The sequence below is a fragment of the Natronospirillum operosum genome (genome assembly GCF_004768465.1).
Lineage (GTDB): Bacteria > Pseudomonadota > Gammaproteobacteria > Pseudomonadales > Natronospirillaceae > Natronospirillum > Natronospirillum operosum.
Genome location: NZ_SRMF01000001.1, coordinates 726,594 through 782,231 on the forward strand (window position 1 = coordinate 726,594; position 55,638 = coordinate 782,231).

The window sequence follows — 55,638 nt, forward strand, 5'->3', positions numbered from 1 at the left end:
ATGTGCATCTGGCGGTACTGATCTGGCTCTATCTCCTGGTTTCAACCGAGGTCCCGAATGTATCGGAGTTTGCCTATGCCTCGGTGATCTTCATTCTGCTGTTGAATGTGGGCATCAGGGCCCGTTTTACGACAGCGCTGATCAGCTCCATGACGCTGTCTGTACTTCTGTTCTGGTGTATCTGGCTGATTACGGGCGGCAGTCGGAGTTCCCTGCTGATGTATGCCCTCAATTATTCGCCAGTGCTGTTGTTCAGCCTGGTTATCAGCTGGTACAACGTCTTCAATGAACGCCGCCTCTTTCTGTGGAACCTGATTGATGAACTCAACAATGCCGAACTGCGTGATGTCAATCAGCGCCTGTGGCAGCAGTCACACACGGATGAACTGACGGGTCTGCCCAACCGAAGCCTGCTGCAGGACCGCATCGTGCAGGCCATGCTGGGCGCTGAGCGCAATGGCACCCGGGCGGCTCTGATGTATGTCGACCTTGACGAGTTCAAACCGGTAAACGATACCCACGGTCATGCAGTCGGTGATGTGCTGCTGCAGGAAGCCGCCCGGCGGATGTCCGAGGTCATCCGTGCTACGGACACCATTGCCCGCTTCGGCGGTGATGAATTTGTCGTGGTGTCGCCGGAACTCGAAGGGGAGCAAGAGGCTGTGCTGGTGGCGAACAAGCTGATCGCCGCATTCAGGGAACCATTCAAGGTCAAGGGTCTGGAAATTGTCATTGGTTGCAGTATTGGCATCGCGCTGTTCCCCGATCATGGTGCCAGTGCAGACGATCTGCATCGACAGGCTGACCGGGCGCTGTACAAGGCCAAGACCGGGGGACGTAACCAGGCTGTGGTGGCGGGAAGCCCCTCCGATGACCAGACGCGGGGCCAAGGCTGACCTCTTGAATTCGACAGCAAGAGTACCCAAAACATTGGCAGGAAGTGGTGTCAACTTAACCTGTGAATGGAGGTGGCAATTATGGAACTCAGGAAATTGTCGACTTCAAAACTGGCGCCATGGAACTGGTTCCGCCATGAAGACGAAGGCAGGGATCTGGAGATTCAGCGCGTAGCTGATGCCCCGACTTACAGTCACCCGCTGACCCGGATGCATCGGGAAATGGATCGACTGTTTGACGAGACCTTTCGGGCGGTCGGGTTTCCCGGCCTGTTCGAGAATGAAAGCCTCGGGCGCAGCGGGGACCTGATGCTGCGCCCCAGCGTCGATATCATTGAACAAGATGATGGCTACCGGATCACGGTGGAGGTGCCCGGTATCAGGGATGATGACCTGCAGATTTCATTGGAGCAGGACCGGATGATCATCAGTGGCGAGAAACGCCATGAATATGAGGATCATCAGGAAGGCAGACTGCATCGTGTGGAGCGCAGCTATGGTCGTTTCCAGCGCGTACTGTCGTTGCCGCAGGATGCGCTCGGTGATCAGGCCAGAGCCCGTTTCAATCAAGGCGTACTGACCATCACTGTACCCAGAGACAGCAGTCGGCAGGAGAGCCGGCGCACCATAGAGATTGAACAGGACAGCCATTGATCCTCAATCTCCGGATTGCCGGTGCAGGGATGCACCGGGCTTCTCTTCCGTCTTCCCCTGTACAGTTCACGGACAACAAGTGCTGCGACCGTGGTTACAGTTATTCGAAAAATGTATCTATACTGCCTATAAACAATAAAGACAGCGTCTATGAGGACATTGCCCCCGCTCAGGCTAGTGTGGTTGCCGGCTGTGGCTTTGCTGTGTGGCCTGCTGATCACGGTACTGCTGGTCTGGCATGCGCGGCAGGCCGACTTTCGCCTGTGGGAGCAGCGGGCGGTGTCGGAGGCCGAGCGCCTGAGTTCGGAACTCGGTTATCGGGTGACTCGTGCGCGTGAGCCATTGGTCTCGGCGGCGGTGCTCTATCTGGGGTCGGAAGAGGTCACACAGGAAGAAATTGTCGCCGCCTATGACCAGTTGATGGTTGCGACAGAGCGCCAGAACGGTCTGTCTCTGGCCTTTGCTCAACCCGATGGCGCTGGCGGCTATCGCGTGTCCCAGGCCGCGGGCGATCTGGCGTTGCTGCCTGAAGGTCCAAGCCCAGGCATCCATGAAGTCCTGATTCCACCCCTGGAAGCGGCCCGTCGGGCCTACCCGAACCTGGTGACCGGCCCTCTGTTCAGAACCAACGGTACCAGTTATCTGACCATGACGATTGAAGTCACCAATGCCGGTGAACCGGGCGTATTGATCAGCCTGATTGATTTTTCCAGCCTGGTGGATGAGGTGATGCAGGATTTGCTGGTGCCCGGTACGCGGGTGGAAATCTATCATCCCGACGAACCCAGGGTGGATCATGCCGACTTGCCGCCGCTGCCTACAGCTGCGGAGGTACATCATGCGACTACTCTGGACATGGATGGAGACGTCTGGTCACTGCAATGGAGCTTTGATGCCGACTTTGAAACGGTGGAGGACCGGCGCCTGATCTGGTCCGTACTGGTCAGCGGTAATCTGATCTCGCTGTTGCTCGCGCTGGTTCTGTACACGCTGATTCGACAGCACTGGCTGATTCAGCGCGAGGTGGACGAGAAAACACAGGAACTGATAGCAGCTCGGGACCTTGTGGTGCAGCGGGAGAAGCTGGCCGCTCTGGGCGGGCTGGTGGCAGGTTTTTCCCATGAGCTGAATACGCCGGTCGGCAACGGTCTCATGGCGGCAACCACCCTGCAGGAGCAGACGCAGGGTCTGAAGCAGCGGCTGGATGACGACCAGCTCAAGCGTTCTGAACTGGAGGCGTACCTGGTGTTTGCACAGGAGAGCGCGTCCATCCTGCAGAGAAACCTAGACCGTTCGGCCAGACTGATCAACAGCTTCAAGGATGTTGCCATCGATCAGACCTCGGAGCGCCGTCGAACCTTCTCACTCAGGGTCGTGATTGATGAGGTGATGGCTACCCTGGGGCCCAGCATCAGGCGGGTAAATCTGGAACTGGAAACGGATATTCCCGACACCCTGCAGTTGGACAGCTACCCGGGGCCTCTGGAGCAGGTGATTGCCAACCTGGTCACCAATTCACTGGTGCATGCGTTCCCTGAAGGTGGGGGCGGCCGATTGACAGTAATGGCGCGACCGGTATCTGGCAACTATATTGAAGTTCAATATATGGACAATGGTGTCGGCATGCCTCAGGAATTGGCCCGCAAGGTTTTTGAACCTTTTTTCACCACTCGGATGGGGCAGGGCGGTAACGGTCTGGGGCTGCATATCGCCTACAACCTGGTGCATTCGGTGTTGGGCGGCAGTATAGAGGTGACCAGTCAGCCGGGGGCCGGCACCCGGTTTGTCATCAGAATTCCGGAGCGTGCGCCAGACAGCATGCATGCCGGGGAGGACGAGCATGACTGAATGGTCTGATGAACTCCTGTTCCAGCCGGAAACGCCTGCAGGCCATGAGACGGACGCATCCACGAGTCGCGGGTGGCAGATTCTTGTTGTTGACGATGAGCCGGAAGTGCATCAGGTCACTACGCTGTCACTGGCGCAGACCCGGGTGCTGGACCTGCCACTGAGTTTCCTGCATGCCTATTCGGCCACGGAAGCGGTTGAGGTATTGAATGAGCATGCCGGCATTGCTGTGGTCCTGCTCGATGTGGTGATGGAAACCGACGATGCCGGACTGTCACTGGTGCGCACCATTCGCGAGACTCTTGGCCGGTCCGAAGTGCGCATCATCCTGCGTACCGGTCAGCCCGGGTCGGCACCGGAAGCCAGTGTCATCCGTGACTTCGACATCAATGACTACAAGACCAAGAACGAACTGACGCATCGCAAGTTGTTGACAGCAATAACGGCAGCCATCAGGTCCTATCAGCAGATCCGCACTATCAACCAGAACCGGATCGGGCTGGAAAAGATCATTCATGGTGGTGCCACATTGCTGGAAAAACGCTCGATGGAGGCTTTCGCCGATGGTGTCCTTACCCAGATTGCGTCGCTGCTCGGACTGAATGCCGAGGGCATCCTGGCCGCGCGCGCCCTGGAGGACGGCGGTGAGGACATCTACATTTTCGGGGCCGCTGGCCACTATACCCGCTACATGAACCGGGCGTTGGATACACTGGACAACCAGGCCATTCAACAGAAGATTCGCCAGTGTCTGGATGAACGGCGCCATCTGATTGGTGACAACGAGGCCATCTACTATTTCGGCAGTCACCAGCACGCTGCCGCAGTTTACCTGGAGTCGGGGCAGCCCATGGAGGCGCCGTACCCGGAGCTGCTTGAAGTCTTTCTCAGCAATGTGTCCATTGGCTATGACAATGTGGCCCTGTTTCAGCAACTGAGCCGTGCTGCGTTCGAAGACCCGTTGACCCGCCTGGCCAACCGCAATGAGTTTATCCACTTGCTGGAATCCGAACGCATTCCCAGTGCAGGCAGTACGCTGGTATTGCTCGATATTGATCATTTTTCCGACTTCAATCATGCACTGGGTCAGGATCTGGGCGATGAAATGCTGATTGCCGTGGCCCAGCGTCTGCGCAGACACTTTGGCGAACAGGTGGAAATAGCTCGGATCGACGGTGATGTATTCGGTCTGATCGGGGCCGAAAACGACCTGACTCCCGAGTCCTTCTACCAGGCATTGGCAGATCCGGTACGGCTGGATGGCAATGACTTCAGAGTCATGGTCAGTCTTGGCTATTGTGCTTTTCCCGGTCAGGTGGACCGGGGGTTGCAACTGCTGAACAGAGCCTTCATGGCCCTGCGCATGGCCAAGAACAGCCCGTTTCGCTCGGTGGCCTGGTTTACCCCGGAAATGGAAACCCGGGTACGGGAGCGGCTGGGTGGCATCAGAGCCCTGCGGGAAGGCTTTGAACAGCAGGAATTCGTGTTGCACTATCAGCCGCAGTGGGATCTGGAACAGGGCTTGGTGACCGGGGTCGAAGCCCTGCTGCGCTGGCCCAGGGCTGACGGCAGTTCAGTCTCGCCGGCCGAGTTCATCCCGCTGGCAGAGCAGTCTGGCCTGATAGTCCGCATGGGGCTGTGGGTGATCGAACAGGCCTGTCGCCAGTTGGTACAGTTGTGCGAAGCTGGCCATGAGGGGGTGCGGATTTCGGTCAATGTCTCGATGCTGCAATTTCGCAATGCCGGCCTGGTGGATTCGGTGCGTACCCTGATCAATGAATATCGGATCGCCCCCGGTCAGTTGACGCTGGAAATTACCGAGTCTGTCGTCATGGATGAGCCCAAGCTGGTGCTGACCACGCTTGGCAGCCTCAGCGAAATGGGTGTCCGAATCTCGCTGGATGATTTTGGCATGGGCTTCTCGTCACTGGCTTACCTGCGCCAGATGCCATTGCATGAACTCAAGATCGACAAGTCCTTTGTGCAGGACATGGACTCGCCGCAGGGGGTGGCGGTAATCGAAAGCATCATTCAACTGACCAGTCGGCTGCAACTGGACTGCATTGCCGAAGGTGTCGAAACAGACAGCCAGCAAGCCAAACTGCGCCAGCTGGGTTGCCACCGCGCCCAGGGGTTCCTGCACGCGGCGGCCATGCCGTCGGACCGTCTGCTGGCCTATCTGTCCTGATTCACTCAGGCGGTAATGGCGCGCAGGCTGGCCAGCGTCTGCTGGCAGGCTTCGGCGGCTTCCCGGCCCTTCTGCACAAAGTGGCTGCTGAAGAACTGCGCATGGGTTTCATGTTCGTGGAAATGATGCGGTGTCAGCACGACGGAAAACACCGGCGTCTCGGTGTCCAGTTGCACGCGCATCAGCCCGTCAATGACGGCCTGGGCCACAAAGTCATGACGGTAGATGCCGCCATCGACCACCAGGCCGCAGGCGATGATGGCGCTGTAGCGCCCGCTCTTGGCCAGCAGTTGGGCATGCAGTGGAATTTCGTAGGCGCCGGGCACACTGAGACACTCGACCTGATGGCCTGACTGCTCGAGCTCGGTCTTGATGGTGTCACTGGCCTGGCTGACAATGTCAGCGTGCCAGGATGCGGAGAGTACGGCAACGCGGGGGGATTGCAGGGTCTGATTCATGGATAGCCTCAGTTTTCAGATGCACCAGAATCAGGGCGAGCGTCAGCACCGAACCAGACACAATGCCCGTACTCCGAAGCGGAGACGGCATGAACCGGCAGCAGTGATGTCGCGATCTCTTTCATCCGGACTGTAACCGTCGGCTCTGGCGTCGCACCAGATCTGCTGACCCCGGCCCCAGGCCGGGCGCTCGCGGGCTCCTGCCGGTTCAAATGGCAGATACCGCCGGTGGGGAATTACACCCCGCCCTGAGAACGCGCCGGTCAAGTCCGACCGGCAGCCGGATAATAGCATGTCCAACCGGCATTTGGATCACTTCTCGCTTGGGCCTGACACCGACTGCGGCTAGAATCACTAATTTGCATTCGCCTGTAGGGAGCATCATGCCGTCCACCGACACCCTGATCGATCTGAGAAGTGATACCGTGACCCGGCCGACCGCAGCCATGCGTGAGGCCATGGCGGCGGCCCCGGTCGGAGACGATGTCTATGGTGATGACCCCAGCGTCAATGCGCTGGAAGCCCGGGTGGCCGAGATGACCGGCATGGAGGCGGCCCTGTTGTTGCCCACCGGCACCCAGAGCAATCTGGTGGCGTTGCTCGCCCACTGTGAACGCGGCGACGAGTATATCGTCGGACAGAGCTATCACACTTATCGCTATGAGGGCGGTGGTGCCGCCGTTCTGGGCAGCATTCAGCCGCAGCCCATACCGGTACAGGACGACGGCTCGCTGGCCCTGGAAGACATCGAAGCCTACATCAAGCCTGATGACCTGCATGTTGCCCGCAGCCGCCTGCTGGCGCTGGAAAACACCTGCAATGGCCGCGTGTTGTCGGTGGACTATGTGCACAGTGCTGCGGCACTGGCGCGCCGACATGGCCTCAATGTGCATATGGACGGCGCCCGCCTGTTCAACGCCGTGGTTGCCGCCGGGGTCACGCTGCAGGACTACACCGGCGCCATGGACAGTGTCAGCCTGTGTTTCTCCAAGGGCCTGGGGGCACCGGTGGGCTCCATGCTGGCCGGTTCGCAGGCACTGATTCATGCCGCCCGGCGCTGGCGCAAGATGACCGGCGGTGGCATGCGTCAGGCCGGTATCCTGGCGGCAGCGATAGACCATGCACTCACCCATCATGTGGCTGATCTGGCTCATGATCACCGGCGCGCGGCCATGCTGGCCGAAGGCCTGTCTGCGCTGAACCGGGTAGAGGCAGTGACGGTCAATACCAACATGATCTACATGACGCTGCCGGATGAGCAGAGCGGCGGTGCGCTGCAGGCACACCTGGCAGAGCAGGGCGTGCTGATCAGTGGAGGCCGGCGGATACGGCTGGTCATGCACCGGGACATCGATGACGATGACGTGCAACGGGTGCTGGATCTGATCGGGACCGGGCTGGCAGCCTGACCGGTACGCCATCAAAGCAGAAGCAAGACCTGAACTGTACTCTCTGTGCAAAGACCGGCTCATACTTTGCAATCCGGGCCTCTGGTAGTCTTTAATGTCAGGTGTCACCCGGTCAGGAGAAGCAGTTATGCGCACCCTTATTCTGTCAATTGCCCTGTTGTTGACTGCTTCTGCAACTCTGCAGGCACGGGAGCCCATGGAGGACCCGGATGACCTGGTGGCCGTCGAACTGGCCACGGTCGGGGTGGATCCGATGTCGGGCACACCCCTGGTGATACTGCGTGAGCCCGGCTCGGGCGATGTGGTGCCCATCAGCATCGGCCCGGAAGAGGCCCTGGCCATTATCCGGGCTCTGGAGTCGATACAGACACCACGCCCCATGACTCACGACACTGCCGTGGAAGTGATCAGCGCCCTGGGTGGCACCCTGAATCGGATCATGGTCGATGCCCTGATCGACAACACCTACCATGGCGTGCTCGATATTCGCCGTGATGGCGACCCCGATACTCCCGTCTATGTCGATACCCGGCCATCGGACGCGCTGGCACTGGCTGTGCGCACCGGAGCCACCATTCTGGTTGCACCGGAGGTGCTGCAGGCCACCCGCGGGCGCGACTTCGAGGGCCTGGGCGATGATCAGTCGGTGACGGCGCTGGGTATTACCGTGGGGATGCTGTCGGACGAGATTCGGGGCGATCTGGATTTTCCCGATGACCCCGGTGTAGTGGTCAACCGGGCAGTAGGGCAGGCGCAGGAAGCCGGTATTGAACCCGGTTCCATGATACTGTCGGTGAACGGCGAGGCGCCGACCACGCCGCTGGAATTTCTGGAGCTGGTACAGCAGACAGAGTCCGACGAGCCGGCCGTGATCCGCTTCTGGTATGATGGTGAAGAGCGGACCATCGAGCTGGATACCGATGTACCTGCTCCGGAGCCGCGTCGCCGTACCGCACCGGGCGATATGGGCCCCACAGTCTGATCAGCGGGCTCCGGCAGAGCCCAACAGGACGGGAAGCCGCATGATGCAGTTGCAACAGGTCGATCATATCGCCCTGATCTGCTCCGATTACGAGCGCAGCAAGGCCTTCTATACCGAGGTGCTGGGCTGCACTGTGGTGCAGGAACAGTATCGGGCCGAGCGTGACTCCTGGAAGTGCGATCTGGCCCTGAATGGGCGCTATCTGCTGGAGCTGTTTTCATTTCCCAAACCACCCCCTCGACCCTCGAGTCCGGAAGCCTGCGGCCTGCGCCACCTGGCCTTTCAGGTGGCAGATCTGGATGCGGCCATCAGTGACCTGATGGCAAGAGGCATCGCGGTTGAACCCGTGCGCCATGACGAGACTCGCAACGGCGCCCGCTTTACCTTTTTCAAGGACCCTGACGGCCTGCCTCTGGAGTTGTGCGAGGCTGCTGTCGACTATACTGCAGCGCATACCGAGCGCTTACAAGGAGGCCGGGCATGATCGGAGATCGCAGCGTCATCGTGTTTCATGATGAGCGAATGCTGGAACACGCTCCGGACGCCGAGGCACCCTTTGTACCGGGGCGGCTGGATCGACGTATTCGCGAGATCATAAGCAGCCTGGGTGTACAATGGAAATACCCCGAACACCCGGGGCGGCTGACCGCAGTGCATGATTTGCTGACCAGAGAGCCGATCGCCGGGGTCGAGATCAGACCAGGACAGGTAGCCACCCGTGAACAACTGGCACGGGTGCACACCAGCAGCTATCTGGATGCCATAGAGTCCGTTCGTGGCAAGAATGCCTGGCTGGATGTCGATACCACGGCGGTGTCCGCCGGCAGCGTGGATGCAGCCGATGTGGCTGCCGGTACTGCCGTTGCCGCTGTGGAGGCAGTGGTCAGGAAGGAGGCCGGCAGCGCCTTTGCCCTGGTTCGGCCGCCCGGGCACCATGCGGAACCGGTACGGGCCCGCGGCTTCTGCCTGTACAACAATGTGGCCGTCGCAGCGGCCCATGCGCAGGCCGCACTCGGCTGCGAGCGGGTGCTGATCATCGACTGGGATGCCCACCATGGCAACGGCACGCAGGAGATTTTCTGGGCTGATCAGGATGTGCTGTTCTTTGATACCCACCGGGCCGCCCCCTTTTATCCCGGGTCCGGTCAACTGGAGGAAGTCGGGGCCGGGCTGGGCGAGGGCACCACGGTCAATGTGCCGCTGCCGGCCGGTACCGGTGACCGAGCCATGCTCAAGGCCTTCAATGACATCCTGGTGCCGGCGACGGAGCACTTCAAACCCGACCTGATACTGGTGTCGGCAGGCTTTGATGCCCATCACTTTGATCTGGCCATGAATGTCAGTTTCGGCGGCTTTGCCGCCATGACCGCCATAGTGCAGGAACTGGCGGACCGCCATTGTGACGGGCGGCTCGCGCTGGTGCTGGAAGGCGGTTATCATCTCGACTCCCTGTCGCAGGGTGTACATGCGGTATTGGAAGTGCTGGCCGGGGGCGAGGCCCCGATTCCCGATGAGTACGGGCTGGCGGAAGTACAGGCTGCCGCCGAGTTTCATCGGAATGCCTTCCAGGCCGATCAGGAGCCAGACAGTTTGGGAGAGAACAAGCGGTGAAGATCTGGGTAGATGCGGATGCCTGTCCGAATGTGGTGCGGGAGATCCTGTTCCGGGCTGCGGATCGGGCCCGGGTCGAAGTGACACTGGTGGCCAATCAGCCGCAGCGGGTACCGGCTTCCAAATGGGTCAACAGCGTGCAGGTCGCGCAAGGGTTTGATGTCGCCGACAACGAGATTGTGCAGCGTCTGAGCGCCGGTGATCTGGTGATCACGGCAGACATACCGCTGGCGGCAGAAATCGTCGAAAAAGGCGCCCATGCGATCAACCCGCGCGGCGAACGCTATACCGAACAGAACATTCGCGCCCGCCTCAATATGCGTGATTTCATGGAGACCCTGCGCGCCAGCGGAGTGCAGACGGGCGGCCCGCCAACGCTGAATCAGACCGACCGCAAGCGCTTTGCCGACCAGCTTGACCGTTTTTTGGCCACCCATCACCGCCCACAGTCAGACTAGAAGTTCAGACCGTATTTCAGCGTCAGCAGTTCCGTGCCCGGGTTGTCGTCGGCCAGCGAGGCATTGGAGATATGGCTGAAATGCAGGCCCATACGGGTACTGTCCGGGAATTCATAGTCGATACCGACACTGGATTTGAACTGTAGCGGAAACCCCAGATCCGTGTCGCTGTTGCCGCCATGGTGGTACAGTCCCGGCGCGAAACCGACCAGCAGGGCCGGCCCCAGGCCATCCTGGCGTATCGCGGTGCGCCGCTGCACCCCCGCATAGAGCATGTGCGAGGCATGCCGGGTACGCAGCAGACCGACATAGGGCGTCAGTTCAAAGCGGCTCCAGCGCTCGGCACTCTGCCATTCCAGCCCGTACTGGGAGTCGGCTTCGTCCCGCCCCACATCCACCTGGCCAATAAAGATGCGCAGATAGGCTGCCGTGCGGTCATTCGCTGTATCGGCCTGAACGGGGTCGGCCAGCAGCGTCAGGGTCAGCAACAGGGCAAGGACTCTCATGCTCAGGCCTCGCGCGCAATCTGTTGCAGGGCGTCCTTGAACACGGAAACCGGCTGCGCCCCGGTCAGACTGAACTGATCGTTGACAATGAAGGTCGGCACCCCGCTGATGCCGAGGTCCCGCGCCTGGGCCAGCTCCTGTTCCACCTCGCCCCGATACTGGTCGTCTGCCAGTACCTGCTCCAGTTCGGCGGCATCCAGGCCCGCGTCCTGCGCAGCCTGCAGCAGTGTGGCTGTGGCGCCCGGGTTTTCGCCGTTGGTAAAATAGGCAGTGAAGAGCTGTTCGGCCATAGCCGTGGCACTGTTCTTCAGACCGGCCCAATACATGGCACGGTGCGCATCAAAGGTGTTCCAGGTGCGAAAGTCATCGGTAAAATTGAACGTGAAGCCGGTCTCTTCTCCGAGTGCGGTAATGCGCCTGCGCATGGCCCGTGATTCCGTTTCCGTCGAACCGTACTTGTGGCGGATATGCTCATGGAGATTTTCCCCTTCGGCAGCAATATGCGGGTTCAGTTGAAAGGCCTGCCATGAAATCCGGGCTTCGATATCGGGCTGCAGTTCGTCCAGTGCCGCGCGCAGATGGCGATAACCGACCAGACACCAGGGGCAGGCGATGTCCGAAACGATGCGGATGTTCAGTTCTGTTGCCGACATGTCCGGGGACTCCTGTGCAGATGGATTGAGCTTGTACATCAGTTCCGGTAGTTTACACCTTTAAGTATGGAACGCCCCAGGGAATGAGCTCAGAACAGCCTGCATCCAACACCACAATGAACTCTGCGCAGACCTGTCTTACCGTCGCCGGCACCTGGGCCGGGTTCCGGCGCATGGCACCGCTCAGCCTGTTCGTGATCGTGTTCGGCATGGCCTTCAGTGTGGCCGCCATGCAGGCCGGGCTGACCAGCACCCAGATCATGCTGATGAGTGGCCTGGTCTTTGCCGGCGCATCCCAGTTCGGGGTGCTTGAGGTCTGGGCCTCGCCCATCTCGCTGGCCACCGTGGTGGTGATTACCTTCGCCATCAATTCCCGGCACCTGCTGATGAGTGCCTCTCTTTACCCCTGGCTGCGCGAATTGCCGCCTCGGCAACGCTACAGTACGCTGTTCTTTCTCAGTGATGCCAACTGGGCGCTGTCGCTGCAGGACTATTATCAGGGCTTCCGCGATGTGGGCGGCCTGCTGGGCGGCGGTCTGGCGCTGTGGAGCGCCTGGATGATCGGCACCGCCATCGGGGTGGGCCTGGGCAGCGGCTTCGACGACCCCGAACGCTGGGGGTTGGATGTGATCATGAGCTGCTTCCTGCTGGCCATGATTTTCGGTGGCAGCAACAAGAAGCAGATGATTCTGCCCTGGAGCGCTGCCGTGCTGGCTACCATGGCGGCGCTGCAATGGTTGCCCGACAACACCCATGTCATCGTTGGGGCCCTGGCCGGCGGCCTGGTCGGGATACTGATTCCGGAGCGGAGCGAGCAGAAGGAGGCGGCATCATGACCATTGCACTGACCACTGCCACCGGTTTTCTGGTCATCGCCGTCATGGGCCTGGTGGCCTACCTGACCCGGATCGGCGGCGTGCTGATCATGGCGCGCATGAAGATCGGGCGGCGTACCGAGCGCTTTATCTATGCCATGTCCGGCTCCGCACTGGTGGCCATTGTGGTGCCGCTGGCCGTCGAGGGCGACGCCGCTGCCCGGGCCTCGCTGGTCGCCACCTCTGCGGTCATGCTGACCACCCGCAAGACCCTGCTGGCCATCGCTGCCGGCATCCTGGTCGCTGCCGGCTGGCGGGCCCTGTTCGTTTACTGAGCCGGCCGTCGCATCAAGGCGAAACGGGCTCTCGGTGTGCTTGCGGTTGTTGCGCACGATAGAGAAACAGCCGCGCCGTCAGCAGAATGCTGGCGCAGACCAGACCCACGGTCAGACCCACCCAGAAGCCCGGCGCCCCCTGCGCCGGCAGCAGCCAGTCGGTGAAGGTCAGGACATAACCCAGCGGCAGACAGATGCCCCAGAATGACAGCAGCATGATGAACAACGGAATCCGGGTGTCGCGATAGCCACGCAGCGCACTGATGGCGGTAACCTGAATGACATCGGCGATCTGGAACAGGGCGGCAAACAGGATCAGCTGCCGGGCTACGGCGCGTACCGCTTCATCCTGCGTATAGAGGGCCGCAATGGACCCCCGGCCCAGAAAGAGCGCGCTGGCAAACAGCAGCGCCACCGCCAATGCCAGCAGCAGCGACGACCGGGCCAGCAGGCGTGCCGTGTCCGGTGTGCCGGCTCCGATCAGGTAGCTGATGCGCAGCGTCAGAGCCAGGCCCAGACTGAGCGGTACCATGAACACCACCGAGACCACATTCAGCGCGATCTGATGGCCGGCCACAATCACCGGCCCCAGCGGAGCCAGAAACAGCGCCACCACCGAGAACATGCTGGCCTCCACAAAGATGGTGACCCCGATCGGGATGCCCAGCCGCAGCAGGCGGCTGATCTCGACCCGATTCGGCCGCTGGCGCGAGGGCCAGTAGTGGAACTGTCGGAATACCCGGCTGCTGTTGAGATAGATCAGCAGGGCCCCCAGCGCCAGCCACAGCGAAATGGCCGTGGCCCAGCCGCAGCCGACCCCGCCCATGGCAGGCAGACCCAGCTTGCCGTAGATGAAGATGTAGTTCAGCGGCAGGTTGATGCCCGCCTGCAGCAGCGAGAACACCATGATGACCCGGGTATGGCCGAGGCCGTCGGTCAGGCCCCGAATGGCAATCATCAGCAACAGGGCAGGTATGCCCCAGGCAAAGGCGCGCAGATAGCCCTGCGTAATACCGGCGGTGGTGCTGTCCAGTTGCAGCAGGTCGAGCACCGCGCGCACCTGGGTCAGCAGGGCAATCATCAATACCGAGCAGCCCAGCGCCACATGGATGCCCTGCCACGCCACCGGCATGATGCGGTGCTGGCTCCGGGCGCCGTTGTGACCCGAAATGATGGGCTGCAGGGCATTCAGGGTGCCCATGAACAGCAGGAACAACGGCGCCCACAGGCTGGAACCGATGGCCACACCGGCCAGGTCCGTGGCACTGGCGTTGCCGGCCATCACGGTATCGATGACCCCGTTGGCCATCTGCGCCAGCTGTGCAATCAGGATGGGGCCGCCGAGCACGGCCAGGTTGCGCCATTCGGCCAGGGTGCGCTGCGTCAGCGAGCCCCGGACTTCCGGTGGCGGCTGCGCCACGCTCTCCTCGCCCGGCTCGCGCAACAGAGCTGATGATTCATTCAGCGAGCTTTGTTCACTCATGGCCGTGTTACCGGCACCGTTGGTTTGCGCAGGCGGATCAGGCGCGTGGTGATGGCAGTACCCAGCAGGGTAATCACCATGCCGATGACCATCTGTACGGTCAGGGTTTCACCCAGCAGTACATAGGCCCAGATCAGGGCCGTCACCGGCACCAGAAAGGTCACGGTGGAAGTGGCCGTGGCGCCGGCGCTGGCAATCAGACCAAAATAGATCAGGAAGGCCACGGTGGTACTGAACAGGGCCAGGCCGAGAGCATTGCTCCAGGCCAGGGTGCTGATCGGCTCGGTCGGCCACAGCAGCAGCCCGGGAATCAGCAGGATCAGTGCCGACATGGTTACACTGCCGGCAGCCAGTACCCGCGCCGGTAAATGTGACAGCCGCGTCTTGGAATAGTTGGTGGCGACACCATAGCAGAAGGTCGCGCCCAGCGCGGCCAGGATAAACCAGCCATCACCGCCGACACCAAAGTCCAGCCGGTTCGCGGACAGCACATACACTCCGAACAGGGCCATTGCCAGGCCGAAATACTGCTGGCGGGTGACCGGGGTGGCAAACAGCAGGGCACCGATCAGGGCCGTGAATATCGGTGTGGTGGCATTGATCAGCGAGGTAAAGCCCGCCTCCAGCTGCATGGTGGCCAGGGCCAGCAGTGTGAACGGCATGACATGGTTGATCAGGCCGACAATGAACAGCCGGCCCTTGTTGTCCCAGAACAGCCGCAGGTAATGCCGACTCATGAACAGCAGCGGCGCCAGGCAGAGGGCGCCCACGCCCATGCGCACCAGTATCAGCGGAATGGGGCCGAACTCGGGTACGGCCACGCGCATGAAGATGAACGACAGCCCCCAGAGGCTGGACAGCAATATCAGGCGCAATGAATCGGTGGTGGTCAAGGCATCAGTCCTTTTGCTGCACAGGCGGCGCGAGAAAACAGAGCCGGCTAGCCTAGCGTTTATGGGTCGGCAAGGGAACACTGAATCGGCTGCAATCGGACCTCTGACTGGCAATCAGGGATGACGGTATCTTTACCACCGCGACCGCCGCGACCACCGCGACCGCCGCGCCACCGTCAGTACCGCCCGCCTGCCGGTGTGCTCACAGCAGCAGAGAGACGGCCACCAACATCATGATCAGGCCGATCAGGCAGTCGAAAATGCGCCAGGCCCGCTGCGACTGCAGGCGCGGCCCCAGCAGCTGTCCGCAGAAGGCCAGACTGAAGAACCAGACGGCCGAGCCAAGGGCCGCTCCCAGCACAAACACGAGCGGCGCTGTCTGCTGGGCACCCACACTGCCGACCAGCACCAGAGTATCCAGATAGACATGCGGGTTCAGCAGCGAAATGGCGGCCGCCTGGCCGGCCGTTTTCCAGCGGCTGGCGGCCCGGGTTGCGGCCGTCGGCTGTAGACGGCCACCGCCCTGCCAGGCCCGCCAGAACGCCTGCATGGCCAGAAAGGTCAGCAGCAGCACACCCAGCAGGGTCATCACCGGCACCAGTGCCGGCACGCGCTGCTGAATCGCATCAATGCTGAAGGTGCCAATGCTGATCAGGGTGGCATCAATGCTGAAGCAGACGGCAGCGATGATGGCCGGGTGCTCACCGCGCATGCTCTTGTTCAGTACCCAGGCATTCTGGGCTCCGATCGCGACGATCAGGCCCAGGGCAATGCCGAAACCGGTCAGAAAAGTCAGTACCATTTGTGCGGGCTCATGAAAGACTGTGCCGGGCAGCTTATGGTCGCCTCTGTTATTAATCCAACGAATATAGCTGATGTATAATAAGAATATCTTATAATACAAAGACCCCGAAACAGGAGGCCTGATCATGCTGGACTACCGACTGCTGGAAGCCCTGGGGGCAGTGATAGAAACGGGCGGCTTTGCGCGGGCGGCCAACAAGCTGCATCTGACCCAGTCGGCGATCAGTCAGCGCATCCGGCAACTCGAATTCCTGCTCGGTCAGCCAGTGTTGCTGCGCAGTACACCGCCGGTGGCAACACCCATGGGGCGGCGCCTGAACAACCATCTGCAACAGGTCAGGCAACTGGAGATGGACATAGAGCAGGTGGCTCAGAACGAGCCATTGCAGATCCGCCTGACCGTCAATGCCGATTCCATGGCCACCTGGCTGGCGCCGGCACTGGCGTCCTGTGAACTGAGTGCACGCATGGCGTTTGAACTGGTGGTGGAAGATCAGGAGGTCGGTCTTGATCGCATGCGCAACGGGGAGGTCATGGCCTGTATCTGCAGCGAGGCGCGTGCGGTCAACGGCGGTGCGGTCAGGGCGTTGGGCGTGCTGCGTTACCGCGCCCTGGCCAGCCCAGAATTCGTCGCCCGCTATCAGACCCGGGAGCGGCCGGAGCATCTGGTCGAGGCGCCGTGCCTGGTGTTCAATCGGGATGATCAGCTGCAGCACCGCTTTCTGGCCAGCCAGGGGCTGCCGGCACCCAGGCGGCAGCATCATTGCCCTTCATCAGAGGGCTTCGTGAAGATGGCCCTGGCCGGCATGGGCTATGGCATGTTGCCGGAGCTGCAGGTTGAGCCGGAATACCGCGCCGGCACCCTGGTGGAGGTGTGGCCCGAGGCCAGCCTGGATGTGCCGCTGTACTGGCACTACTGGCAAACGGAAAGCTCCGCCATGAAGGCGCTGCGCCAGGCTGTGACCACCCATGCCCATCAGGTGCTGGTGCAGCCGGACTGAGACCTGTTCGGGTTCAAAGCCCCCACAGGCCACTGACCCGGCGCACCCGGGTATTGACTGCTTCCTGAAACAGCCCGGCATCGCCGGCCAGCAGGGTAAAGCGCGATCTGGCCCGGGTAATACCGGTATAGATCAGCTCCCGGGTCAGCACCGGCGAGCGGTAGGCCGGCAGCAACAGGGCGGTATGGTCGAATTCCGAGCCCTGTGACTTGTGCACCGTCATCGCATAGACGGTATCGACGGTCTGCAGACGGCTGGGCAGCACCCAGTGAATGGCCTGCGAGCCGTCACTGGTCGGAAAGGCCACCCGCAGTTGGTACTGATCACCGGCGCCGCCCAGCGCTGGGCCCTGTAGCGTGATGCCGATATCACCGTTCATCAGGCCCAGGCTGTAGTCATTGCGGGTCACCATCACCGGTCTGCCGGCGAACCAGCCGTGGTCGGCCTGCACCAGCCCGGCCTGATGCAGGGCCCGGGTCAGTTGCTGATTCATCTGATCGACCCCTTGCGGGCCACCACGCACCGCGCACAGCAACTGGAAGTCGCTCCAGCGGGCCAGTACCGCCTGTGCCCAGGCATCGAATTCGGCGCGCTCGGCATCGGGTGGCGGCTGATTCGCGGCCAGCCATTCCAGTGTCGGGCGCAACCGGTCGACGCACCAGTCGAGCAGGGCTTGGGTATCCCGCCCCAGACTCTGTGGCCAGGCGATATCCGCCGCCTGATCTGCCTGTTGCAGTTGCTGCAGGGCGGTTTGTCCGTCTCCCTGATTGACCGCCCGGGCCAGTTGGCCGATGCCGCTGTCGGCCCCGAAACGATGGCTGACGCGCAGCATGGTCACGGCCTGATCAAGCGGGCGCCCGGCAGGGTCGGTCAGCTCTGGCGGCAGCTTGCAGCCGGTGACGGCCTGTACCCATGCCGCCAGTTCGGGTTGATAGTGTGCCTGTTCGGCGCGCTGGCACAGGTTGCCCAGCACGGCACCGGCTTCCACCGAGGCCAACTGGTCCTTGTCGCCGAGCAGGATCACCCGGGTCGCAGCCGGCAGGGCGTCCAGCAGGCGTGCCATCATTTCCACATCCACCATGGAGGCTTCATCCACCACCACCAGGTCCAGGTGCAGCGGATTGCCCCGATGATGGCGAAAATGGCGGCTGTCCGGGCGCGCGCCGAGCAGCCGATGCAGGGTGGTGACCTCTTCGGGAATATGGTCGCGCAGGCTGTCGCTTTTGGGCAGGCCGCTCAGATCCAATTTTTCCACCTGGCCGCCAATGGATTCGTTCAGCCGGGCGGCGGCCTTGCCGGTGGGAGCCGTCAGCGCAATGCGCATGGGGGACCCATCCGCGTTGCCCATGGCCTGGGCCTGCAGCAGAGCCAACAGGCGCACTACGGTCGTAGTCTTGCCGGTGCCCGGGCCGCCGGTGATGATGGCAAAGCGCTGGCGCGCAGCCAGCGCGCAGGCGATGCGCTGCCAGTCCGGCCTGTCGCCGCTGACCGGCGTTGCAAAAAGGGCACTCAGGCCCTGTGTCAGTTGGCTGTCGTCAACAGGCACGGGTGCGCTGAGGCGCTGCTGCAGGGCCGACTCGATCTGGCGCTCGTACTGCCAGTAGCGACGCAGATACAGCAGGGGTGAGCGTCCGGGCGTATCCGGCACGGTCAGTACCAGTGGCCCGGGTTCTGCGGCTGCAGTCTCATTGCTCAGGCCGGAACTGTGCAGCGCCGCGATACAGTCTGGCACTGTCAGCCCCAGCAGCAGATCGGCAGGTGTGGGCGGCGGGTCGTCGAGTGGTTCGTCATCGGGCGGCAGCGACAGTACTCGATCCGGCTGTGCCTGCAGATCGGCCAGATCCAGACAGACATGCCCCCGCCCCACCTGGTGACTGGTCAATGCCACCAGCAGCAGGGCCAGGGGGGAGGCCTGGGGGCACTGCTGATGACAGAAGCGGGCCAGTGCCCGGTCCAGCGGGCGCAGCCAGCCGCGTTCGGTCCACCGGGCGAGCAGTTCAAGCAATTGCTCGGCCGTGGCCTGCCCCCGCAGATCCGGCTGCGCAGCAGGGGAGGGGCCGGGGGGTGGTGCAGAAGACGTTAGCCTGGAGGGTTCGGAATCCGGTGCGCCGAAGAGATCCGGGGTATGCGGGTCGCCGCTCATGGTCGGACCTCCTGTGCCGGTGCCGGGTGGTGAGTATGGCCCTGAAACAGCTGGTCCAGTTGGTCCAGCAGAGTTTCAGCCGGCCGGCAGGTCCACAGACCACTGGTAGGCGCTTCGATGCCGCGCAGGAACAGATAGGCCGCACCGCCCAGATGCTGCGCCGGCTCATAGTCGGGCAGGCGTACTCGCAGCAGCCGGTGCAGGGCCAGCGTATAGAGCGCGGCCTGCAGGTCGTAGCGCTTGGCCATCACCGCCTCGGTCATGGCCTCGGTGCTGTAGGCCCCGGCATCCGGGCCCAGCCAGTTGGATTTCCAGTCGGCCACGTAGTAGCGCCCCTGCCAGCAGAACACCAGGTCGATAAAGCCCTTGAGCAGGCCGTTCAGATGCTGTGCCTGCAGTGTCGGCCGAGGTCGCTCCGGCATCAGGCCGGTGCGCACGACATGGTCGATCTGCTCGGCACTGACACTGTGTGTGGACAGCCAGAACTCGAGTTCCGGCTGGTGGTCCCGAATGTCGAGCAGGCGCGGTGGCTGGTCGGCGCCCAGACCGGTCCAGGGCTGCTCCAACAGCGCCACCAGCCAGGCATCCAGGGTGTCGACCCAGATGTCCCAGCCCCGCAACTGGCAGCGCCGCTCGATCAGGAGGCGCCGCGCCGTATCGTCCTGACGGGCGGCGGCAAAGCCCTGAACCAGGCCCTGATCGGTGCTCAGTCGATGCCCGGCGGCCCATTCCAGCAGACCGTGCAGAAAGGTGCCGGGCTCAGGCCCGCGCGGGAACCGATGCAGGCCGGACAGGCGGCTGCTGGCGGGCACCGCTGGCACGACTTGATAGTCATTGTCGGTCAGTGCCTGCCATTCTTCGCGCTGCAGTTCGTCCAGCGCGATTTCCGGCTCGGCGACCGCTTCGGCACTGCCCAGTTCCGAGCTGAGCGCGGAATAGCTGGCCACCCACCAGGGCTCCAGCCGCGCCCGCTGAACTCGCCGTGCTGCCTGCCAGGGCATGGGCGCAGCGGCTTGCCAGCTGTCGCTGCCGGGTTCGGGCGGCGGCGTGATGGCAATGGTGTTGTGAGAAAGCTTGTTCAGGGCCTGTGCAAGCGCGGCCGGGTCCAGTTCGTCGCCACCGCCGAGCAGATAGCCCAGGGCGCTCTCGTGCAGCAGGGATTTTCTGGCCGAGCCCCGGTTCAGCGCCCCGACACCCATCCAGACGCCGTGGCGGGCCCGGGTCAGGGCCACATAGAGCAGGCGCAGGTCTTCGCGCAGGCGCTCCGCATCGGCCTGAGTCCAGGCGTCGGGCGCCTGCTTGCTGCCGGCGATTTCCAGCGCCGTGCCGTCCAGCCAGGGCACGCTGACCATGGGGGTGCGGCCGTCGACCTGACGCCAGGTACCGGCAAAGGGCAGCATCACCAGTGGGTATTCCAGCCCCTTGGACTTGTGAATGGTGACCACCTTGATCAGGTCGGCATCGCTTTCCAGACGCAATATCTGCTCATCGCCGGCGCTGCGCGGGTCCTTGATCTGTTCGCTGAACAGGCGCAGCAGGCTCTGCTCTCCGTCGACCCGGGCGCTGGCCTGCTGCAGCCATTCGGCCAGATGCAGCAGGTTGGTCAGGCGCCGTTCGCCATCGTCCTGGCGCAGCAGCCGGGCCGGCAGATCATGGTCGTGCAACAGGCGGTGCACCATGGCCAGCACGCCCTGGGTACGCCAGCGGCGGGCATAGTCGCGGAAACGCTGGTTCTGTTCTTCACGCAGCAGTTCATCGTGATTGAGCCGATCCAGCTCTGCCAGCGACCATTGCAGGCTGTCGGTTGCCAGCGCCGTGCGCAGCAGTCGTTCATCACCGGGTTCGGCACAGGCCTGCAGCCAGTGCAGCAGGTCACGCGCCTCGCGGGTGTCGAACACCGAGGCGCGGTCGGACAGATAGACGCTGGGCAACTGCCGCCGGCTCAGGGCCTGGCGCACAATGTCGGCTTCGTTGCCGCTGCGCACCAGAATGGCGATGTCGGCCGGGCGCAGCCGCTGCCAGCCGTCGGGGGTGTCAAAGCCGCTCTGGTCGTCATTGAGCCACTGTACCAGGGTGGCCGCCGTGCTCTCGGCCATCTGGCGCTGATAGGCCTGCCGGGACAGCCACTGGGCGCCGGTCTTGTCGTTCTCGCTGTCCGGGGGCTGCAGCCAGATATTGAGTGGCTGCACGGTCTGCCCCTGCAACTGCAGTTGCGCCTGCGTGCCCTGGGCTTCGACGGGCTGAAAGGGCAGCGGATCATCGTCAGCGGTGCGATAGTGAAAGGCGCCCTGATGCCATTGTTCACCGGTCTCGAAGAGCCGGTTGACGGCCGTGACCATGGCTTCGGAAGACCGGAAATTGCGCCCCAGCGTATAGTGACGACCGGCCGTGGCGCGCCGGGCGTCCAGATAGGTGCCGATATCGGCGCCGCGGAAGGAATAGATGGCCTGCTTGGGGTCGCCGATCATGATCAGGGCGCGGTCCGACGCATTGTCGGCGGGCTCGTAGATGGCATTGAGAATGCGGTACTGCAGCGGGTCGGTATCCTGAAACTCGTCCACCAGAGCCACCGGGTAGCGGCTGCGCAGTCGACGGGCGAGGGCACCGGTCTCGTCCTGCTGCAGGGCCTCATCCAACAGGCGCAGCATGTCATTGAAGCCGATTTCGGCGCGGCGCTGCAGGGTCTGGTGCAGCCGTGCGGCCACCCAGTCACGGGCATGGGCCAGCAGCAGAGTATCCAGATCACTGCCGCTGTCCTGACCCGGCTGCTGCTCGTCATGGTCGATCAGCCGGGCGATGGCCTGAAAGGCGGCGTGTTCGGGCTCGGTGCCGACCTGTGCCTGCTTGACCTTGAACCGACCGGACGCAAATTTGGCTAGCCAGGCGGGGCTTGGTCCGCCATCTGCCCAGGCCTGCAACTGTGCCAGCCGCTCGGCAAGGGAAGGCCCCTTGCTGGGGTCGTAGTCGTTCTTCAGCAGCTTGGGCTGCCAGTCCAGCAGCAGCGCTTCGAGCTGTTCGGCGTCTTGGCGCCAGAGTCGGCGCGCCTCTGCTTCGAGTACTTGCTGTTTTCGCTTCCAGTCTTCCAGTTCAGCGAACAGCGCACCCAGATCGGCCGGTGGTTCCACCAACTGCCCTTCGTACAACAGGGGGGGCTGGCTGACTCCGAGCAAGCCGCGCAGACGCCGGGCCAGCGCCTCGGGATGCTGCAGGGCTTCGGTGACGATATCAGCCAGCAGCGGGTTCAGCGGGTAGAAGTGAATGCGCCAGTAGTCTTCCACCACGGCCTGCAGCAGGTCGTGGTCGTTTTCGAGCAGGGTCTGACGGAACAGGTTGCCGGTATCAAAGGCATGTTCGCGCAGCATGCGGTAGCACCAGCCATGGATGGTGGAAATGGCGGCTTCGTCCATCCATTCGGCGGCCAGCTGCAGCAGACGGGCGCAGCGTGGCCAGTCGGCCGGGTCGTGTTCGTGACGCAGGGCCAGCAGCGGATCGCTCGGGACCCTGCTGGAGTCCACACTGGCCGGGTCGACCAGAAAACAGTCGGCGGCCTCGACCAGGCGCTGGCGAATGCGGTCCTTCAGCTCTTCGGTGGCGGCCTCGGTAAAGGTAATGACCAGGATATCCGGCGGGGTCAGGCTGCGCGCGAAGGCATTGGCTCCGCCATGCTGCAGAATGAGCCGTGCATAGAGCAGAGCGATGGTGAAGGTCTTGCCGGTACCGGCACTGGCCTCGATCAGGCGGCTGCCGTGCAGCGGGAAGCTGGGGATGTGCAGGGTCTGGCTCATGCGCGGCGATCCCCTTCGGCTTCGGCGCTGCTGTCCTCGGACTGCGGGCGCAGCGTCTGCTGCAGAGGCTGGTACAGCCGTTCGGCCAGCCGGCTGAAATCGGTCTGCTCCAGCAACTGGTCATAGTCGGGCCACAGGCGCTGCAGTACTGCGGATTCTTCCCTTTCACCCCGGTGCTGAAAGCCGCCATTGTAGGTTTGGGCCGCCTTGTGCTGTTCCAGCAGCCAGGCAAAGCCGGTCCTGCAGGCCAGCGGCAGGGGCGCCTGCAGCGCCTCGGCCCAGGCTGCCAATTGATCCTGCAGCCAGGTCTCGGCCTGGTCGGCGGCCACCGGCGGCATGATGATATCCGAGCCCGGGCCCAGCAGACGGGTTTCGGTGGGCAGAATCAGTTGTGCTGCCAGATGGCCGGGCCAGTAGCGGATCAGGTGGTACCACTTCAGGGTGTCGCCGCTGTAGAGCTGACTGGGCTGCAGTATCTGGCGCCGGCCCTGGCCAGAACTGTCGACACGCAGATCGCTCAGCCAGTCTTCCAGCACCACGGAGACACTGTTGTCAGGCCGAGTGACCGCAAGGCGGATCTCGGCCGGGTCCAGCGGGCGGGTCTGGATCAGACCATCCTGCCAGGCCGTCAGTGCCGGCAGCAGGTCGGTTGCCAGATCGGTTGTAGCTGCGTCGTCAAAGGGGGGCAGGGGCAGTTCGCCGCTGCCGCGCAGGTGTTCGACCGCAGCTTCCAGTTGTCGCTCCGGCGGCGTGTCGGCCTGTCTGTTGTCGATGATGTCCGGTTGCAGCAGAGACAGCAGGCGCTCATTCATTTGCCAGCGCGCCAGACCGTCGAGGGCAAAGGTCTCGTTGTCGGCTACCTGGACTTCTTCGAAGCCGAACCGGGCCCCCAGACGCAGGGTAAAAAACAGATGCGCCGGATGACGCAGAAAGCGGCTCAACTGGGTCAGGCTGACCGGCTGGTCGGGCAGCCAGAACGGCAATTGAGTCGTGGCATCGGCATCGGCTGCAGTCCTGTCGGCCCGCGCGGCGGCCCATTCGCTGGCATAGGTGAAGACAGCAGGCGCCTGGGTTGTCGAGTCCGGCCGAAAGTACTGGCGGCTGAATGGTTGCAGCGGATGCAGAGTGGTCAGCGCATCCGTCAGCGGCCGGTTGTCGCCGGACTGCCAGCCGGCATCCAGATGATCACGCAACTGACCGACCAGTACCGAGGGCGGGCGCTCGGTATTGTCGCGCACGCTGCGCGCTATCCAACTGATGTACAGCTGCTCGCGGGCCGACAGCAGGGCTTCCAGAAACAGGTAGCGATCATCCTCGCGGCGGGAACGATCGCCCGGCCGGTAGTCGTTGCCGCCGGGTACGCCGCCGGGCCGCATCAGGTCGAAATCCGGGCGCTGTACCGGGCGCGGATAGTCACCGTCGTTCATGCCCAGCAGGCAGATGCGCCGGAATGGAATGGCCCGCATCGGCATCAGGGTGGCGAAGTTGACCGCGCCGGCCATGAAACGCTGGGTCAGACCGGGCTGGTCCAGGGGTGCCAGCACGGCTTCGCGCACCACGGTGGCCGGCAGTTCGCTGTCGAGCCCGGCGCTGTGGCAGTCTTCCAGCCAGGCTTCAAGGCTGCTGTCGAGCTGGGCCAGCAGCCGTGTATCCTGTTCGTCCACGGGCAGGAACAGGTCCTGTTGCAGCGCCGACAGCCGCTGCGCCCAGACCACCGGTGTGGCGGGCAAGGCCAGTTCGGTCAATTGGCGGTCCAGACGTTCCAGTAACTGGTCCAGCGCGCCCACGAGAGCCGCTTCCAAGCCGCCGATCTCGTCATAGGGTTCGATGGCCTGCCAGCGCTGGTCTCCGGCCATATAGCCCAGCAGCATGCGGCGCAGGCCGAACAGCCAGCTGTTCTGCTCTCCGGCCGCCCCGAGGCCCAGTCGTGCCCGGTGCGGCTGATGCAGGCCCCAGCGGATATTGGCGCCGTGAATCCAGCGCTGCAGCGTCGGCACCGCCTCGGCGTCCAGCCCCAGGCGGGCGCGCAGGGCCGGAATGTCGAGCAGATCGAGCAGGTCGGTCACGGTCAGGCGCAGTTCGTCGGTGCCCAGCAGGCGATCCAGGCCGAGCAGCAGCGGTTGCTGGCGGCGCTGGCCCTGATCGGACAGGGTGAACGGAACAAAGCGCGGGTCGTCCCGGTCCAGGCGGCCGAACACGGCCCGGATATGGGGCGCGTACTGATCGATATCCGGCACCATGACCAGGATGTCGCGCGGGTGCAGGGTGGGGTCTGCATCCAGGGCGGCGCGCAACTGATCATGCAGTATATCGATTTCCCGCTGCGCGCTGTGAGCCCCATGGAAGACCAGGCTTTGATCATGTTCAGCATTGACTGGCGGCCAGTGGGCACGGGACTCCGGCAGTGGGCGCAGATGCTGGATGTCGTCCTGCAACTGGCCCAGCAGGTGCTGTGTCTGCGGCGCTTCAAACAGGTCGATGGCCAGTTGTTCGGCCTGAAACAGGGGCTCGTAGGCCTGACGTTCATCATGCTCATCGAGCAGGCGCAGGTAGTCGCGCCCCTGTCGGCCCCAGGCCGCGAGCAGCGGATGAGCCTGGGCATGCAGGCTGCGCGCATCGGCCAGATCGGGTGTGGCCCCTGCGGCGGCCTGGCGGCGATAGGCGTGGCGGAACAGGTCGCGGCCTTCGATGATGTCGCCCCAGTAGAACTGACAGGGGTTGTGCACGCAGAGCAGAATCTGGGTGCAGCCGGCCAGGGCGGCCAGCACTTCCAGCGTCTGGCGGGGCAGTGAAGACAGGCCGAACACGATCACCCGGCGTGGCAGGTCCGGTGGCCGGTTGTCTTCCGTCAGCGTCTCGGCGGCGCGCAGAAAATCGCGGTGTACCTGTGCCCGGCTGCGGGTGTCCGTGGTGCTTGCGGCTTCGATGTCGGACACCAGACGCCGCCACAGGGCGGGCTGCCAGAGCTGGTCGTGGGGCAGGGCCGGCCCGTCGACGGTGGACTGACCCAGAATGGGCAACTGGTTCAGACCTTGCTCCCAGACGGTCAGCCAGTCGGCCCGATAGACCTGGTACTGGTCAAACAGATCGGCCAGTTGTTCGGCCAGTTGATGCTGCTTGCGCAGGCCCTGGTCATCCTGCAAGAAACGGCGCAGGGAGGTGAACTCCGGGTCCGGCAGCAGTTCGGGCAGCAGGCGCATGATGCGCCAGGTCAGCGGACTCTTGTCATAGGGTGAGCGCTCGGGCAGGGCATCGCCCAGTACTGCACGGTAGGCCTGCCAGAGATAGCGCCCGGGCAGGCGTACATCCAGCGCGGCCGCCACGCCCAGGCCACCCTGTTCGGTATCGGCGGCCAGAGCCAGTTTGAGCCACTGCGCAATGCCGTTGCTCTGCACCAGGATCATTTCGTTTTCCAGCGGCGTCAGCGGCTGGCGGCGGGTCCAATCCACCAGCAACTGACGCAGGGCTTCCAGGCGGTTGCCCTGAATCACCATGAAACCCGGCTGCGGGTCCGGTTGCCGATGGTTGCGCTCCGACCTTTTCATGCTGACTCCCTGTGACAATCAGCTCATGGTATCAGGCCATGGTGGCGCGGCAACTGTTAACCGGTGGTCCTTTTGCCTATAATCCGCGCTTTCTGTAGTACAAAACAATCCATCACATGCAAACGGATGCTCACAACTGTGCAAGCCATTGACGAAATCGAACGTAAACTGGAGACCTACAGGGAAGAGCTGGCCCGGCTCGAACAACAAAGGCAGGACGCAGAACGCAAGCAGGCGGCGCTGGAGAATATTCCGCGCTGGCTGGATGATTACTGCCGACAACAGGGGCTGGAGCGCGCGGATATTTACCGGACGCTGGAAAAAGACATCGAGAAGTGGATCAAGTCCCGCCGTGGTGAAGCAGAGGGCATTCACCAGCACCTGAAGTCGTATTTTGCGCGAGTGCTCAGTGAAGGCGACACCGTGCCGGAACGGCGTCAGCAACCACCGGAGCCGAAGCTGCCGGCCGGCCTCTACACCAATCCCTACAACGGTGAACAGGTGATCAAGAAAACCCGGGCCCCGCGCGAACTGCGCGAATGGGTCCAGCGCTACGGCCTGGGTGCCGTGGAAACCTGGCGCAAATAAGTACGTGCACGGGGGTCAGGCCGCTGCGGAGTGTGCAGCGACCCGACACTTAGTGTCTTACCGTCGCAACGGCTTGAGTTCGTCGGCCAGCAGGAACGCCAGTTCCAGCGCCTGGTCGGCGTTCAGGCGCGGGTCACAGTGGGTGTGATAGCGATCGGCCAGATCCGCTTCGCGGATATCGAACGACCCGCCCACGCACTCAGTCACATTGCGCCCGGTCATCTCGAAATGCACGCCACCGGCGTGCGTGCCTTCGGCCTGATGGATCTGGAAGAACTGCTTCACTTCGGACAGGATGGCGTCCACCCGGCGCGTCTTGTAGCCGTTACCGGCCTTGATGGTGTTGCCATGCATCGGGTCCGAGGACCAGACCACATTGAAGCCTTCCTGCTTGACCAGGCGCAGGAGACGCGGGAAATGCGCCGCGATCTTCTCCGCTCCCATGCGCACGATCAGATTCAGCCGGCCCGGCTCGTTGTGCGGGTTCAGGATGTTGATCAGTTGAATCAGATCTTCGTCGCTGGTGCTGGGACCGACTTTCAGCCCGATCGGGTTGTGGATGCCGCGCGCAAACTCGACATGGGCGCCGTCCGGCTGGCGTGTGCGGTCGCCGATCCAGATCATGTGCGCCGAGGTGTCGTACCACTGGTCGGTCAGTGAATCCTGCCGCGTGAAGGCTTCCTCATAGGGCAGCAGCAACCCTTCGTGAGACGTGTAGAACGAGGTCTCCCGGATCTGCGGCGTGTTGTCCGGGTTGATGCCGCAGGCGCTCATGAACGACAGGGTTTCATCGATATGATCCGCCATGTGCTGATAGCGTTCGGCATTGGGCGTCTTGTCGATAAAGCCCAGATTCCAGCCATGCACCTGGTGCAGGTCGGCCAGGCCGCCCTGGGCAAAGGCGCGCAGCAGATTGACCGTGGCCACGGACTGCTCATAGGCCTTGTACATGCGCTCCGGGTCCGGCGTGCGGTCGGCTTCGGTGAAATCGATGCCATTGATGATGTCGCCCCGGTAGCTGGGCAGTTCGACGCCGTCGATGGTTTCGGTATCGGCCGAACGGGGCTTGGCGAACTGGCCGCCCATGCGACCGATCTTGACCACCTTGCGCTGGCCGCCAAAGGTCAGTACCACGGCCATTTGCAGCAATACGCGAAAGGTATCGCGAATCTGGTCGGCGTGAAATTCATGGAAGCTTTCGGCACAGTCGCCGCCCTGCAGCAGGAAGGCGTTGCCATTGGCCACTTCGGCCAGTTCGGCACGCAGTTGCCGTGCTTCACCGGCAAATACCATGGGCGGGCGGGTGCGCAGGCGTGACTCGACAGCGGCGAGAGCCGCTGCATCGGGGTAGGTGGGCATCTGTCTGACGGGCTTGTCCCGCCACGAGCTGGGGCTCCAGGTCATTCCGTTTCCTTGCTGATTGCTGTCTGTCATTGGGTATGTGCTGGCGCCGAGAGCTGCTGCTTCAGTGCACTCAGCGGGTGCGGCAGGGTAGCGCCCGACAGGCGCTGACTCTGTGTGCGGCATGAATAGCCGGAAGCCACCAGGCGGCCGGCATAGGCGGGGTTCTCTACCAGCGTGCGCCATGACAGGTCATAGATGGTCTCGCTGGTCTGCCGGTTGCGTGTTTCGTGGCCAAAGGTGCCGGCCATGCCGCAGCAGCCGACACTGAGTGTTTCCAGCTTCAGGCCGGCGGCCGCAAAGACCTGCTGCCACTGGCGGATGCTCGGCGCGGCATTGGTGCTTTCGGTGCAGTGGCCGAGCAGATAAAAGGTCTCGGTGCTGGCTGCCTGGGTAGCAAAAAGTGCCTGCTGTTGCGCCAGATACTCCTGCGGCAGCAAGACATCCGGTACCGCAGCGTCGCCGAGCAGCTTGCGGTATTCGGAGCGGAACGCCAGCACCATGCTGGGGTCGATGCCGACCAAGGGCACATCATGCGCCGACAGGCCGCGCAGCCACAGGGCCTGCTGTTTGGCGGCCTTTTCGAAGGCATTGTGAAAACCATGTACATGCAGCGGCTTGCCGTTGGGCAGGAAGGGCATGACCAGCGGCGTGAAGCCCAGTGCGCGGAAGCTGTCCAGCACATCGATCACGGTATCGGTATCGAAGAAGCTGGTGAAGGCATCCTGCACCAGAATCAGCGCGCGTGCCCGTTCTTCATCGCTCAACTGGCTCAGCGTCTGCACCGTGGCCAGCGGGATACCGCGTTGGCGCAGGGCGCGTTTCAGGCTGGTGCGGCTCAGCAACGGGCTGTCGACCATGCCGGCACCATGCTGCAGCAGCCAGCGCACGGGCCGGCTGCGCATGGGGATATTGTACAGGGGTCGTACTTTGGCCAGCCAGGGCACCACATATTCCAGACCCCCGATCAGATAGTCCTTCAGCGGGCGCAGATGGCGGCTGTAGTAGACCTCGAGGAACTGGGCGCGGAAGGTGGGCACATCCACCTTGACCGGGCACTGGCCGGTGCACGACTTGCAGGCCAGACAGCCCATCATGCTGTCATGAATGGCCTGATTGAAATCCTGTTCGTTGCGGGTCAGGGTGCGCCAGGCGCGGCCGGGCAGGCTAAGCAGGAAATTCTGCTGCCGTGCCTTCTCTGTCAGCTCGGTGCTGTCCAGTCCGCGCGCGCCGAGCTGGCGCAGCCATTCGCGCACCAGCGAGGCACGACCCTTGGGGGTCTGGCGGCGGTCGCGGGTGGCCTTCCAGGACGGGCACATGTAGTCATTCGGGTTCCAGTTGTGGCAGGCGCCGTTGCCGTTGCAGTACATGCCGTCGGCGTACTGGTCCCACATTTGCACCGGAATGGTGCGGTCCAATTCGCCTCTGGTGGTCACGGCGTCGATTTTCAGCAGGGCGGAGCTGTCATCCGGCGTGGCAATCTTGCCCGGGTTGAGCTGGTTGCGCGGGTCGAACGCGGCCTTGATCTGCTGCAGTGCCGGGAAAAGGTCACCAAAGAAAGCGGGTGCAAATTCGGAGCGCACGCCCTTGCCGTGCTCGCCCCAGAGCAGGCCGCCGTACTGCTTGATCAGGGCCACCACTTCTTCGGTGATTTCACGCACCTGCCTGGCCTGTGCGGGGTCTTTCATGTCCAGTGCCGGGCGTACATGCAGCACGCCACAGTCGACATGACCGAACATGCCGTAACGCAGGTTGCGCCGGTCCAGAATCTCGCGAAAACCCATGATGAAATCGGCCAGATGCTCGGGCGGCACGGCCGTGTCCTCGACAAAGGGAATAGGCCGGGCTTCGCCCTGCACATTGCCGAGCAGACCGACGGAGCGCTTGCGCATGGCCCAGATCTTGTTCACCTCACCGGTGCCGCGGGCAATCGTGTAGCCGGTGCACTGGCTGGGTCGGCCCTGTACCTGCTGCAGGTGCTGTTCGATCACGGCCAGTTTGGCTTCCAGTTCGTCCGCGCTGTCGGCCGTATACTCGACCAGGTTGACGCCCCGGATCTTCCTGGCACCGGCCGGGAAGTAGTCGGCCACGGATGACCAGACAAAATCGCCCTGCGCCAGCTCCAGCACGATGTCATCGACCGTTTCGATCGAGGTGGGGCCCTGGGCCATCAGCGCCTGCGCATCACGCAGTGAGGTTTCGAAGCTGTCATAGAACACATTGACCAGCGCCGAGGTTCTGGGGATGGGCAGCACATTGAGGCGGGCTTCGGTGACAAAGCCGAGCGTGCCCTCGGAGCCGCACAGAATATTGTTCAGATTGAAGCGGCCTTCATGGTCGCGGATATGGGCCAGGTCATAGCCGGTCAGGCAGCGGTTCAGGGGTGGGAAAATGGCCCGGATCTCGTCCTGCCGGGTGTCGTGAATGGCGCGCACGGTACGATGGATGGCGCCCACACGGCCCTCCCGGGCACAGCGCTCGGCCAGTTCCTCGTCGGTCAGCGGGGCCGTGCGCATCAGGCTGCCGTCGCCGAGCACGGTTTCCAGTTCCAGCACATGATCGCGCGTCTTGCCGTACAGGACCGAGCCCTGACCGCTGGCGTCGGTATTGATCATGCCGCCAATGGTGGCGCGGTTGCTGGTCGACAGTTCCGGCGCAAAGAACAGACCATGGGCCTGCAGCGCCTGGTTGAGCTGGTCCTTGACCACACCGCACTGCACGCGAACCCAGCGCTCATCGGGATTGATCTCGAGAATCTCATTCATGTGGCGCGAGGTGTCGACCACGATGCCGTCGGTCAGGGACTGACCATTGGTGCCAGTGCCGCCGCCGCGCGGACTGAGCACGATATCGGTAAACGGGGTCTGATCGGCCAGGCGGGTCAGAATGCGGATATCATCCGCATTGCGGGGAAAAACGACCGCCTGCGGCAGGCGCTGATAGATCGAATTGTCGGTGGCCAGCACCGTGCGGCTGGCATAGTCGGGGCTGATTTCACCCCGGAAACCGGCCTGCGCAACGGCATCCAGATAGGCGGTATAGCGGTCGGCGGGCGCGGCAACGTCGGCCAGGCTGGGCAACATGGTTATCAGGGATCGCTTACTTTGATTTGGGAGTCAGTAGTCTACTGAAATGCGAGCGGGAAGCACAGTTGCTATGTTAGTTGACGGTAGACAGTCGACAGAAGACAGTAGTTTTAGTTGACGGTAGACAGTCGACAGAAGACAGTAAATATAGCCCTATTGGAGCCTTCAGCTATTGGCCGCTTTTTCTGTCTACTGTCATCTGCTTAACGCGCCTCAAACAACGCCCGCAGCACGTCATTGCGCCGAATCTCGCCCAGCAGCTTGCCGCGTTCGATAACGGGGTAGATCTTGGGCTTGGGGCCGGACATCATCTGTGCCAGCTCGACGATATCCATGCCGGGGTCGACGCTGAGCACAGGTGTGCTCATGACATCCTTCACCTGCTTGGTTTCGGCACGGTGATAGCGGTTTTCCAGCATGTGGCGCAGGCAGTCCTGCTCGGAGACAAAGCCGATGACCTTGCGGGTGTCATCGACCACGGCACAGCCGGGCAGACCAATTTTTATCAGCAGGCGCACGGCCTCGGACACAGTGGCTTCACAGTGAATTGTGGTGGTGCTGTGCACCATGTAGTCGGCCACGGTTTTTTCATCGGTCTTGATCATTGTTCTCCCCTTTCGGACTTGCGCCGAGCCTGTGCAACGCTTCTGCGGCGTCGTTCAATTTGACCTTTATTCAGAATAGCAGCTTTACCGGGTCTGCATAGAAGATTCACGTTCCGCTTACCAGATTCCCGAGGCGTGCCACTGTGTCGGCCAATGGCCATTCCTCCCGATCTGCGGCCCGGCGATACTTGTATTCGATCTGGTCATTCTGCAGGCTGCGGTCACTGACCACCAGTCGATGCGGAATGCCGAGCAGTTCCATATCGGCAAACTTGACGCCCGGGCTGGTCTTCTTGTCCCGGTCGTCCAGCAATACCTCGTAGCCCAGGTCGGTCAGTTCGCTGTACAGGCGTTCTGCGGTTGCCATGACCTCGGGTGACTTGTGGGCATTCAGCGGCACAATGCCGACCTGGAACGGCGCCATGGCTTCCGGCCAGATAATGCCGTTGTCGTCGTGGTTCTGTTCAATGGCAGCGGCCACGATGCGTGACACCCCAATGCCGTAACAGCCCATGGTCATGGCCTGTTCGCGGCCGTTTTCGTCCAGCACCCGAGCACCGAGGGCTTCGGCATACTTGCGGCCCAACTGAAAGACGTGGCCGACTTCGATACCCTTCTTGATCTGCAGTGTGCCCTGGCCATCCGGGCTGGGGTCACCGGCCTGCACACTGCGCAGGTCGGCCACCTCGGGCAGCTCGACATCACGGCCCCAGTTGATGCCGAACCAGTGCTTGTCGTCTTCGTTGGCGCCGGCGCCGAAGTCGCTCATCAGGCTGACAGCGCGGTCAATGATGACGGGGATGGGTAGCTTGACCGGCCCCAGCGAACCCGGGCCGGCGCCTATCACTGCGCGAATACGGGCCTCCGAGGCCATGGTCAGCGGCACCTTCACCTGCGGCAGTTTTTCCGCCTTGACCTCGTTCAGTTCGTGGTCGCCCCGTACCAGCAGGGCAACCAGGCCGCTCTCTGTCTGGCCCTCTTCGGCTTCCACCACCAGTGTCTTGATGGTTTTCTCGATCGGCAGATCGAACTGCTCGACCAACTGGGCAATGGTCTTGGCCTCCGGCGTGTCCACCAGGCGCAACTCCTCGCTCGGCGCGGCGCGCTCACCGGCCGGCATGACGGCTTCGGCCATTTCGATATTGGCAGCAAAATCACTGCCGTCGGAGAAGGCGATGTAGTCTTCGCCTGAGTCGGCCAGCACCTGGAACTCATGCGAGGCGGCACCGCCCATGGCGCCGGAATCTGCAAGTACCGGCCGATAGTCCAGACCCAGGCGATCGAAGATGCGGCAGTAGGTGCGGTACATGTTGTCGTATTCTTCCTGCAGCGAGTCGGCTGTCAGGTGGAAGGAGTAGGCATCCTTCATGATGAATTCGCGCGCCCGCATGACCCCGAAGCGGGGGCGGAACTCGTCGCGAAACTTGGTCTGAATCTGATAGAAATTGACCGGCAGTTGCTTGTAGCTGGTCAGTTCGTTGCGGGCGATGTCGGTGATGACTTCTTCGTGGGTCGGGCCGAAGACGAAATCACGCTCGTGGCGGTCCTGCAGATGCAGCATCAGCGGGCCCATGTCGTCATAGCGGCCGCTTTCCTGCCACAGCTCGGCCGGCTGGACGCAGGGCATGAAGACTTCCTGGGCGCCGGCGCGGTCCATCTCCTCGCGCACTATGCGTTCTACCTTGCGCAATACACGCAGGCCAGTGGGCAGCCAGGTATAGAGGCCGGAGGCCAGCTTGCGGATCATGCCGGCCCGCAGCATCAGGCGGTGGCTCACAATAACGGCGTCGGCTGGGGTTTCTTTGACCGTGGCGATCAGATACCGGCTGGCTCGCATGCAGGAGGTTTCCCTATGTCTGTGTTCGATGAGGCCGGTATTGTACGTCAGTTTTTGCGTGGCTTGCCACAGCCTGAGCAGGGACATCTTGACAGAGGGCAGTTGGCGGACAAAGATGCGCCAGTTGCGGCAGGGAAGTAGTGCGGCAACCCGACAACCGCCACCAAGGATTAATGGCATGTCCACTGAACACCATCACGCCGATGCATTTCTGGCCTCGCTGCTGCAGGACCGGGATGCGGACACCCTGCGGGCGCGCCTGCACCCGGACTTGACTGCGCCTGTCGTGCCCCGGCTGCCCAGGTCGCCCCGCCTGTCTCCCGCCATGATAGAGCGCCGGCTGAAAGCGCTGGCCAATGGGCCGGAATTGCGCGCGCACCTGCTTGACCCGCATACGGAAGCCCATCTGGAGGCCTACGCCGGCAATATCGAGTATGGCCTGGGCACGGTGAAAATGCCCGTTGGCGTGGCCGGGCCGCTGCGCGTGCGGGGTCTGTTTGCCGGCGGTGACTATCCGTTGCCGTTGGCGACCACTGAGGCTGCCCTGGTGGCGTCCTACCATCGCGGCGCCCTGGCCATCAATGACGCTGGTGGCTGCACCTCTGTGTTGATTGACGAAGCGGTGTCGCGGGCGCCGGGTTTTGCCTTTCCATCGGTCAGAGACTCGGGTGAATTTGTGGCCTGGGTACTGGGACAGCTCGAGACCATGAAAGCGGTTACGGGTCAGACCACACGGCATGGTGAATTGAAGGGCATGAAGGTCACCATCGAAGGCAACCATGTCTACCTGATCCTGCAGTTCCATACCGGCGATGCCTCGGGCCAGAATATGGTCACCCTGGCTGCCGAGGCGATCTGCCAGTTTATCCTGGAAAACAGTCCGGTAACGCCTGATTACCATTTCGTGGAGGCCAACCTGTCCGGCGACAAGAAAGCCAGTGCGCAGTCCTTTACTTCGGTACGCGGGCGCAAGGTGACCACCGAGGTGGTGCTGTCGCGCCAGATTGTCGAGCAGCGCCTGCAGACCACACCGGAGCGCATGACGGACTACTGGCGCTTCTCGGCCATGGGTGGGGTGCTCAGCGGCACCATGGGCGTGCACGGCCATTATGCCAATGGCCTGGCGGCGCTCTATATCGCCACCGGCCAGGATGCGGCCTGTGTGGCGGAGTCGGCTGTCGGTACCACGCGTCTGGAACTGACCCCGGATGGCGGGCTCTACGCCACCCTGACCCTGCCCAACCTGATGCTGGGCACTGTCGGCGGCGGTACCGGCCTGCCCAGCCAGCAGGCCTGTCTGAACATGATGGGTCTGGCGGGCACGGGCAAGGTTCGTGCGCTGGCGGAAGTCGCCGGGGGTCTGATTCTGGCAGGCGAGCTGTCGATTATCGCCGCTCTGTCCGCTGGCCACTTTGCCCGTGCGCATCGCAAGCTGGGGCGCGAGCGAGGCCAGGAGGACACGGATACATCGACCGGGCAGGGAGATCAGCCATGACTGCCTTGCCTGATGAGTCGGGCCTGACACTGCTGCAGCGGGGCTGGCGCTATCAGCAGGAGCGTTTCCCGCTGCTGGTCCACGGGCCCCTGATTGCCGTGATGGCGTTCGGAGCCTTTGGCTATGCGATTTCGGTCGCTGAACTGCAACCAGATTTATACCGTTATCTTTCATGCTGGGCCGGGCTACTGGCCTTTTTCTTCCTGCTCCGGGTCGCCGACGAGTTCAAGGATTATCAGACCGACTGTGCGCATCGACCCTACCGGGCCGTGCCGCGCGGGCTGGTCAGTCTGCGCGCACTGGGCATTGCAGCTGCAGTGGCACTGGGCCTGCAGATACTGCTGATACCCGTGGTGGGCCTGTACCTGCTGGTGCCACTGATACTGACCTGGGTCTGGCTGGGGCTCATGACCCGGGAGTTTTTTGTCGGCACCTGGCTGGAGGCGCGACCAGTCCTTTATCTGTTCAGCCATATGCTGATCATGCCGCTGCTGATGTTCTATGCGCTGACGCATTTCGGGCCGGTCCCTCTGGCTCAGGTCTGGCTGCTGCTGCCGCTGGCGCTGGGCGTCGGCCTGTGTCTCGAACTGGGTCGCAAGATTCGGCGCCCGCAGGATGAAGAAGCCGGGGTAGAAACCTATTCGGCGCTATGGGGGCCGCGACGCGCTGCGTTGGCCTGGTTCGCGGCCGTTCTGTTTACGCTGGTCTGGTTGTTTTGGGCGCTGCGCCCAGTGGCGCCGGCCGTACTGACCGTCGGCGTGGTGGCTGTTGCCGGGCTGTTGGCACTGGCACTGCTGGTGGTGCACGCCAGGCAACCGGAGAGTCGGGCGGCCAAAGGGTTTGAAGGCCTTTCGGCGCTGCTGATTCTGCTCTCCTATGGCGCGCTCGGGGTGACACCATGGCTTTAAGGAAAAGCGGCGCTGCGGGCAGCAAGACATCGGCCCGTATCTGTCATGCCGGCAAGGCCCCGGCAGATCGTCTCGGCGGCAAGGGGCGGTCGCTGCAGGCACTGGCGCACGACTTCCCGATACCGGATTGGTTCGCGCTGATTCCCGTTGCCGGTGACCAGAGTGATAAACTCGTGGTGCCGGACCTCAAGGCGGCACTGAAGCGGCTGGATGGCGGCCAGGGTCCCTATGCGGTGCGGTCTTCCGCCCTGGACGAAGATGGCAGCGCGCATTCCTTTGCCGGGCAACTGGAAAGCCACCTCAATGTGACGGCGGAGGATGTCGCGGCAGCGGTGGAATCGGTATGGGCCTCGGCGCGTGAACAGCGGGCCCGGAGCTATCGGCAATTGCGGGGTCTGGACGGCGAAACCGATCTGCCGACCGTGCTGGTACAGCGCATGGTGCCGGCAGAGTGGGCCGGCGTCGCCTTCAGTGCGGACCCGGTCAGCGGGCGCCGTGATCAGGTAGTCGTTGCCGGTCTGGATGGCCTGGGCGAGGCCCTGGTGTCCGGCGAGCGCAGCGGCGAGACCGTGGTGTTTGCCGGCACTGATCTGCAGGGCGCCCCGGTGCAGGCGGACCCTGATCTCAGGATGCCTCTGGAAGTGGCTCGGGCTGCGGCCGAGTTTGCCATCAGGGCCGAACATCTGACCGGGCGACCGCAGGATATCGAATGGGCCTGGGCAGAAGGGCAGCTCTGGTTGCTGCAGTCGCGCCCGGTGACCACCCTGACCAACCTGCCGGATCCGGACGGCGCCCCGGTGCTGTGGGACAACAGCAATATCGCCGAAAGCTACAGTGGCGTCACCACGCCCATGACATTCTCTTTTGCGCGCTATGTCTATGCCGGTGTGTATCGGGAATTCTGCCGCCTGCTGCGGGTGCCGGATGCGGTGATCCGTGACGGTCACGAGGCCTTTGACAACCTGCTGGGTCTGGTGCGCGGGCGCATCTATTACAATCTGCTCAACTGGTATCGCTGCCTGGCCATGCTGCCGGGCTTCAGGTTCAACGGCCCCATGATGGAAAAGATGATGGGGGTGGATGAAGCATTGCCGGATGAACTGATGGCTCAGGTCCAGGTGCCGGCTTCCGGCCGCTGGCGCCGCTGGGGTGATCTGCTGCGCCTGCTGTCCAGTCTGTCTGCCATGGGTTTCAGGTTGTTCCGGTTGCCGCGCGATATCCGGCGCTTTCATGTCCGTCTGGACACGGCGCTGGCTGCCGATGCGTCTTCGTTGCAACGCCAGCGGCCGGACCAGTTGGTCGCGCACTATCGAGACCTGGAGCGGCAGTTGCTGGCGCGCTGGGATGCGCCGCTGGTGAACGACTTCTTTGCCATGATTTTCCACGGCCTGCTGGAAAAGCTGTGCGCACGCTGGTTGCCGAATGCGGCGGAGCAACAACTGCACAATGAACTGCTGGCCGGTGATACCGCCATCATCAGTACCGAGCCGGCGACCCGGGTGGCTGCGCTGGCCGATCAGGCGCGCTCGGCGCCGGTACTGGTCAGGGCCCTGCGACAGGATTCGGTACCCGATATCCGGGCGCTGCTGAATGATCACCCCGAGTTCAAGGCCGAAGTGACGGCCTATCTGCAGCGTTTTGGTGACCGCTGTGTGGAGGAACTCAAACTCGAGAGCCGCACCCTGAACGAGGACCCGTTGCCGCTTTTCCGTGCCATCGGTACCCGGGCCGCAGCCCCTGAACGCACCGACATCTCGGACCCGGGCGCCTTGCGCAGGCAGGCCGAGCAGGCGGTGGCAAAACATCTGCGCGGCAGGCCTCTGCGGCGCTGGCTGTTCCAGCGCGTGCTGGGGCAGGCGCGGGCAAGAGTCAGGGAACGGGAAAACCTGCGTTTCGAACGCACCCGCCTGTTTGGCCGGGTGCGGCAGATCCTGCTGGAACTGGGCAAGCGGCTGTATGCGCTGGATCGTCTGGATGCGCCGGAAGATGTGTTCTATCTGGAACTGGAAGAGGTGCTGGGCTTTGTCGAAGGCCATGCCACCAGTACCGATTTGAAAGGACTGGCCGCTTTGCGAAAAACCGAGTTTGCGGCCTGCCGTGAGGGACCGGCACCGGCGGATCGCTTCATGACCCGTGGCGCGGTGCATGTGGGCCATAGCTATGAACGGGCGATGCCCGCTGCTGATGAAGACATGACCGCCGACCTGTCCGGCACGGGTTGCTGCGCCGGTGTGGTGCGCGGCCCGGTCAGAGTGGTCACGGACCCGCGTGCGGCCACGCTGGAGCCGGGCGAAATTCTGGTGGCCGAGCGCACCGACCCGGGCTGGATACTGCTGCTCTCTGCCGCGACCGGTGTCATCGTGGAGCATGGCAGTCTGCTGTCGCATGCGGCTATCGTGACGCGGGAACTGGGTGTGCCCTCTGTGGTGGCTGTGCCCGGTGCGACCCGATTGCTGGTCACCGGCGAGTGGGTGGAACTGAATGGCGCCACCGGGGCCATCCGGCGCCTGGCGGCAGAGGAAAGCACCAGTGATTCCGGTCAGGGCGAGCCGGCAGATACCACAGAGGAAAAGGCATGAGCAGCAAAAGCCAGATCCAGGACCGGGCCCGTTTCGACCAGATCCGCTATGCCCAGTGCTGGGAAGATGCCGACCAGTTGGTAGCAGCCCTGCAGGGGCCATCCGGGCGGACTTTTCTCTCGGTCGCTTCGGCGGGTGACAACAGCCTGGCCTTGCTGACGCTGGACCCGGCACGGGTGCTGGCCGTGGACCTCAATCCGACGCAGTTGCATTGTCTCGAATTGCGCGTGGCGGCCTACCGTCATCTGGATCACGCCGGTCTGCTGCGGCTGCTGGGGTCCAGGCCTGCAGACGACCGGGCAGAACTTTATGCGCGCTGCCGGCAAAGCCTGTCGGCAGAATGCCGCGAGTGGTGGGATGCCCAGCCGGACCTGATCGCCATGGGGATTGGCGCGGCCGGGCGCTTCGAGCGCTATTTCCGCCTGTTCAGTCAGCGTGTCTTACCCCTGGTGCACAGCCGCAAGACCGTGCAGGCGCTGCTGCAGCCGCGCGACCCGGCAGCACGGCGCCAGTTCTACCAGCAAAAGTGGAACACCTGGCGCTGGCGCCTGCTGTTCCGCCTCTTTTTCTCGCGCTGGGTGATGGGGCGTCTGGGCCGCGATCCGGCGTTCTTCCAGCATGTCGATGGGGCGGTCGCCCCGGTTATTCTGGAGCGCACTCGGCATGCGCTGGCCGAGCTGGACCCGTCCGCCAACCCCTATCTGCACTGGATCCTCAACGGCACCCATGGTGAAGCGCTGCCGCTGGCCCTGCGCCCCGAGCATTTCGACACCATTCGCAATCGGCTGGATCGCATCGAGTGGCGGCTGGCACCGGTCGAGGCGGTGGCCGAGGAGGTGTCAGGCGTTGACGGCTACAACCTGAGCGACATTTTCGAGTACATGGACATGCCGGCCTACAGCCGGTTGCTGCAACAGTTGGCCGAGCGCATGAACCCGGGCGGGCGACTGGTGTACTGGAATCTGTTTGCACCCCGTACCCGACCCGAGGCGCTGTCTGATCTGCTGCAGCCGGAACCTGAGTTGGCGGAGCAGCTGCACGGCCAGGGCAAGGCCTTCTTCTACGGACGGTTTGTGGTGGAGACCCGCAAATGATCCAGCCGCCTCTGTCCGCGCAGGATTTTCTCTGGCTGCCGGTGCCCTTGCTGGTCCTCACGGGGTTGGGCCTGAGCCTGTGGCTGCTGCGTCGGCGCCTGGATCTGCATCCGGAACTGCTGCGCAAGGGCATGCACATCGGTACCGGTCTGATCTGCCTCTGTCTGCCGCTGTGGTTTGCCACCCCCTGGCCGGTACTGACTCTGGCTGGTGTGGCGCTGCTGGCCCTGCTCGGCCTGCGACTGTTGCCTGCCGATGGCCAGGGATTGGCGTCGGTACTGCACGGCGTCGGGCGTCGTTCGGCAGGTGAGCTCTACTTCCCGCTGTCGGTGGTGGTCCTGTTCCTGTTCAGCGGCGACGAGGTGGTCTTTTATCTGATCCCGATTCTGGTGCTGACCCTGGCCGACGCAGTGGCCGCACTGGTGGGGCTGCGCTATGGCCTGTCCCGCTATCGGGCGGAAGAGGGTTACAAGAGTGCCGAAGGCTCCATGGCCTTCTTTCTGGTCGCCTTCATGGCCACCCATGTGCCGCTGCTGCTGTTCACAGACATGACCCGGCTGGATACGCTGCTGCTGGCGCTGATCATCGGCCTGCTGGTCATGATGCTGGAAGCCATGGCCTGGCGGGGCCTGGACAATCTGTTTATCCCCCTGGGTACCTGGGCCTTGCTGCAGACCTATCACGAGGCCAACTCGGCAGCCCTGATCGAGGTGCTGGTGGTCACGGTATTGTTGATTGTCGTGGTCATGGTCTGGCGTCGGCGCACGACCCTGACCGATTCCAGCCTGTTTGCGGCCATTCTGGTGGGTTATGCCGCCTGGGCGGTGGGTGGCCTGTTGTGGCTGCTGCCGCCGCTGGCCCTGTTTCTGACCTATACCGGCCTGGTGCGGTTCGGACACCAGCGGGTAACGCATGATGTCCGGGCCGTGGGCGCCATTACCGGCGCCGGGCTGATCTGCCTGCTGGCGCAGGTACTGGTGCCGGGGGAAAGTTTCTATGTGGCCTGGGTGGCGGCCTTTGCCGCCCAATTGGCCATGATCGGTATTGCTCGCATACACGGCAATACCGAGCACGGTCATCGCGGCCGTATCTGGGCCCAGGCGACACTGCAGGGCTGGGGCATCGTGGTGGTGCCGACAACCCTGCTCGGCAGCAGCGGGGCGGAAGTCTGGCAGTATCTGTTGGGCGGTGCGCTTCTGACCGGTCTGGCTGCCGGGCTGTTTCAGCATCTGCAGCCGCAGATCGAAAACTGCCCGCGGGATGCTGATCGCTGGTGGCGCCAGGGTCTGCTGGGCGGTCTGGCGGCCCTGATCGCGGGTATTCTGATGTTTGCAGGAGCGCCGTTTTGGACCTGATCAGCGCTACAGACTGGCACAGCGCTGAGCTGCATGACCTGGACTGGGGCGACCAGTCGCCGCCCTCGTCTGCATTGGCCCCGGAGCGCGTGCTGGTGGTGGTTGACGGGAGCTCGGGCAGGGTGCTGGCCCGGTGCGCGTTGTGGTGGCAGGACACCCCTCCGGCAGGCGAGGCAATACCCGGTGTGGTGGGGCAGTTCTGGTCCTGTGATCAGGGGGCTTCCACCATGCTGCTGGCTCATGCCTGCGAGATGCTGGCCCGGCAGGGGTGCCGGCTGGCGCTGGGGCCCATGGATCGCAACACCTGGCATGCGCATCGGCTGGTTACCTGGTCCGACGGCACGGCGCCATTCCCGCTGGAGCCCGAGCAGCCGGCAGCATGGGTTCAGCACTGGCAGGCGGCCGGATTTGTACCGACCTGGCACTATCATTCTTCTGCGGCCGTGCCGACACCGGGTGATGACCCGCGCAGTGAACGCATTCGAGCCCGCATGCAGGCCCAGGGCATGCAACTGCGGCCCTTGCAGAAGGACCGGTTCGAACAGGAGTTGGCCGCCATCCATCAGCTCAGCCTGCAGAGCTTTCGGCGCAACCTGCTGTATCAGCCCCAGAGCTGGGACACCTTCCGGCAGCAGTATCAGCCCCTGAAAGCACTGCATGAACCCAGGGCCACTGTGGTGGCGGAAGATCATCATGGGCTGGCCGGGTTTTTGTTTGCCTATCCGGCCCCGTCGGTGACAGCAGACGGGGCATCCCGGCTGGTGCTCAAGACCATCGCCGTCAGGCCGGGCCGGGACTGTGCCGGGCTGGGACTGCTGCTGGCCGACCATGCCTATCAGGCGGCCTGCGAGGCCGGTTATGGTGAAGTCATTCATGCCCTGATGCAGGACAGCAACCGGTCGGCCCTGATGCGCTCCGAGACCGCTCGTGTGTTCCGGCGCTATGCGCTGTTCTCGCGCCGTCTGGACCAGACGACCCGGCGCTCCAGTGGAGGTCTTTCATGAGTGGTGCCCAGAGCTCCGACCCTGCGCAGCCCGGCAACAGTTCCAACATTGTGGCGTTGTTCGATACGCAGACGGCCGCTCAGCCGGACGCAGCCGCACTGCTGGATGGTCGACAGTATCCGCAGCAGCCCATCAAGACGCACAGCTTTGCCGATCTGCAGCGGCTGTCACTGGCCTGGGCTGACACCCTGGCGCAATCGGGGATAGGGCCAGGCGACCGGGTGCTGGTGGCATTGCGGGTGTCACCGGCGCTTTACGGGCTGTTGCTGGCCCTGTGGCGTCTGGGTGCGGTGGCCATCCTGCCCGATCCTTCGGCGCCCAGAAGCCAACTGGATGATACCTGCCAGCGCCTGCAGCCATCGGCCTTTGTGGGGATACCCGCAGCTCATCTGCTGCGTCTGGGTTATGCCAGTGTTCGACGCATACCGCGACATTTCAGCGTCGATGCCTGGTTGCCCTGGACGACGCGGCTTGGAGGCAACCCGACCGAAGCTCCGCCCCGCGACGCATGGAAAGCGCCGGCAGACAGTCCGGCCCTGATCACCTTTACCAGTGGCAGTACCGGTCGACCCAAGGCGGCCTGTCGCAGCCACGGGTTTCTGCGCGCCCAGTATCAGGCCATTCTTGGTACTCTGCACCTGCAACCGGGCGATGTGGATGCCACTACACTGCCGGTCTTTGTGCTGGCCAACCTGGCCGCCGGTGTCAGCACGCTGCTGCCACCCGGCGATATTGCCCGGCCCGGGGCCATCGAGCCCGTGCCGGTATTGCAGGCGATGCAGGCCTGCGGTGTCACCCGGGCCAGCGGTTCGCCGGCGTTCTTTCGTCAGCTCTGTCAGGGCCTGAACGAAATGGCATCGCCGCAGTTGCAGCACCTGCATACGGGTGGCGCGCCGGTCACGCCGGAGATGATGCTGGACTATGCGCAGTTGGTGGCCTCTGGGCGCAGTGTGACAGCGGTCTACGGCTCCACCGAGGCCGAGCCCATTGCCGAGTTGCCCGCCACCGAGCTGAATGAGACTGCGCTGGCCGGGCCCGAGGCGGGCTATGGCCTGCCAGCAGGGCGTCCGCTGGCGGCTGTCCGGTTGCGCATTCTGGCGGTGACAGAAACGCCGCCGCCATTTCGCCTTACCGCAGCAGAACTGGAAGAACGCTGTATCGGCCCGGGCGAGATTGGTGAAATCACCGTGGCCGGGGCCCATGTGCTGGGCGGCTATCTGGACGGCGAAGGCGATGAGCAGACCAAGTTGGATGTCGAAGGCGTACGCTGGCATCGCACCGGCGATGCCGGCTATCTGGATGCGGAAGGTCGCTTGTGGCTGGTGGGCCGGGTGTCGGCGGCAGTTACTCTGGGCGGACGATGCCTGTATCCGTTTCAACTGGAATATCCGCTTCGGGCCCAGCCCGGCGTGGCGGCGGCAGCCGTGCTGACGCATCAGGGTCAGGCCTGCCTGGTGATCGAGCCCAAGCCGGGTTGTCAGCCTGATGTCGAGCAACTGGTGTCTGCCCTGCCGGTCGGCATCCCGGCCCAGTCAATACGGCTTGTAAAGCAGATCCCGCTGGACCGAAGGCACAATGCCAAGATCGACTATGGTGCCCTGCAGGCGCTGCTGAGCCGGCCCTGAAAGCCGCTCAGCAACCTGCCTGCAGACGGGACGGGTCGGGTTCAGATGTCGCCCCGGATATGCTGGCGTACTTCGGCATGATAGAACTGGAACAGCGTATCGTGCAGTTCATCCGCTAGCGGTGGCAGCGCAGAGGCGGCCGCATTGGCAGTGACCTGCTCCGGTCGACTGGCACCGGTAATGATGCTGCTGACACCCGGCTGGTCGAGCAGCCAGCGCAGGGCCATCTGCGGCAGGCTCATGCCGGTCGGGCACAGGGCCTTGAGGCGCTCGGCCAGTTCCACGCCGGTATTGAACGGCAGGCCGGCAAAGGTTTCGCCGACATAGAAGGCCTGGCCGTCCTTGTTGAAGTGACGCTGGTCGTCTTCGGAAAATTGCTGATCTTTCTGCATTTTCCCCGACAGCAGGCCGCTGGCCAGACCCAGCCGCACGATGACGCCAACGTTCTTTTCCTCGGCGCGCGGCAGTACCTGTTCGGCCATGTCCTGGCGCAGCAGGTTGACGATCAGCTGCAGACTGGCCACGTCAGTGTTTTCCAGACACCAGAGGGCATGCTCGACGGTCTCGACACTGGCGCCGTAGTGGCGGATCAGACCGTCCTGCTTGCACTCGTCCAGCCACTCGAACACCTGTCCGCGTTGCAGTTCGGCATAGGGAATGCAGTGCAACTGCAACAGATCCAGGCAGTCGGTCTGCAGGCGTTCACGCGAGCGCTCGATGGCGGCGCGCAGCTTGTCCCGGGTATAGCCTTCGCCGTAGAGTTCCGGCGTGCGTCCGGCCTTGGTGGCAATGATACGCGGCGGTGCCGGGTGTTGTTGTGTGTAGGCGCCGATCAGCTGTTCACTCTGGCCGCCGCCATACACATCGGCGGTATCCCAGAAGGTGACACCGCTTTCATCGGCTGCGTTCAATATGGCATTGGCCTGCGCGGTGGGCAGGGCACCCCAGTCACCGCCGAGCTGCCAGCAGCCGAGGCCAACTTCCGATACCTTGAAACCTGTCTTGCCCAGTGGGCGTTGTCTGACCGTCATTACCATTCTCCCGTGTTGTCCATGGATGCCCAGGGTTCCTGCGGCGGCAGGGCCTCGCCTTTCTGCAGCAGTTCTATCGACTGCTGGTCCGGTGAGCGCACAAAGGCCATGTGTCCGTCCCGTGGTGGACGCAGTATGGTCACGCCATGGTCCATCAGATGCTGGCATTTCTCGTAGATGTTATCCACCGCAAAGGCCAGATGCCCGAAGTTGCGGCCACCGGTCAGGGTTTCCGGGTCCCAGTTCCAGGTCAGTTCGATTTCCGGCTCACCGGGCGCGGTGGCCAGAAAGACCAGCGTGAAGCGACCCTTCTCGACCTCCTTGCGCTTGGTTTCCACCAGGCCCAGACCGTTGCAGAAAAAATCCAGTGAGGCATCGAGATCCTCGACGCGGAGCATGGTGTGGAGGTATTTCATAATTACTCCTCTAAGTTGTGATAGAGAGGTCGACAGTAGACAGTGCACGGTCGACAGTGAGCCGTGAGCTTCCGCTGAGTCTCGGGCTACTGTCGACAGTCGACTGTCTTCCGTCAACTGTCTTGGGCCTTGAACGGCAACAACGTCTCCGCCTCGGCCATATAGGCATCGATATGAGCCCGCTCCTGCCGCACATGGCGGCGCACCAGTTCATGGAATTCCCGGTGCGCCAGCCAGTGGGCGCTCCAGGTGGCGACGGGCTCGAAGCCGCGCGGTACCTTGTGCTCGCCCTGCGTGCCGGGGTCGAAACGTTGCAGGCCTTTGGTGATGGCGTACTCGATGCCCTGATAATAGCAGACTTCGAAATGCAGACAGTCGATCTCCTCGATACAGCCCCAGTAGCGACCGTACAGCGTCTGCTGATCATGGAAGAACAGGGCGCCGGCAATCAGTTCGTCATTGCGGAAGGCCAGGGCGAAGCAGACCGAGTCGGCCAGGTCGGTGACCAGGGCGCGGAAGAAGGTCTGCGTCAGGTAGCCGTGCATGCCGCGTTTCAGATAGGTGCTGTGGTAGAACGCATAGAAACGCTGCAGCCAGTCGGCCCGCATCTCCGAGCCTTCCACCATGCGGATCTCGATGCCGGCTTCGGTCACCCGGCGCCGTTCCTTGCGGATGGTCTTGCGGCGGCGCGCGGTCATGCGTTGCAGGAAATCATCGAACGTCCGGTAGGAGCGGTTGTGCCAGTGAAACTGGCAGCCCTTGCGCAGAATGAATTCCGGCTCGGCAAAGCGGCTGAGCAACGCGGTATCCGGAAACAGCAGGTGCCAGCCGGAGGCATCGTGCTCGGCGCAGGTGTGGGGCAGGGTGTCTATCCATTCGTCCATGGCAGGCAGGGCTGCTGCGGTGTCGACATCCAGTACTCTGGGGCCCATGGAGGGCGTAAAGGGGATGGCAGTGACCAGCTTGGGAAAGTAGTTCAGGCCGGCACGCGCATAGGCATCGGCCCAGGCCCAGTCGAATACATATTCGCCATAGGAGTGATACTTGCGATACAACGGCAGCAGGGCGCCCTGATCATGGCGCTGATGCGCCGGTTCCCAGCCGCTCTGGGTGTTGCAGCAGCCGGTCTGTTCAAGGGCATGCAGAAAGCGCCGCTGCGCAAAGGGGTTGTCCGGGGCCGGCGCGCCGGGTTTGGGCGGCGGGCATTGATCGATCAGCGTCCAGGTCATGTTAGTGTCCTGAAAAAGGAACAGGGGTCTGACGATGCAAACCGTATGTGCAGCGTTACGCAGTCTGCCGCTCAGCAGTTCAGCGATTCCTGCGGCCTGAACTGGGGCCGGGTTTCGGCTATACTGCCGGAGTCGCATTGTCCTGAATCAAGGAGGCTTCTGTCGAGCCCATGTTCGAACTGGATTATAGATTGCAATCTGACTGTGTCTGGGTGGGCGACTTCATGCTCAGCCGCGTGTTGCTGATGAAGGATGCCAATTATCCCTGGGTGATCATGGTGCCCAAGCGTGAAGGTGTGTCCGAAATATATCAGTTGGACACGGACGATCAGGAGCAGTTGATCTGGGAGTCTTCGTTTGTTGCCAGCGCTATGGCCGAGGAATTCGGGGCTGACAAGATGAATGTGGCGGCCCTGGGCAATGTCGTCAAGCAGTTGCATGTGCACCATGTCGTGCGTCGCCGGGATGATCCGGCCTGGCCCAACCCGGTATGGGGCCGGGTGCCGGCGCGGCTCTATACCAATGCCCAGTTGCGTGATCGGGTGCTGCGTCTGCAGCGGTGTTTCACCACCAGCACCTTCAAGCCCAATGAAGACGTGCAGGCCAGTTGCTGAGGTAACTCCTGATTTCAGCGCCTGGCGTTGGTCGCGGCAACCGCCGGCAGAACTTCAGTCTGCTGTGTCAGCACCGCATGGAACTCCGCCAGCGGCATGGGCTCGCCCATCAGGAAACCCTGCAGGAAGTCGCACTGGTGAGCAGCCAGCCAGTCGCGCTGGGCGCTGTTTTCCACCCCTTCGGACACCAGTTGCAGTGACAGGCCTTCAGCCAGGCCCATGATGGCCTGCACCATGGAACAGACATCCTGGTCGTTGGGCAGATCTGCAATGAAGGAGCGGTCAATCTTGAGCTTGTGGAAGGGCAGATACTTGAGTCGGGCCAGGGAGGAGTAGCCGGTGCCGAAGTCATCAATGGACAGCTGAATGCCCATCTCCGCCAGCCGCTGCAGATTGGTGGCCACGGCAAAGGTGTCACCCGTGGTGGCTTCCTCGGTCACCTCTATGCCAATGTCCTCTCCGCGCACGTCATAGCGGCTCAGCAGGTCCTGCAGTTGCTGCGGATAACGGCTGTCGCAAAGCTGCTGGCCGCACAGGTTGATGGCCACCCGGCAGGTCAGCCCGCGGCTGCGCAGAGAGCGCAGATCCCGACAGACCTGTTCCACCACATAGTAGTCCACATCCACCATCAGGCCGGCGCGCAGGGCCATGGGCAGAAACTCGCCCGGTTGCAGCAGACCGCGTTCCGGATGCTGCCAGCGCACCAGGGCCTCGGCGCTCTGCAGACTGCCATCAGCGGCGAATATGGGCTGATAGTGGACAACCAGCTCCCGGTGATCGAGCGCCTTGGTCAGTTCACTTTCCAGCAGCAGGCGCTGAGCACGCTGGCGCTGCAATGCCGGGGTGAAAATGACCGACTGATTGCCGCCATGCGTCTTGGCTTCCAGCATCGAGGCTTCTGCTTCCTGCAGCAACTGGGCCGCCTCCTGGGTGTCATACTGCGAAATGCCGATGCTGGCGGTCATCATGATGCGCTGGCCGCCGATGTGCAGCGGGCGTCGCAGCGCCTGCCGGATGCCGTCGATACGCTGCATGGCACCGGCGTTGTGGGCGCTGGGATGTACGAGTATGAGAGCGAACTCGTCCTTGCTGAGTCGGGCCGTCATTTCCCGGGGCTGATCGGCGAGTGTCTGCAGGCGCGACGCGAGGGTACCGATTATCTGATCGGTCTGCTCCGAGCCCAGGGCATCGGTCACCGACTTGAAGCGATCGATATCTATCCACAGCATGAATACCGCATGGCCCTGCGGCGGAGCCTGCAGCAAAGCTTCCAGATGGCTGCGCATGGCCTGCTGGTTGGGCAGGCCGCTGATGTCGTCATGCTGGGTCAGAAATTCGAGACGGGCGCGGTCCAGCAGCGCATCGGAATGCACATTGACCAGCGAGACGGCTTCCGCCACACAGGCTACCTTGGCGCGTTCGAGTCCGAGTTCCTGCGCACAGAAGTTGATCAACCTGTTGAGCTTGTCGTCACTGCACAGAGGCTGAAAGTCCTCGCCATGCAGAAGCTGCAGGAGTTGCTGGTGAAAGGCTGTGTACTGCTCGCCTTGCTGCATGACAGGGGGAAGCTTTGGCTACTGAGGCGGGAATCATCGCATTACAGATACCACAATGTCCACCCGTGACACCTGCGGCAGGGTTGCCTTGGGCCAGTCTGATCGGGCAGGGCCAGCCGAAACGCCCGCAGCATCTGGCTGTCGCAGCATTGAAACTGTATTTTCTTTTTGCGACTCCGTGTGCCGTACAGATATATTTCCCGCCGATAAACTTGAGGTTTCCTGCTGCCTTGTAAATAATGCTTTACAAGCTGGCAGACAACTACCACAAGGCCATCATGCGCATAAGAATTCAATGTGAAAACAGGCTGGGCATCGCTCAGGAAGTGCTGGGTATTCTGGTCAGTCACGAAATCGACCTCAAGGGTATCGAGACCGACACGGATGCCTACGGGGAGATTTTCCTCAGTATTCCGACGCTGGAGTTCGAAACCTTTCAGCAGATCATGCCCGAGCTGCGGCATATTCAGGGGGTGCATGATGTCAGTACGGTGGCCTTCATGCCCATGGAGCGGGAAAAGGAAGAGCTCAATGTGCTGCTGGCAACCCTGCCGGAGCCGGTGATCAGTGTCGACACCACAGGCCGGATACTGGTCAGCAACAAGGCAGCTCAGGCCATTCTGCATCTGGATGCAGACGAATTGCGCGGCCGCGGTCTGCGCAAGTTTCTGCGTGGCTTCAATCTCGGCCACTGGTTGAAGGAATCCAGGCACAGCCATCAGAGTGCCTTCGTGCAGATGTCGCGTCAGGCCTTTCTGATGGATGTCTATCCGATCTATATCGCGGATGACCAGGGCCAGCCCCAGTTTGCGGGGGCCGTACTGACCTTCAAGTCACCCATGAAGCTGGGGCGTCAGATCGAAGCCTACAGTCAGACCCAGAGTGAACTGTCGGCCATGGTGGCCGAAAGCCGGGTGATGCGTGAGCAGATGCGGCAGGCTCGCCGTATGGCAGTGCTGGACGCCCCCATTCTGATTACCGGAGAGACAGGCACCGGCAAGGACCTGCTGGCGCGCGCCTGTCACAACTACAGTCTGCGCAGAGACAAGCCCTTTGCAGTGCTGAACTGTGCGTCCTTGCCTGAAAATGCGGCCGAAACCGAACTGTTTGGGGTGGCAGATGGCGCCCTGCCCGGGGTGTCGGCACAGGAAGGTATCTTCTCGCGCTACAACGGCGGCACTGTCTTTCTGGACGAGGTCAGCGCGTTGCCCGCCAGCGTCCAGGCCAAGTTTCTGCGTCTGTTGCATGAAGGCCGCTTTCGCAAGCTGGGGGGTGAGCAGGAGCTGGAAGTCGATATCCGCATTATCTGCTCGTCACAGCAGGACTTGCAGCAGAAGGTCAACGATGGCGAGTTCCGGCAGGATCTGTTCTATCGCATCAATGTGCTGAGTATTCATCTGCCGCCGCTGCGCGAGCGGCGGGCCGATATCGAACCGCTGGCACGCCATTTCGTGCAGCGTCTGGCGGAGACCAGCCGGCGCTTTGTGTCGCTCAGTGACGAAGCGGTGCGGCTGCTGAAACAGCAGACCTGGCCGGGCAATGTGCGTGAGCTGGAGAATACGCTGTATCGGGCGGTGTCACTGGTGGATGGTGATGAAATTCTGCCCGCCCATCTGGGCCTGCCCAGTGTGGATGACACCCTGGCGGTGCAGGTCAGCGAGTTCACCGGCACGCTGGAACAGTCGGTAAAGGAGTTCGAGTCCCGCCTGCTGAAGGCCCTGTATCCTGCCCACCCCAGTTCCCGGCAGTTGGGCAAGCGCCTGGGGCTGTCCCATACGGCCGTGGCCAACAAGCTGCGCGAGTACAATATCGGGCGTCGTCGGGCGTAGATACGGTGGGGTTGTGCCAGTGGTATGCCGCCGTGGTCGGGGCACCAGGTGCTCAGACACGCAAAATACGTCATCCCTGACAGCTCGACTCCGCACATCCCTGTGCGGAGACGGTCTGAGCACCTGGTGCCCACTCCCGGCGGCCTCACCATCACAGCCATTTGGTTGGTCAGCGGCGCGGATCCAGCGACTTGAGCGCCCCGAACAGGGTGTTGAGTTCCTTGCGCGTGGGGCGCGCGCGCTTGAACAGGGTGCGCAGTCGTTCCATGGTGCGGCCGGGCTGCTGGGCGGGGATGAACCCCGACTCGAGCAGGCTGTGTTCGAGATGGCTGTAGAAATGCTCCAGCGTGGCGTGGTCCGGGTAGTCGGCGCCGCCTTCCTGCAGGTCCGGCGCGGCGCTTTGACGGGCCAGGAAGCTCTGGTACAGCTCGTAGCAGATCACCTGAATGGCCTGGGCAATATTCAGCACCGGATGGTCGGGGTGTGACGGGATCATCATGTGGCCATGACACTGCATGATGTCTTCGTTGTGCAGTCCCATGCGCTCGCGACCGAACACAATGGCCACCGGGTGCTGCGTGGCTTCGCTGATGATGTCCGGCGCCCAGGCTGCAGGTGTGCCCTGCGGCAGCTGGAATTCCCGCCCCCTGGCCGAGGTGCCGATGACCCAGCCGCAATCGGCGATGGCTTCGGCCAGACTGTCGACCACCACCGCGCGCTGCAGAATGTCCTCTGCGGTGCCAGCCCTTGCGGTGGCGTCCGCGTCGGGAAAGCGGCGTGGGCGCACCAGGGTCAGTTCATGCAGTCCCATGTTCTTCATGGCCCGGGCGGCAGCACCGATATTGCCCGGGTGAAAGGTCTGCACCAGAACGATACGGACATGGTCGATACGCGGGGCGCCGGTCGGTTCGGTCATGCTCAGAGTTCACGCAGTTTGGCTGCAGTGATGGTGTTGTTGCTGACTTGCAGAATCTCGACCTGGTAACCCTCAATGCGCAGGCTCATGTTGGCGTCGGGAATGTCTTCCAGTTGCTCGATAACCAGTCCGGACAGTGTCTTGGCGCCGTCGGCCGGCAATGACCAGTCCAGGATGCGGTTGATATCCCGAATGCTGGCCGCGCCGTCAATCAGGTAGGAACCATCACTCTGCGGATGGATGTCCTTGTTGTTGTCCGCCACATCCGTGGTGAACTCGCCGACAATCTCTTCCAGAATATCATCCAGCGTGACCAGGCCCTGCACGTCGCCATACTCATCCACCACCAGGCCGATGCGGATCTTCTTGCGCTGGAAGTTGACCAGTTGAGTCTGCAGTGGCGTGGTTTCGGGGACAAAGTAGGGCGCGGTGGCCTTGCGCGACAGCATGACCTTGGTGGGCTGGTCCGAGGTCAGGAATTCGGCGGCATCCCGAATATGCAGGAAACCGATGACGCGGTCCAGATCGCCCTTGTAGATGGGCAGCCGCGTATAGGGGGTGTTGTTCAACTGGCTGCGGATGTCCTCGACCTTGTCATCCAGATTGATACCTGCCAGTTCGTTACGCGGGATCATGATGTCTTCGACCGAGACGTTGTCCAGATCCAGAATGCCCAGCAGCATGTTCTGCCGCTTGGCGGCCAGGCTGCTGCCGGAGGCGCTCACCATGGTGCGCAGTTCGTCGGCATTCAGGGCTTCGTGATTCTGCGGTGTGACACGGACCTTGAACAGCCACATGATGCCGCGCGACACACTGTTGACGAAGACGACGGCCGGATAAAGCACGACCAGCAACGGGCGTAGAATCCACGACGCGGGGTAGGCAATACCCTCGGGGTGCTTCTGGGCCATGGTTTTCGGTGTCACTTCGGCGAAAATCAGCACGATCAGCGTCAACATGCCGGTGGCAAAGGTAATGGCCAGGTTGGGGTTTTCCGGATAGAGGCGAATGGCAATCACGGTGGTGAGCGCACTGGCCGCGATATTGACCAGGTTGTTGCCGATCAGAATGACGCCAATCAGTCGTTCCGGCATCTCCAGCAGCATGCGCACACGTACCGCTGAACGGTGACCACTGTCCGCACGATGCTTGAGACGATAGCGATTGATCGCCATCATGCCGGTTTCGGAACTGGAAAAAAACGCGGAGAGAACCAGCAGCCCCGCCAGAGCGGCGAACAGCAGGCCTATGGGAACCTCGTTCAAGAGTGTGTCTGTCCCTGGGTCACAGTCATAGAGCCGTTGTAAATCCGCGCCTGACAAAAGTCAAGGCAAGCACCGATAACAGCGGGTTTATTCTGGTACAGATTCATCAGACTCCGTTCCCCAGAATGAATTCGAGTACCACTTTGGGCCCGATGAAACCGAGCGACAGCAGAAAGTAGCCGGCCAGCAGGCCGCGCAGTGTCATGACGGCCCGCCAGCCCCAGACATGGTGGCCGATAAAGAGGCCGGCAAAGAGGCCCCAGGCCAGGGCGGTCAACAGGGTCTTGTGGGCCACCTGCTGGCCGAGAAAGGATTCCAGGGCCACATAGCCGATGATCATGGCCAGCGTCAGCAGGATAAAGGCCACCCAGGCCAGCTTGAACTGGGTACGCTCCATGCTCTGCAGCGGCGGCAGGCGCTTGACCAGCGTCGACAGATGGTGGTGCTTGAGCGCCCGCTCCTGCGCCTTGACCACCAGTGCATAGACCAGAGTAACCGTGAACATGGCGTAGGCCAGCAGGGCGAACAGCACATGGACGGTAAGGCTGAACGACAGGCTGCGTATCTCGTACTGGCCGCTGACCGCCACGCCGAGCACCGCCGTTGCCGCACAGACCGGCAGCAGCCAGGCGCCCAGATTGACCGCACCGCGCTGCAACTGATTGAACAGCACCAGTACGGCCAGAATCAGCCCCAGTACCGACAATACCTTGAACAGCCCCAGATCCAGGCCGCCGGACTGCCACACGGCCTGCTGCAGACCCAGAGTATGGCTGACGACCGCTGCGGCCAGCAGCAGATGCAACAGCCAGGGCGGGGCCGGAAAGCGCTCCCGCAGCCAGAACAGCAGGCTGACCAGCAGGTACAGGATGGCGGCTAGAACAGACAACTCGAACACTCCCTATGCTTGTTCAATGCAAAGACCGGCAGACGCCGGTCCCTGTTGGTAGATGGACGCAGTGCAGATCAGTATACTGCACGGCCTGAATCAGGTGAACGTTGGATCAAGCATGTTCGGTACGTTGACAGACCGCCTCGGCGCCTCGCTGAAGAAAATCTCCGGCCAGGCGAAGCTGACGGAAGACAATATCAAAGACACGTTGCGGGAAGTCCGCATGGCGCTGCTGGAAGCCGACGTGGCCCTGCCGGTTGTCAAGGACTTCATCAGCGGTGTGCGTGAGAAAGCACTGGGCACTGAAGTCTCGCAGGCTCTGAATCCCGGTCAGGCCTTCCTGAAAGTGGTCCAGCAGGAGCTGGAGCGGGTCATGGGAGAGGCCAACGAAGGCCTCAGCCTGAATGTTCAGCCGCCCGCCGTGATCCTGATGGCGGGCCTGCAGGGTGCCGGTAAAACCACTTCCGTGGGCAAACTGGCGCGTTTTCTGCGTGAGCGGGAAAACAAGAAAGTCGCCGTGGTCAGTGCCGATGTGTACCGGCCGGCTGCCATCGGTCAGTTGGAAACTCTGGCCGGGCAGGTCGGTGTCGAGTTCATTCCTGCTGATCCAAAAAAGAAACCCGAAGCCATCGTCAAGGCCGCCCTGGCCCATGCGAAGAAGGGTTTCTTTGATGTCCTGATCATCGATACGGCCGGTCGTCTGGCCGTCGATGAAGACATGATGCGGGAGATTCGGGCCCTGCACAAGATCGCCAACCCGGCCGAAACCCTGTTTGTGGTCGATGCCATGACCGGCCAGGATGCGGCCAACACGGCCCAGGCCTTCAACGAGGCACTGCCGCTGACCGGTGTGATCCTGACCAAGGCGGATGGTGATGCCCGGGGCGGGGCGGCGCTGTCCGTGCGTCATATCACCGGCAAGCCGATCAAGTTCATGGGCATGGGCGAAAAGCTGGATGCGCTCGAGCCTTTCCATCCGGACCGGGTGGCTTCGCGCATCCTGGACATGGGCGATGTGCTGTCGCTGATCGAGGAAGTCGAGCGCAAGGTCGATCGCAAGAAAACCGAGAAGCTGGCGCGCAAGATCAAGAAGGGAAAGAGCTTTGACCTGGAAGATTTCCGCGATCAGTTGCAGCAGATGAACAACCTGGGTGGCATGGCCGGGCTGATGGACAAGATGCCGGGCATGGGCCAGATGAAGGAAATGGCAGCCTCTCAGGTGAACAACAAGATGTTCAACCAGATGGAAGCCATCATCAACTCGATGACGGTGCTGGAGCGCCGCTACCCCGACCGCATCAATGGCTCGCGCAAGCGTCGCATTGCCGCCGGTTCCGGTACCCAGATTCAGGACGTCAACCGCCTGCTGAAACAGCACAAGCAGATGCAGAAGATGATGAAGAAGGTGGGCAAGAAAGGCGGCATGCAGAAGATGATGCGCGGCATGGAAGGCATGATGGGCGGTGGCGGCGGTATGCCCCCCGGTGGCGGCATGCCACCGTTTGGGCGCTAGAGCGTCACCCGGCAGGCGACTCAATCAACGCCTCCCAACCCTTGTAGGCTGTGGCCCTTGGCCACGCAAGCGCTGTTTTGGCCGCTGCTTCTGGTGCTGGGTGGGGAAAGCCGCCTTCTGCGGGTCAGGGTACTACCGCGCGGCGGCCGCACCATCAACCTCCCTTGTAGGGAGGGACGCAAGTCCCGATTGGGCCACCAGGCCCCCACAGGAGGACAGCTGGCGCCGCCTGTCGCGACTCGCGTCGCTCGCTACAAATGAGGCACCCATCCCTGTAGGGAGGGACGCAAGTCCCGATTGGGCCACAAGGCCCGCACAGGAGACGGCTGGCGC

The 55,638-nt window shown here is 62.7% G+C and carries 43 protein-coding genes and 1 riboswitch (1 of these 44 cut by a window edge); of the genes, 23 read left to right on the plus strand and 20 right to left on the minus strand.

What is annotated here, in order from left to right; translation table 11 throughout:
- The 4 genes from E4656_RS03410 to E4656_RS03425 form a co-directional block, all read left to right on the plus strand.
- Positions 1-896 carry the 3' portion of a GGDEF domain-containing protein gene (locus E4656_RS03410; RefSeq protein ID WP_135481190.1) on the plus strand. Its footprint begins 334 nt before the window's first position, so 896 of the gene's 1,230 nt are visible here — the last part of the coding sequence; the start codon falls outside the window, past its left edge; the stop codon is at positions 894-896.
- 81 nt (positions 897-977) lie between these two features.
- Positions 978-1,550, plus strand: a complete 573-nt coding sequence (locus E4656_RS03415; protein WP_205849081.1) for an Hsp20/alpha crystallin family protein — start codon at positions 978-980, stop codon at positions 1,548-1,550.
- 192 nt (positions 1,551-1,742) lie between these two features.
- A complete protein-coding gene (locus E4656_RS03420; RefSeq protein WP_167855914.1) occupies positions 1,743-3,398 on the plus strand; it encodes a sensor histidine kinase in 1,656 nt (551 codons plus the stop codon).
- Entirely contained in the window at positions 3,391-5,586 is a 2,196-nt protein-coding gene (locus E4656_RS03425) for a GGDEF/EAL domain-containing response regulator (protein WP_167855915.1), read from the plus strand. Before E4656_RS03420 ends, E4656_RS03425 begins: the two co-directional genes overlap by 8 nt.
- Before the next feature lie 5 nt (positions 5,587-5,591).
- Here E4656_RS03425 and E4656_RS03430 read toward each other — a convergent pair whose 3' ends face one another.
- A complete protein-coding gene (locus E4656_RS03430; RefSeq protein ID WP_135481195.1) occupies positions 5,592-6,044 on the minus strand; it encodes a 6,7-dimethyl-8-ribityllumazine synthase in 453 nt (150 codons plus the stop codon).
- A gap of 109 nt (positions 6,045-6,153) precedes the next feature.
- Positions 6,154-6,304: riboswitch (FMN riboswitch) on the minus strand.
- A 141-nt stretch (positions 6,305-6,445) separates the two neighbouring features.
- Between E4656_RS03430 and ltaE the strand changes: the two genes are divergently transcribed.
- The 5 genes from ltaE (at position 6,446) to E4656_RS03455 (ending at position 10,504) form a co-directional block, all read left to right on the plus strand.
- Positions 6,446-7,453, plus strand: coding sequence for a low-specificity L-threonine aldolase (gene ltaE, locus E4656_RS03435; RefSeq protein WP_135482240.1), 1,008 nt, complete (start codon positions 6,446-6,448; stop codon positions 7,451-7,453).
- A 127-nt stretch (positions 7,454-7,580) separates the two neighbouring features.
- Entirely contained in the window at positions 7,581-8,435 is an 855-nt protein-coding gene (locus E4656_RS03440; protein WP_135481197.1) for a bifunctional nuclease domain-containing protein, read from the plus strand.
- Between the two features lie 40 nt (positions 8,436-8,475).
- A complete protein-coding gene (gene gloA2, locus E4656_RS03445) occupies positions 8,476-8,919 on the plus strand; it encodes an SMU1112c/YaeR family gloxylase I-like metalloprotein (protein ID WP_135481199.1) in 444 nt (147 codons plus the stop codon).
- Positions 8,916-10,046: a histone deacetylase family protein gene (locus E4656_RS03450; RefSeq protein ID WP_135481200.1), complete on the plus strand. Its 1,131-nt coding sequence runs from the start codon at positions 8,916-8,918 to the stop codon at positions 10,044-10,046. The genes gloA2 and E4656_RS03450 overlap by 4 nt, the downstream gene beginning before the upstream one ends.
- A complete protein-coding gene (locus tag E4656_RS03455; protein ID WP_135481202.1) occupies positions 10,043-10,504 on the plus strand; it encodes a YaiI/YqxD family protein in 462 nt (153 codons plus the stop codon). Before E4656_RS03450 ends, E4656_RS03455 begins: the two co-directional genes overlap by 4 nt.
- Here E4656_RS03455 and E4656_RS03460 read toward each other — a convergent pair.
- On the minus strand, positions 10,501-11,010 hold the full coding sequence (locus E4656_RS03460) for an acyloxyacyl hydrolase (protein WP_135481204.1): 510 nt from the start codon (positions 11,008-11,010) through the stop codon (positions 10,501-10,503). The two genes, E4656_RS03455 and E4656_RS03460, sit on opposite strands and share 4 nt — an antisense overlap.
- Positions 11,011-11,012: 2 nt before the next feature.
- A complete protein-coding gene (locus E4656_RS03465) occupies positions 11,013-11,663 on the minus strand; it encodes a DsbA family oxidoreductase (RefSeq protein WP_167855916.1) in 651 nt (216 codons plus the stop codon).
- A gap of 83 nt (positions 11,664-11,746) precedes the next feature.
- Between E4656_RS03465 and E4656_RS03470 the strand changes: the two genes are divergently transcribed.
- Both E4656_RS03470 and E4656_RS03475 read left to right on the plus strand, forming a co-directional pair.
- Complete coding sequence (locus tag E4656_RS03470; protein ID WP_240753888.1) at positions 11,747-12,499, plus strand: AzlC family ABC transporter permease; 753 nt, start codon at positions 11,747-11,749, stop codon at positions 12,497-12,499.
- On the plus strand, positions 12,496-12,813 hold the full coding sequence (locus E4656_RS03475) for an AzlD family protein (RefSeq protein ID WP_135481207.1): 318 nt from the start codon (positions 12,496-12,498) through the stop codon (positions 12,811-12,813). Before E4656_RS03470 ends, E4656_RS03475 begins: the two co-directional genes overlap by 4 nt.
- A 13-nt stretch (positions 12,814-12,826) precedes the next feature.
- Here the strand turns inward: E4656_RS03475 and E4656_RS03480 are convergent, their stop codons facing one another.
- The 3 genes from E4656_RS03480 to E4656_RS03490 form a co-directional block, all read right to left on the minus strand.
- Complete coding sequence (locus tag E4656_RS03480) at positions 12,827-14,296, minus strand: MATE family efflux transporter (protein ID WP_135481209.1); 1,470 nt, start codon at positions 14,294-14,296, stop codon at positions 12,827-12,829.
- Entirely contained in the window at positions 14,293-15,189 is an 897-nt protein-coding gene (locus E4656_RS03485; protein WP_135481211.1) for a DMT family transporter, read from the minus strand. Before E4656_RS03485 ends, E4656_RS03480 begins: the two co-directional genes overlap by 4 nt.
- A gap of 202 nt (positions 15,190-15,391) precedes the next feature.
- Positions 15,392-15,991, minus strand: coding sequence for a LysE/ArgO family amino acid transporter (locus tag E4656_RS03490; RefSeq protein WP_205849082.1), 600 nt, complete (start codon positions 15,989-15,991; stop codon positions 15,392-15,394).
- A 127-nt stretch (positions 15,992-16,118) separates the two neighbouring features.
- On the opposite strand from E4656_RS03490, the gene E4656_RS03495 reads away from it, so the two are divergent.
- Positions 16,119-16,994, plus strand: coding sequence for a LysR family transcriptional regulator ArgP (locus E4656_RS03495; protein WP_135481213.1), 876 nt, complete (start codon positions 16,119-16,121; stop codon positions 16,992-16,994).
- A gap of 13 nt (positions 16,995-17,007) precedes the next feature.
- Here E4656_RS03495 and recD read toward each other — a convergent pair whose 3' ends face one another.
- Genes recD through recC form a run of 3 tightly spaced genes read right to left on the minus strand, consistent with a single transcriptional unit; the run spans position 17,008 to position 26,467 of the window.
- Positions 17,008-19,137, minus strand: coding sequence for an exodeoxyribonuclease V subunit alpha (gene recD, locus E4656_RS03500; protein WP_135481215.1), 2,130 nt, complete (start codon positions 19,135-19,137; stop codon positions 17,008-17,010).
- A complete protein-coding gene (gene recB, locus E4656_RS03505; RefSeq protein WP_135481217.1) occupies positions 19,134-22,922 on the minus strand; it encodes an exodeoxyribonuclease V subunit beta in 3,789 nt (1,262 codons plus the stop codon). The genes recD and recB overlap by 4 nt, the downstream gene beginning before the upstream one ends.
- The gene (recC, locus tag E4656_RS03510; RefSeq protein WP_205849083.1) at positions 22,919-26,467 is read right to left on the minus strand and encodes an exodeoxyribonuclease V subunit gamma; all 3,549 of its coding nucleotides are present in this window, start codon (positions 26,465-26,467) and stop codon (positions 22,919-22,921) included. The genes recB and recC overlap by 4 nt, the downstream gene beginning before the upstream one ends.
- Before the next feature lie 138 nt (positions 26,468-26,605).
- Between recC and E4656_RS03515 the strand changes: the two genes are divergently transcribed.
- Positions 26,606-27,055, plus strand: coding sequence for a hypothetical protein (locus tag E4656_RS03515; RefSeq protein ID WP_135481219.1), 450 nt, complete (start codon positions 26,606-26,608; stop codon positions 27,053-27,055).
- A gap of 57 nt (positions 27,056-27,112) precedes the next feature.
- On the opposite strand, the gene E4656_RS03520 is transcribed toward E4656_RS03515, so the two are convergent.
- From E4656_RS03520 to E4656_RS03535, 4 genes are all read right to left on the minus strand, one after another.
- Positions 27,113-28,459 carry a class II 3-deoxy-7-phosphoheptulonate synthase gene (locus E4656_RS03520; RefSeq protein ID WP_135481221.1) on the minus strand — a complete coding sequence of 449 codons (1,347 nt, stop codon included), beginning with the start codon at positions 28,457-28,459 and terminating at the stop codon, positions 27,113-27,115.
- A 26-nt stretch (positions 28,460-28,485) separates the two neighbouring features.
- On the minus strand, positions 28,486-31,539 hold the full coding sequence (ydiJ, locus tag E4656_RS03525; protein WP_135481223.1) for a D-2-hydroxyglutarate dehydrogenase YdiJ: 3,054 nt from the start codon (positions 31,537-31,539) through the stop codon (positions 28,486-28,488).
- Between the two features lie 206 nt (positions 31,540-31,745).
- On the minus strand, positions 31,746-32,147 hold the full coding sequence (locus E4656_RS03530; RefSeq protein WP_135481225.1) for a CBS domain-containing protein: 402 nt from the start codon (positions 32,145-32,147) through the stop codon (positions 31,746-31,748).
- Between the two features lie 106 nt (positions 32,148-32,253).
- A complete protein-coding gene (locus tag E4656_RS03535; protein ID WP_135481226.1) occupies positions 32,254-33,984 on the minus strand; it encodes a proline--tRNA ligase in 1,731 nt (576 codons plus the stop codon).
- 178 nt (positions 33,985-34,162) lie between these two features.
- Here E4656_RS03535 and E4656_RS03540 point away from each other — a divergent pair, with 178 nt between their 5' ends.
- The 7 genes from E4656_RS03540 to E4656_RS03570 are packed head-to-tail and all read left to right on the plus strand — an operon-like array spanning position 34,163 to position 44,044.
- Positions 34,163-35,479, plus strand: coding sequence for a hydroxymethylglutaryl-CoA reductase (locus E4656_RS03540; protein ID WP_205849084.1), 1,317 nt, complete (start codon positions 34,163-34,165; stop codon positions 35,477-35,479).
- Positions 35,476-36,387: a UbiA family prenyltransferase gene (locus E4656_RS03545; RefSeq protein ID WP_135481228.1), complete on the plus strand. Its 912-nt coding sequence runs from the start codon at positions 35,476-35,478 to the stop codon at positions 36,385-36,387. The genes E4656_RS03540 and E4656_RS03545 overlap by 4 nt, the downstream gene beginning before the upstream one ends.
- Positions 36,378-38,966 (plus strand): PEP/pyruvate-binding domain-containing protein, encoded by a 2,589-nt coding sequence (locus E4656_RS03550; RefSeq protein WP_135481230.1) that lies wholly within the window; start codon positions 36,378-36,380, stop codon positions 38,964-38,966. Before E4656_RS03545 ends, E4656_RS03550 begins: the two co-directional genes overlap by 10 nt.
- Positions 38,963-40,060, plus strand: coding sequence for a BtaA family protein (locus E4656_RS03555; RefSeq protein ID WP_135481231.1), 1,098 nt, complete (start codon positions 38,963-38,965; stop codon positions 40,058-40,060). Before E4656_RS03550 ends, E4656_RS03555 begins: the two co-directional genes overlap by 4 nt.
- Entirely contained in the window at positions 40,057-41,415 is a 1,359-nt protein-coding gene (locus tag E4656_RS03560) for a diacylglycerol/polyprenol kinase family protein (protein ID WP_135481233.1), read from the plus strand. The genes E4656_RS03555 and E4656_RS03560 overlap by 4 nt, the downstream gene beginning before the upstream one ends.
- The gene (locus E4656_RS03565) at positions 41,406-42,419 is read left to right on the plus strand and encodes a GNAT family N-acetyltransferase (RefSeq protein WP_135481235.1); all 1,014 of its coding nucleotides are present in this window, start codon (positions 41,406-41,408) and stop codon (positions 42,417-42,419) included. The genes E4656_RS03560 and E4656_RS03565 overlap by 10 nt, the downstream gene beginning before the upstream one ends.
- Positions 42,416-44,044 carry an AMP-binding protein gene (locus tag E4656_RS03570; protein ID WP_135481236.1) on the plus strand — a complete coding sequence of 543 codons (1,629 nt, stop codon included), beginning with the start codon at positions 42,416-42,418 and terminating at the stop codon, positions 44,042-44,044. Before E4656_RS03565 ends, E4656_RS03570 begins: the two co-directional genes overlap by 4 nt.
- 41 nt (positions 44,045-44,085) lie before the next feature.
- Here E4656_RS03570 and E4656_RS03575 read toward each other — a convergent pair whose 3' ends face one another.
- The 3 genes from E4656_RS03575 to E4656_RS03585 all read right to left on the minus strand — a co-directional run bounded on the left by E4656_RS03575 (position 44,086) and on the right by E4656_RS03585 (position 46,720).
- A complete protein-coding gene (locus E4656_RS03575; protein WP_135481238.1) occupies positions 44,086-45,075 on the minus strand; it encodes an aldo/keto reductase in 990 nt (329 codons plus the stop codon).
- Positions 45,075-45,491 (minus strand): VOC family protein, encoded by a 417-nt coding sequence (locus E4656_RS03580; protein ID WP_135481240.1) that lies wholly within the window; start codon positions 45,489-45,491, stop codon positions 45,075-45,077. Before E4656_RS03580 ends, E4656_RS03575 begins: the two co-directional genes overlap by 1 nt.
- Before the next feature lie 113 nt (positions 45,492-45,604).
- On the minus strand, positions 45,605-46,720 hold the full coding sequence (locus tag E4656_RS03585; protein ID WP_167855917.1) for a GNAT family N-acetyltransferase: 1,116 nt from the start codon (positions 46,718-46,720) through the stop codon (positions 45,605-45,607).
- A 191-nt stretch (positions 46,721-46,911) separates the two neighbouring features.
- On the opposite strand from E4656_RS03585, the gene E4656_RS03590 reads away from it, so the two are divergent.
- The gene (locus tag E4656_RS03590) at positions 46,912-47,334 is read left to right on the plus strand and encodes an HIT domain-containing protein (protein ID WP_240753889.1); all 423 of its coding nucleotides are present in this window, start codon (positions 46,912-46,914) and stop codon (positions 47,332-47,334) included.
- A 14-nt stretch (positions 47,335-47,348) separates the two neighbouring features.
- On the opposite strand, the gene E4656_RS03595 is transcribed toward E4656_RS03590, so the two are convergent.
- Positions 47,349-48,890 (minus strand): putative bifunctional diguanylate cyclase/phosphodiesterase, encoded by a 1,542-nt coding sequence (locus tag E4656_RS03595; protein ID WP_135481244.1) that lies wholly within the window; start codon positions 48,888-48,890, stop codon positions 47,349-47,351.
- Positions 48,891-49,129: 239 nt separating this feature from the next.
- Here E4656_RS03595 and E4656_RS03600 point away from each other — a divergent pair, with 239 nt between their 5' ends.
- A complete protein-coding gene (locus tag E4656_RS03600) occupies positions 49,130-50,719 on the plus strand; it encodes a sigma-54-dependent transcriptional regulator (RefSeq protein ID WP_240753890.1) in 1,590 nt (529 codons plus the stop codon).
- Between the two features lie 169 nt (positions 50,720-50,888).
- Here E4656_RS03600 and E4656_RS03605 read toward each other — a convergent pair whose 3' ends face one another.
- The 3 genes from E4656_RS03605 to E4656_RS03615 form a co-directional block, all read right to left on the minus strand.
- The gene (locus E4656_RS03605) at positions 50,889-51,635 is read right to left on the minus strand and encodes an RNA methyltransferase (protein WP_135481246.1); all 747 of its coding nucleotides are present in this window, start codon (positions 51,633-51,635) and stop codon (positions 50,889-50,891) included.
- Positions 51,636-51,637: 2 nt separating this feature from the next.
- On the minus strand, positions 51,638-52,900 hold the full coding sequence (locus tag E4656_RS03610) for an HlyC/CorC family transporter (RefSeq protein ID WP_167855918.1): 1,263 nt from the start codon (positions 52,898-52,900) through the stop codon (positions 51,638-51,640).
- 106 nt (positions 52,901-53,006) lie between these two features.
- Entirely contained in the window at positions 53,007-53,789 is a 783-nt protein-coding gene (locus E4656_RS03615) for a cytochrome C assembly family protein (protein ID WP_167855919.1), read from the minus strand.
- 121 nt (positions 53,790-53,910) lie between these two features.
- Between E4656_RS03615 and ffh the strand changes: the two genes are divergently transcribed.
- The gene (ffh, locus tag E4656_RS03620) at positions 53,911-55,305 is read left to right on the plus strand and encodes a signal recognition particle protein (RefSeq protein ID WP_135482253.1); all 1,395 of its coding nucleotides are present in this window, start codon (positions 53,911-53,913) and stop codon (positions 55,303-55,305) included.
- The last annotated feature ends 333 nt before the right edge of the window (positions 55,306-55,638 follow it).

Coding starts and splice junctions, on each gene's coding strand:
- ydiJ (WP_135481223.1), bottom strand. CDS start 31,539: ATGTTGCCCAGCCTGGCCGACGTTGCCGCGCCCGCCGACCGCTATACC.
- E4656_RS03570 (WP_135481236.1), top strand. CDS start 42,416: ATGAGTGGTGCCCAGAGCTCCGACCCTGCGCAGCCCGGCAACAGTTCC.
- E4656_RS03520 (WP_135481221.1), bottom strand. CDS start 28,459: ATGACCTGGAGCCCCAGCTCGTGGCGGGACAAGCCCGTCAGACAGATG.
- E4656_RS03600 (WP_240753890.1), top strand. CDS start 49,130: ATGCTTTACAAGCTGGCAGACAACTACCACAAGGCCATCATGCGCATA.
- E4656_RS03550 (WP_135481230.1), top strand. CDS start 36,378: ATGGCTTTAAGGAAAAGCGGCGCTGCGGGCAGCAAGACATCGGCCCGT.
- E4656_RS03470 (WP_240753888.1), top strand. CDS start 11,747: ATGAGCTCAGAACAGCCTGCATCCAACACCACAATGAACTCTGCGCAG.
- E4656_RS03475 (WP_135481207.1), top strand. CDS start 12,496: ATGACCATTGCACTGACCACTGCCACCGGTTTTCTGGTCATCGCCGTC.
- E4656_RS03560 (WP_135481233.1), top strand. CDS start 40,057: ATGATCCAGCCGCCTCTGTCCGCGCAGGATTTTCTCTGGCTGCCGGTG.
- ffh (WP_135482253.1), top strand. CDS start 53,911: ATGTTCGGTACGTTGACAGACCGCCTCGGCGCCTCGCTGAAGAAAATC.
- E4656_RS03430 (WP_135481195.1), bottom strand. CDS start 6,044: ATGAATCAGACCCTGCAATCCCCCCGCGTTGCCGTACTCTCCGCATCC.
- E4656_RS03540 (WP_205849084.1), top strand. CDS start 34,163: ATGTCCACTGAACACCATCACGCCGATGCATTTCTGGCCTCGCTGCTG.
- E4656_RS03425 (WP_167855915.1), top strand. CDS start 3,391: ATGACTGAATGGTCTGATGAACTCCTGTTCCAGCCGGAAACGCCTGCA.
- E4656_RS03555 (WP_135481231.1), top strand. CDS start 38,963: ATGAGCAGCAAAAGCCAGATCCAGGACCGGGCCCGTTTCGACCAGATC.
- E4656_RS03595 (WP_135481244.1), bottom strand. CDS start 48,890: ATGCAGCAAGGCGAGCAGTACACAGCCTTTCACCAGCAACTCCTGCAG.
- E4656_RS03415 (WP_205849081.1), top strand. CDS start 978: ATGGAACTCAGGAAATTGTCGACTTCAAAACTGGCGCCATGGAACTGG.
- E4656_RS03490 (WP_205849082.1), bottom strand. CDS start 15,991: ATGGTACTGACTTTTCTGACCGGTTTCGGCATTGCCCTGGGCCTGATC.
- recD (WP_135481215.1), bottom strand. CDS start 19,137: ATGAGCGGCGACCCGCATACCCCGGATCTCTTCGGCGCACCGGATTCC.
- E4656_RS03495 (WP_135481213.1), top strand. CDS start 16,119: ATGCTGGACTACCGACTGCTGGAAGCCCTGGGGGCAGTGATAGAAACG.
- E4656_RS03545 (WP_135481228.1), top strand. CDS start 35,476: ATGACTGCCTTGCCTGATGAGTCGGGCCTGACACTGCTGCAGCGGGGC.
- E4656_RS03580 (WP_135481240.1), bottom strand. CDS start 45,491: ATGAAATACCTCCACACCATGCTCCGCGTCGAGGATCTCGATGCCTCA.
- E4656_RS03450 (WP_135481200.1), top strand. CDS start 8,916: ATGATCGGAGATCGCAGCGTCATCGTGTTTCATGATGAGCGAATGCTG.
- E4656_RS03465 (WP_167855916.1), bottom strand. CDS start 11,663: ATGTCGGCAACAGAACTGAACATCCGCATCGTTTCGGACATCGCCTGC.
- gloA2 (WP_135481199.1), top strand. CDS start 8,476: ATGATGCAGTTGCAACAGGTCGATCATATCGCCCTGATCTGCTCCGAT.
- E4656_RS03440 (WP_135481197.1), top strand. CDS start 7,581: ATGCGCACCCTTATTCTGTCAATTGCCCTGTTGTTGACTGCTTCTGCA.
- E4656_RS03605 (WP_135481246.1), bottom strand. CDS start 51,635: ATGACCGAACCGACCGGCGCCCCGCGTATCGACCATGTCCGTATCGTT.
- recB (WP_135481217.1), bottom strand. CDS start 22,922: ATGAGCCAGACCCTGCACATCCCCAGCTTCCCGCTGCACGGCAGCCGC.
- E4656_RS03585 (WP_167855917.1), bottom strand. CDS start 46,720: ATGACCTGGACGCTGATCGATCAATGCCCGCCGCCCAAACCCGGCGCG.
- E4656_RS03535 (WP_135481226.1), bottom strand. CDS start 33,984: ATGCGAGCCAGCCGGTATCTGATCGCCACGGTCAAAGAAACCCCAGCC.
- E4656_RS03575 (WP_135481238.1), bottom strand. CDS start 45,075: ATGACGGTCAGACAACGCCCACTGGGCAAGACAGGTTTCAAGGTATCG.
- E4656_RS03480 (WP_135481209.1), bottom strand. CDS start 14,296: ATGAGTGAACAAAGCTCGCTGAATGAATCATCAGCTCTGTTGCGCGAG.
- E4656_RS03530 (WP_135481225.1), bottom strand. CDS start 32,147: ATGATCAAGACCGATGAAAAAACCGTGGCCGACTACATGGTGCACAGC.
- recC (WP_205849083.1), bottom strand. CDS start 26,467: ATGAAAAGGTCGGAGCGCAACCATCGGCAACCGGACCCGCAGCCGGGT.
- E4656_RS03460 (WP_135481204.1), bottom strand. CDS start 11,010: ATGAGAGTCCTTGCCCTGTTGCTGACCCTGACGCTGCTGGCCGACCCC.